This is a genomic window from Mesorhizobium onobrychidis (assembly GCF_024707545.1).
GTDB classification, from domain to species: Bacteria; Pseudomonadota; Alphaproteobacteria; order Rhizobiales; family Rhizobiaceae; genus Mesorhizobium; species Mesorhizobium onobrychidis.
On record NZ_CP062229.1, the window covers coordinates 3,939,523 to 3,993,927 of the forward strand.

Annotated in this window: 57 protein-coding genes, 2 tRNA genes and 1 pseudogene (2 of these 60 cut by a window edge); 34 read left to right on the forward strand and 26 right to left on the reverse strand. The window is 61.1% G+C overall.

Features of this window, described 5'->3' with window-relative positions; translation table 11 throughout:
- On the reverse strand, nt 1–1,455 hold the 5' portion of the coding sequence (gene ctaD / locus IHQ72_RS19565) for a cytochrome c oxidase subunit I (RefSeq protein WP_258116625.1). It extends 315 nt beyond the left edge of the window; 1,455 of the gene's 1,770 nt are visible here — the first part of the coding sequence; it begins with the start codon at nt 1,453–1,455; its stop codon lies off the left edge, out of view.
- 85 nt (nt 1,456–1,540) lie between these two features.
- On the reverse strand, nt 1,541–2,356 hold the full coding sequence (coxB, locus tag IHQ72_RS19570) for a cytochrome c oxidase subunit II (protein ID WP_077381602.1): 816 nt from the start codon (nt 2,354–2,356) through the stop codon (nt 1,541–1,543).
- Between the two features lie 519 nt (nt 2,357–2,875).
- On the opposite strand from coxB, the gene IHQ72_RS19575 reads away from it, so the two are divergent.
- Nucleotides 2,876–3,130: a hypothetical protein gene (locus IHQ72_RS19575; protein WP_258116629.1), complete on the forward strand. Its 255-nt coding sequence runs from the start codon at nt 2,876–2,878 to the stop codon at nt 3,128–3,130.
- Here the strand turns inward: IHQ72_RS19575 and IHQ72_RS19580 are convergent.
- Nucleotides 3,127–4,035, reverse strand: a complete 909-nt coding sequence (locus IHQ72_RS19580; RefSeq protein WP_258116630.1) for a LysR family transcriptional regulator — start codon at nt 4,033–4,035, stop codon at nt 3,127–3,129. The genes IHQ72_RS19575 and IHQ72_RS19580 overlap by 4 nt on opposite strands.
- Nucleotides 4,036–4,177: 142 nt before the next feature.
- Between IHQ72_RS19580 and IHQ72_RS19585 the strand changes: the two genes are divergently transcribed.
- Nucleotides 4,178–5,629, forward strand: coding sequence for an MFS transporter (locus tag IHQ72_RS19585; protein WP_258116631.1), 1,452 nt, complete (start codon nt 4,178–4,180; stop codon nt 5,627–5,629).
- A gap of 51 nt (nt 5,630–5,680) precedes the next feature.
- On the opposite strand, the gene radC is transcribed toward IHQ72_RS19585, so the two are convergent.
- Both radC and map read right to left on the reverse strand, forming a co-directional pair.
- Nucleotides 5,681–6,436 carry a RadC family protein gene (gene radC, locus IHQ72_RS19590; RefSeq protein WP_258116632.1) on the reverse strand — a complete coding sequence of 252 codons (756 nt, stop codon included), beginning with the start codon at nt 6,434–6,436 and terminating at the stop codon, nt 5,681–5,683.
- A 48-nt stretch (nt 6,437–6,484) separates the two neighbouring features.
- Entirely contained in the window at nt 6,485–7,312 is an 828-nt protein-coding gene (gene map, locus IHQ72_RS19595; RefSeq protein WP_258116633.1) for a type I methionyl aminopeptidase, read from the reverse strand.
- 290 nt (nt 7,313–7,602) lie between these two features.
- Between map and IHQ72_RS19600 the strand changes: the two genes are divergently transcribed.
- Entirely contained in the window at nt 7,603–7,899 is a 297-nt protein-coding gene (locus tag IHQ72_RS19600) for a DUF982 domain-containing protein (RefSeq protein ID WP_258116635.1), read from the forward strand.
- A 116-nt stretch (nt 7,900–8,015) separates the two neighbouring features.
- Nucleotides 8,016–8,675, forward strand: a complete 660-nt coding sequence (locus IHQ72_RS19605) for a DUF2161 domain-containing phosphodiesterase (RefSeq protein ID WP_258116636.1) — start codon at nt 8,016–8,018, stop codon at nt 8,673–8,675.
- Nucleotides 8,676–8,799: 124 nt separating this feature from the next.
- Here the strand turns inward: IHQ72_RS19605 and IHQ72_RS19610 are convergent, their stop codons facing one another.
- On the reverse strand, nt 8,800–9,402 hold the full coding sequence (locus IHQ72_RS19610) for a tetratricopeptide repeat protein (protein WP_258116637.1): 603 nt from the start codon (nt 9,400–9,402) through the stop codon (nt 8,800–8,802).
- Nucleotides 9,403–9,706: 304 nt separating this feature from the next.
- Here IHQ72_RS19610 and IHQ72_RS19615 point away from each other — a divergent pair, with 304 nt between their 5' ends.
- A complete protein-coding gene (locus IHQ72_RS19615; protein ID WP_258116638.1) occupies nt 9,707–10,297 on the forward strand; it encodes an alpha/beta hydrolase family protein in 591 nt (196 codons plus the stop codon).
- A 110-nt stretch (nt 10,298–10,407) separates the two neighbouring features.
- Here the strand turns inward: IHQ72_RS19615 and IHQ72_RS19620 are convergent, their stop codons facing one another.
- On the reverse strand, nt 10,408–10,602 hold the full coding sequence (locus IHQ72_RS19620; RefSeq protein WP_258116639.1) for a PAC2 family protein: 195 nt from the start codon (nt 10,600–10,602) through the stop codon (nt 10,408–10,410).
- Between the two features lie 355 nt (nt 10,603–10,957).
- On the opposite strand from IHQ72_RS19620, the gene IHQ72_RS19630 reads away from it, so the two are divergent.
- Nucleotides 10,958–11,878 carry a class I SAM-dependent methyltransferase gene (locus IHQ72_RS19630; RefSeq protein WP_258116641.1) on the forward strand — a complete coding sequence of 307 codons (921 nt, stop codon included), beginning with the start codon at nt 10,958–10,960 and terminating at the stop codon, nt 11,876–11,878.
- A 186-nt stretch (nt 11,879–12,064) separates the two neighbouring features.
- Here the strand turns inward: IHQ72_RS19630 and IHQ72_RS19635 are convergent.
- Nucleotides 12,065–12,175, reverse strand: a pseudogene (locus IHQ72_RS19635) (IS1595 family transposase); the annotation flags it as partial.
- A gap of 352 nt (nt 12,176–12,527) precedes the next feature.
- Between IHQ72_RS19635 and IHQ72_RS19640 the strand changes: the two are divergent.
- The 6 genes from IHQ72_RS19640 to IHQ72_RS19660 all read left to right on the forward strand — a co-directional run bounded on the left by IHQ72_RS19640 (nt 12,528) and on the right by IHQ72_RS19660 (nt 16,017).
- Nucleotides 12,528–13,478: an IS481 family transposase gene (locus IHQ72_RS19640; RefSeq protein WP_258116642.1), complete on the forward strand. Its 951-nt coding sequence runs from the start codon at nt 12,528–12,530 to the stop codon at nt 13,476–13,478.
- Nucleotides 13,479–13,963: 485 nt separating this feature from the next.
- Complete coding sequence (locus IHQ72_RS19645; protein WP_258116643.1) at nt 13,964–14,461, forward strand: hypothetical protein; 498 nt, start codon at nt 13,964–13,966, stop codon at nt 14,459–14,461.
- 82 nt (nt 14,462–14,543) lie between these two features.
- The gene (locus IHQ72_RS19650) at nt 14,544–15,113 is read left to right on the forward strand and encodes a hypothetical protein (protein WP_258116644.1); all 570 of its coding nucleotides are present in this window, start codon (nt 14,544–14,546) and stop codon (nt 15,111–15,113) included.
- Between the two features lie 144 nt (nt 15,114–15,257).
- Nucleotides 15,258–15,548 (forward strand): DUF982 domain-containing protein, encoded by a 291-nt coding sequence (locus tag IHQ72_RS19655; protein WP_258116645.1) that lies wholly within the window; start codon nt 15,258–15,260, stop codon nt 15,546–15,548.
- Nucleotides 15,512–15,760, forward strand: a complete 249-nt coding sequence (locus IHQ72_RS37110; RefSeq protein WP_374120258.1) for a DUF982 domain-containing protein — start codon at nt 15,512–15,514, stop codon at nt 15,758–15,760. Before IHQ72_RS19655 ends, IHQ72_RS37110 begins: the two co-directional genes overlap by 37 nt.
- A gap of 8 nt (nt 15,761–15,768) precedes the next feature.
- A complete protein-coding gene (locus IHQ72_RS19660; RefSeq protein ID WP_258116646.1) occupies nt 15,769–16,017 on the forward strand; it encodes a DUF982 domain-containing protein in 249 nt (82 codons plus the stop codon).
- 119 nt (nt 16,018–16,136) lie between these two features.
- Here the strand turns inward: IHQ72_RS19660 and IHQ72_RS19665 are convergent, their stop codons facing one another.
- Complete coding sequence (locus tag IHQ72_RS19665) at nt 16,137–16,658, reverse strand: class I SAM-dependent methyltransferase (protein WP_258116647.1); 522 nt, start codon at nt 16,656–16,658, stop codon at nt 16,137–16,139.
- Nucleotides 16,659–16,758: 100 nt separating this feature from the next.
- On the opposite strand from IHQ72_RS19665, the gene IHQ72_RS19670 reads away from it, so the two are divergent.
- Nucleotides 16,759–17,187, forward strand: coding sequence for an ATP-dependent DNA ligase (locus tag IHQ72_RS19670; RefSeq protein WP_441338636.1), 429 nt, complete (start codon nt 16,759–16,761; stop codon nt 17,185–17,187).
- Here IHQ72_RS19670 and IHQ72_RS19675 read toward each other — a convergent pair.
- Nucleotides 17,174–17,353 (reverse strand): hypothetical protein, encoded by a 180-nt coding sequence (locus tag IHQ72_RS19675; protein ID WP_192356397.1) that lies wholly within the window; start codon nt 17,351–17,353, stop codon nt 17,174–17,176. The two genes, IHQ72_RS19670 and IHQ72_RS19675, sit on opposite strands and share 14 nt — an antisense overlap.
- Before the next feature lie 323 nt (nt 17,354–17,676).
- Between IHQ72_RS19675 and IHQ72_RS19680 the strand changes: the two genes are divergently transcribed.
- Nucleotides 17,677–17,994, forward strand: coding sequence for a hypothetical protein (locus IHQ72_RS19680; protein WP_258116655.1), 318 nt, complete (start codon nt 17,677–17,679; stop codon nt 17,992–17,994).
- Here IHQ72_RS19680 and IHQ72_RS19685 read toward each other — a convergent pair.
- A complete protein-coding gene (locus IHQ72_RS19685; protein ID WP_258116657.1) occupies nt 17,929–18,423 on the reverse strand; it encodes a hypothetical protein in 495 nt (164 codons plus the stop codon). The two genes, IHQ72_RS19680 and IHQ72_RS19685, sit on opposite strands and share 66 nt — an antisense overlap.
- 364 nt (nt 18,424–18,787) lie before the next feature.
- Between IHQ72_RS19685 and IHQ72_RS19690 the strand changes: the two genes are divergently transcribed.
- Complete coding sequence (locus tag IHQ72_RS19690; protein WP_258116659.1) at nt 18,788–19,039, forward strand: hypothetical protein; 252 nt, start codon at nt 18,788–18,790, stop codon at nt 19,037–19,039.
- 172 nt (nt 19,040–19,211) lie between these two features.
- On the opposite strand, the gene IHQ72_RS19695 is transcribed toward IHQ72_RS19690, so the two are convergent.
- Nucleotides 19,212–19,439, reverse strand: a complete 228-nt coding sequence (locus IHQ72_RS19695; RefSeq protein WP_192356400.1) for a helix-turn-helix transcriptional regulator — start codon at nt 19,437–19,439, stop codon at nt 19,212–19,214.
- Nucleotides 19,440–19,506: 67 nt separating this feature from the next.
- Here IHQ72_RS19695 and IHQ72_RS19700 point away from each other — a divergent pair, with 67 nt between their 5' ends.
- The 3 genes from IHQ72_RS19700 to IHQ72_RS37115 all read left to right on the forward strand — a co-directional run bounded on the left by IHQ72_RS19700 (nt 19,507) and on the right by IHQ72_RS37115 (nt 20,898).
- Nucleotides 19,507–19,665, forward strand: a complete 159-nt coding sequence (locus tag IHQ72_RS19700; RefSeq protein ID WP_192356401.1) for a hypothetical protein — start codon at nt 19,507–19,509, stop codon at nt 19,663–19,665.
- Nucleotides 19,662–19,865, forward strand: a complete 204-nt coding sequence (locus IHQ72_RS19705) for a hypothetical protein (RefSeq protein ID WP_258116662.1) — start codon at nt 19,662–19,664, stop codon at nt 19,863–19,865. Before IHQ72_RS19700 ends, IHQ72_RS19705 begins: the two co-directional genes overlap by 4 nt.
- Nucleotides 19,866–20,415: 550 nt before the next feature.
- Nucleotides 20,416–20,898 (forward strand): hypothetical protein, encoded by a 483-nt coding sequence (locus IHQ72_RS37115; protein WP_374120259.1) that lies wholly within the window; start codon nt 20,416–20,418, stop codon nt 20,896–20,898.
- Between the two features lie 480 nt (nt 20,899–21,378).
- On the opposite strand, the gene IHQ72_RS19710 is transcribed toward IHQ72_RS37115, so the two are convergent.
- The gene (locus IHQ72_RS19710; RefSeq protein WP_258116663.1) at nt 21,379–22,311 is read right to left on the reverse strand and encodes an L-lactate dehydrogenase; all 933 of its coding nucleotides are present in this window, start codon (nt 22,309–22,311) and stop codon (nt 21,379–21,381) included.
- 503 nt (nt 22,312–22,814) lie between these two features.
- Nucleotides 22,815–22,903, reverse strand: a tRNA-Ser gene (locus tag IHQ72_RS19715).
- 310 nt (nt 22,904–23,213) lie between these two features.
- Between IHQ72_RS19715 and IHQ72_RS19720 the strand changes: the two genes are divergently transcribed.
- Entirely contained in the window at nt 23,214–23,603 is a 390-nt protein-coding gene (locus IHQ72_RS19720; RefSeq protein WP_258116665.1) for a hypothetical protein, read from the forward strand.
- 669 nt (nt 23,604–24,272) lie between these two features.
- Here IHQ72_RS19720 and IHQ72_RS19725 read toward each other — a convergent pair.
- The 3 genes from IHQ72_RS19725 to phaC form a co-directional block, all read right to left on the reverse strand.
- Nucleotides 24,273–24,347: transfer RNA gene (locus tag IHQ72_RS19725), tRNA-Glu, on the reverse strand.
- 190 nt (nt 24,348–24,537) lie between these two features.
- Nucleotides 24,538–25,788 carry a YcbK family protein gene (locus tag IHQ72_RS19730; RefSeq protein WP_258116667.1) on the reverse strand — a complete coding sequence of 417 codons (1,251 nt, stop codon included), beginning with the start codon at nt 25,786–25,788 and terminating at the stop codon, nt 24,538–24,540.
- Nucleotides 25,789–26,003: 215 nt separating this feature from the next.
- Nucleotides 26,004–27,839: a class I poly(R)-hydroxyalkanoic acid synthase gene (phaC, locus tag IHQ72_RS19735; RefSeq protein ID WP_258116668.1), complete on the reverse strand. Its 1,836-nt coding sequence runs from the start codon at nt 27,837–27,839 to the stop codon at nt 26,004–26,006.
- A gap of 66 nt (nt 27,840–27,905) precedes the next feature.
- On the opposite strand from phaC, the gene IHQ72_RS19740 reads away from it, so the two are divergent.
- The 5 genes from IHQ72_RS19740 (at nt 27,906) to recJ (ending at nt 33,937) form a co-directional block, all read left to right on the forward strand.
- Nucleotides 27,906–28,343: a hypothetical protein gene (locus tag IHQ72_RS19740; protein WP_258116669.1), complete on the forward strand. Its 438-nt coding sequence runs from the start codon at nt 27,906–27,908 to the stop codon at nt 28,341–28,343.
- Between the two features lie 62 nt (nt 28,344–28,405).
- Nucleotides 28,406–29,623: an LL-diaminopimelate aminotransferase gene (locus tag IHQ72_RS19745; RefSeq protein WP_258116670.1), complete on the forward strand. Its 1,218-nt coding sequence runs from the start codon at nt 28,406–28,408 to the stop codon at nt 29,621–29,623.
- 47 nt (nt 29,624–29,670) lie between these two features.
- Nucleotides 29,671–30,984 (forward strand): homoserine dehydrogenase, encoded by a 1,314-nt coding sequence (locus IHQ72_RS19750; RefSeq protein WP_258116671.1) that lies wholly within the window; start codon nt 29,671–29,673, stop codon nt 30,982–30,984.
- A 123-nt stretch (nt 30,985–31,107) separates the two neighbouring features.
- A complete protein-coding gene (glpX, locus tag IHQ72_RS19755; protein WP_258116672.1) occupies nt 31,108–32,091 on the forward strand; it encodes a class II fructose-bisphosphatase in 984 nt (327 codons plus the stop codon).
- 61 nt (nt 32,092–32,152) lie between these two features.
- A complete protein-coding gene (recJ, locus tag IHQ72_RS19760) occupies nt 32,153–33,937 on the forward strand; it encodes a single-stranded-DNA-specific exonuclease RecJ (protein ID WP_258116673.1) in 1,785 nt (594 codons plus the stop codon).
- Nucleotides 33,938–34,207: 270 nt separating this feature from the next.
- Here recJ and IHQ72_RS19765 read toward each other — a convergent pair whose 3' ends face one another.
- From IHQ72_RS19765 to folE, 3 genes are all read right to left on the reverse strand, one after another.
- A complete protein-coding gene (locus IHQ72_RS19765) occupies nt 34,208–35,176 on the reverse strand; it encodes a patatin family protein (protein ID WP_258116674.1) in 969 nt (322 codons plus the stop codon).
- A gap of 84 nt (nt 35,177–35,260) precedes the next feature.
- Nucleotides 35,261–35,731, reverse strand: a complete 471-nt coding sequence (gene hisI, locus IHQ72_RS19770; RefSeq protein ID WP_258116676.1) for a phosphoribosyl-AMP cyclohydrolase — start codon at nt 35,729–35,731, stop codon at nt 35,261–35,263.
- A gap of 138 nt (nt 35,732–35,869) precedes the next feature.
- A complete protein-coding gene (folE, locus tag IHQ72_RS19775) occupies nt 35,870–36,505 on the reverse strand; it encodes a GTP cyclohydrolase I FolE (protein WP_258116677.1) in 636 nt (211 codons plus the stop codon).
- A gap of 240 nt (nt 36,506–36,745) precedes the next feature.
- Here folE and IHQ72_RS19780 point away from each other — a divergent pair, with 240 nt between their 5' ends.
- From IHQ72_RS19780 to IHQ72_RS19800, 5 genes are all read left to right on the forward strand, one after another.
- On the forward strand, nt 36,746–37,192 hold the full coding sequence (locus tag IHQ72_RS19780; RefSeq protein WP_258116678.1) for an iron-sulfur cluster assembly scaffold protein: 447 nt from the start codon (nt 36,746–36,748) through the stop codon (nt 37,190–37,192).
- A 6-nt stretch (nt 37,193–37,198) separates the two neighbouring features.
- On the forward strand, nt 37,199–37,567 hold the full coding sequence (gene yidD / locus IHQ72_RS19785) for a membrane protein insertion efficiency factor YidD (protein WP_258116679.1): 369 nt from the start codon (nt 37,199–37,201) through the stop codon (nt 37,565–37,567).
- Nucleotides 37,568–37,703: 136 nt separating this feature from the next.
- Nucleotides 37,704–38,525 (forward strand): class D beta-lactamase, encoded by an 822-nt coding sequence (gene blaOXA, locus IHQ72_RS19790; RefSeq protein WP_258116680.1) that lies wholly within the window; start codon nt 37,704–37,706, stop codon nt 38,523–38,525.
- A gap of 170 nt (nt 38,526–38,695) precedes the next feature.
- A complete protein-coding gene (thrS, locus tag IHQ72_RS19795) occupies nt 38,696–40,672 on the forward strand; it encodes a threonine--tRNA ligase (RefSeq protein ID WP_258116681.1) in 1,977 nt (658 codons plus the stop codon).
- Nucleotides 40,673–40,776: 104 nt separating this feature from the next.
- The gene (locus IHQ72_RS19800) at nt 40,777–41,715 is read left to right on the forward strand and encodes a lysophospholipid acyltransferase family protein (RefSeq protein WP_258116682.1); all 939 of its coding nucleotides are present in this window, start codon (nt 40,777–40,779) and stop codon (nt 41,713–41,715) included.
- Between the two features lie 51 nt (nt 41,716–41,766).
- On the opposite strand, the gene IHQ72_RS19805 is transcribed toward IHQ72_RS19800, so the two are convergent.
- The gene (locus tag IHQ72_RS19805) at nt 41,767–42,732 is read right to left on the reverse strand and encodes an RgsD C-terminal domain-containing protein (protein WP_258116683.1); all 966 of its coding nucleotides are present in this window, start codon (nt 42,730–42,732) and stop codon (nt 41,767–41,769) included.
- Nucleotides 42,733–42,887: 155 nt separating this feature from the next.
- Here IHQ72_RS19805 and IHQ72_RS19810 point away from each other — a divergent pair, with 155 nt between their 5' ends.
- On the forward strand, nt 42,888–43,472 hold the full coding sequence (locus IHQ72_RS19810; RefSeq protein ID WP_258116685.1) for a nitroreductase family protein: 585 nt from the start codon (nt 42,888–42,890) through the stop codon (nt 43,470–43,472).
- Nucleotides 43,473–44,087, forward strand: coding sequence for a flavin reductase family protein (locus IHQ72_RS19815; protein WP_258116687.1), 615 nt, complete (start codon nt 43,473–43,475; stop codon nt 44,085–44,087). It abuts the gene before it with no gap.
- A gap of 32 nt (nt 44,088–44,119) precedes the next feature.
- Here IHQ72_RS19815 and IHQ72_RS19820 read toward each other — a convergent pair whose 3' ends face one another.
- Nucleotides 44,120–44,752, reverse strand: coding sequence for a TetR/AcrR family transcriptional regulator (locus IHQ72_RS19820; RefSeq protein ID WP_258123885.1), 633 nt, complete (start codon nt 44,750–44,752; stop codon nt 44,120–44,122).
- A gap of 132 nt (nt 44,753–44,884) precedes the next feature.
- Between IHQ72_RS19820 and IHQ72_RS19825 the strand changes: the two genes are divergently transcribed.
- The gene (locus IHQ72_RS19825) at nt 44,885–46,345 is read left to right on the forward strand and encodes an MFS transporter (protein WP_258116689.1); all 1,461 of its coding nucleotides are present in this window, start codon (nt 44,885–44,887) and stop codon (nt 46,343–46,345) included.
- A 61-nt stretch (nt 46,346–46,406) separates the two neighbouring features.
- Here IHQ72_RS19825 and IHQ72_RS19830 read toward each other — a convergent pair whose 3' ends face one another.
- Nucleotides 46,407–47,288, reverse strand: a complete 882-nt coding sequence (locus IHQ72_RS19830; RefSeq protein ID WP_258116690.1) for an HpcH/HpaI aldolase/citrate lyase family protein — start codon at nt 47,286–47,288, stop codon at nt 46,407–46,409.
- Between the two features lie 3 nt (nt 47,289–47,291).
- Nucleotides 47,292–47,744 carry a MaoC family dehydratase gene (locus IHQ72_RS19835; RefSeq protein ID WP_258116691.1) on the reverse strand — a complete coding sequence of 151 codons (453 nt, stop codon included), beginning with the start codon at nt 47,742–47,744 and terminating at the stop codon, nt 47,292–47,294.
- A gap of 252 nt (nt 47,745–47,996) precedes the next feature.
- Between IHQ72_RS19835 and IHQ72_RS19840 the strand changes: the two genes are divergently transcribed.
- A complete protein-coding gene (locus IHQ72_RS19840; RefSeq protein WP_258116692.1) occupies nt 47,997–49,118 on the forward strand; it encodes a DUF2336 domain-containing protein in 1,122 nt (373 codons plus the stop codon).
- A gap of 162 nt (nt 49,119–49,280) precedes the next feature.
- Here the strand turns inward: IHQ72_RS19840 and parE are convergent, their stop codons facing one another.
- On the reverse strand, nt 49,281–51,332 hold the full coding sequence (gene parE / locus IHQ72_RS19845) for a DNA topoisomerase IV subunit B (protein ID WP_258116693.1): 2,052 nt from the start codon (nt 51,330–51,332) through the stop codon (nt 49,281–49,283).
- Nucleotides 51,333–51,599: 267 nt separating this feature from the next.
- Between parE and IHQ72_RS19850 the strand changes: the two genes are divergently transcribed.
- Nucleotides 51,600–52,766: a GGDEF domain-containing protein gene (locus tag IHQ72_RS19850; RefSeq protein WP_258116694.1), complete on the forward strand. Its 1,167-nt coding sequence runs from the start codon at nt 51,600–51,602 to the stop codon at nt 52,764–52,766.
- A gap of 3 nt (nt 52,767–52,769) precedes the next feature.
- Here the strand turns inward: IHQ72_RS19850 and gcvP are convergent, their stop codons facing one another.
- A protein-coding gene (gcvP, locus tag IHQ72_RS19855; protein ID WP_258116695.1) for an aminomethyl-transferring glycine dehydrogenase crosses the window boundary here: on the reverse strand, nt 52,770–54,405 show its 3' portion. The gene runs 1,175 nt beyond the window's last position; the window shows 1,636 of its 2,811 coding nt (coding positions 1,176–2,811); its start codon lies beyond the right edge, outside the window — the gene reads right to left on this strand; its stop codon occupies nt 52,770–52,772.

Below are 54,405 nucleotides of genomic sequence, written 5' to 3' on the forward strand. Positions count from 1 at the left end.
CGTCATATCGGTCAGTTCGTTGTAGCGGCGCGGCACGCCCATCAGGCCGAGGTAGTGCATGGGAAAGAAAATCAGATAGGCACCGAGGAAGGTGACCCAGAAATGGAACTGGCCCATTGCCTCGTTCAGCATCCGGCCGGTGACCTTCGGGTACCAGTGATAAATCGCCCCGAAGATCACGAGGATCGGCGCGACGCCCATGACCATGTGGAAATGGGCAACGACGAACATCGTGTCCGACAGCGGAACGTCGACGACGACGTTGCCGAGAAACAATCCGGTTAGCCCGCCATTGACGAAGGTGACGATGAAGGCCAGGGCAAAAAGCATCGGTATGGTGAGGTGGATGTCGCCGCGCCACAGCGTCAGCACCCAGTTGTAGACCTTGATCGCGGTCGGGACGGCAATGATCAACGTCGTGGTGGCGAAGAAGAAGCCGAAATAGGGATGCATGCCGCTGACATACATGTGGTGCGCCCAGACCACGAAGCTCAGCGCGCCGATGCCGACGATGGCCCAGACCATCATCCGGTAGCCGAAGATGTTCTTGCGCGCATGGGTGCTGATCAGGTCGGATACGATGCCGAAGGCCGGCAGCGCCACGATGTAGACCTCGGGGTGGCCGAAGAACCAGAACAGATGCTGGAACAGAATCGGGCTGCCGCCGCCGTGCTGCAATTGCTCGCCCATCTCGACGATCGCCGGCATGAAGAAGCTGGTGCCGAGCGCCCGGTCGAACAGCATCATCACGCAGGCGACAAACAGCGCCGGGAAGGCGAGCAGCGCCATGACGGTCGCGGTGAAGATACCCCAGACGGTCAGCGGCAGGCGCATCAGCGTCATGCCGCGTGTGCGGGCCTGCAGCACCGTCACGACATAGTTCAAGCCGCCCATGGTGAAGCCGATGATGAACAGGATCAGCGAGACGAGCATCAGGATGATGCCCCAGTCCTGGCCGCCTGGTGTGCCGGTCATGATCGCCTGCGGCGGGTAGAGCGTCCAGCCGGCGCCGGTCGGTCCGCCGGGCGCAAAGAAGCTCGACACCAAAACCAGTACGGCAAGCAGGTAAATCCAGTAGCTCAGCATGTTGACATAGGGAAAGACCATGTCGCGTGCGCCGACCATCAGTGGGATCAGGTAGTTGCCGAAGCCACCCAGGAAGAGTGCTGTGAGCAGGTAGATCACCATGATCATGCCGTGCATGGTGATGAACTGGTAGTAGGCTTCCGGAGTGATGAAGTCGAACGTGCCGGGGAAGCCGAGCTGCAGCCGCATCATCCAGGACAGCACCAGCGCCACCATGCCGATTGCCGTGGCCGTCGCCGAATACTGGATGGCGATGACCTTGGCGTCCTGCGAAAAGACGTATTTCGTCCACCAGCTGTGCGGATGGTAAAGTTCCATCTCCGCGACTTCGGCCGGCGGTACCGCATCTGCAGGTGTGATATCGACCATAAGAACACTCCGTGCCCTTTTCGACTAGGCTCGACAGTTTCGAGCCCTGCCGCAATTTCAAACCACGTCGCCGTCTTCCCGGCGTCTACTCTGCCGAGCCCACCTGCTGGGGGGCCGACAATTGCGCGAAAGTCTGCTGTTCGCCGAGCCACGCCAGATAGTCTTCCGGCGTATCGACCATGACCACGCCATTCATCAACGGGTGCCCCTGGCCACAAAGTTCGGCACACAGGACCTGAAAAGTTCCGGTCTTGGTCGGGGTGAACCAGAAATAGGTGACCGAGCCCGGGATCATGTCCATCTTGGCGCGGAATTCAGGGACGTAGAAATCATGCAGCACGTCGATCGAGCGGAGCAGCATCTTGACCGGCTTGCCGACCGGCAGATGCAGGTCGGCGGCTTCGACGACGACATCGTCCTGGCCGTTGGCATCACTGGCGTTCACGCCCAGGGGATTTTCAGGGCTGACGTTGCGGGTGTCGGATGTGCCGAGCTTGCCGTCCTTGCCGGGCAACCGGAAACTCCACTGCCATTGCTGGCCGACGACTTCGACCACTGTTGCGTCGCTTGGGACGCTGACGAACTGGTTCCAGACGAACAGGCCGGGAACCAGCATGGCCGTGACCCCGATTGCGGTGACGATCGTCAGCCACCATTCGAGCCGCTTGTTCTCGGGTTCGTATGCCGCCTGATTGCCTTCCCGATGACGGAAGCGGAAGACGCAATAGGCCATGAATAGGACGACGGCGGCGAAGACGACGCCGGTAATCCAGAAGGTGATGATGATGGTGTTGTCGATATAGTCCCAGTTAGAGGCAATCGGCGTCCACCACCATGGGCTCAGGAAGTGGAACAACACTGAGCCCACAACTACCAAAACGAGTACAAGCGCTATGGCCATATCCCGTTTCCTCCCGGCATTCCAAGGGCGCGAAGCCGTCCCAGGAAATGCCAAATGCATCATAGCTCGATTTCTGATCGAAATTCTAGTGCGGTCTTCCGGCCAGCCGAAACCGCAGTGGCGGTGATGTGGAAAAACCTAAGAAGAAGAAGGCTGCGGCGAAGAAAAAAGCCCGCCAAAAGCGCCGAACAACACGGGTTCCGCCGAATTGTGAAAGGCCGCCCCATGTGCGGCTTTGACCTTAGAGCGACGTGCGGCCACTTAGACGGACAAAGTACACTCTGCACTCTTATTATCTGCGCATCGTGCTGTCCGCGAATCGATTCCGATTCGAGCCGATGCGGCAGGCGACAGATTTGTGCCCAAGCAGCGGCTGGCGGCTGGCGATACGAGGTTTTGATCACTATCTGCGCCGAGTTGCAAAGTGCAGGTCGTTGGAGGGATCGTTGAAGCTATTCGTCGGCATTGGAGGCGCGGTCGCCACGGCGTTCCTCCTCGCGCTGGAGCGAATGGCTGCAGTTGAACGATGCAGTCTCCGCCAGCCGGACCATCACCGTGACGGTGACCGTCGACAAGGCCAGCAAGGTCAACGAAAGCTGGTCGGTCGGCAAGCGCGGGAGGAAGCTGGTTCGGGATGGTGTCGACGGGATCACGCGATTGGTTTCCGCAGACCGGCTCAAGCTGTCCTGGCGGTTCGGGCTGCTGGCCAGATCGCCGGCACCTGCAACACCGAGTCGCCGTGATCGGATCAGCAACGCTCGCCTCAACCACTAAGAAATCCAGTGAGTTATTCCGGCGCAAACGTCTCGAACGCAACCGCGCAGCCAGCGATGCGCCGGATCGGCATCGAGCCGCGGGTGCCACAAAAGTGAAACCGTGATTTCCGGCAAGGGAACCGGCAGAGGGAAACAGAACATGCCGTCGCGCAGGTTCCCCGTATAGCGTTCGGGAACGCTGGCGATCAGGTCCGAGGCACGCGCCAAGGCCAGAGCTTCCGAAAAGCCGCCGACGACCGTCACGATTTCTCGTTTCAACCCCAACGGCTCAAAGGCATCGTCGATCGGCCCCCTGTCGAGCCCGCGACGGGAGATGAGGATGTGCCGGCAGGCTGCGTAACGGGCAGGGGTGATCGTCAGCTCGCATAATGGATGCCCCATCCGCACGACGCCGACGAAACGATCACGAAACAGCGCTTGCGCGCGCACCTCCGGTCCGGTGGCCTTTCCGACGACGCCGGTTTCAAGATCTACGCTGCCGTCGCGCAGGGGCGTGCTGTCCTTGTCTGGCTTCAACACAAAACGCAGCCGCACGCCCGGTGCTTGTTGGCCGACGCGCGCAATGAGATCCGGTCCGAAATTCTCGACAAAGCCATCCCTGTTTCGAAGCGTGAAGGTTCGCACGAGCCGTTTCAGGTCGAGCGTCTCAACAGGACGCAGTACGGACTCGGCGTCCTCCACAAGCTGACCAACGCGCTCGCGGAGCTCGATGGCTCGGGGTGTGGGCACGAGGCCGCGTCCAGCCCTGACCAGCAGCGGATCGCCGGTCGTCTCACGCAATCGCGCCAGCGCCCGGCTCATTGCCGACGGGCTCAGCCGCAGCCTCTTGGCGGCGCGCGCAACGCTGCCTTCCGTCAGCAGCACATCAAGTGTGACAAGCAGATTGAGATCGGGATGCGACATGTGCTGAGCGTAGCACGGTCAGCCCGATCTGACATAGCGCCAAACGCAATGATTAAGTGCAAATGATGCATCTTCCGCCATATTGGGCAAAGGACTACGTCTCTGACAGCTCCGTTTCAGGAGTCGCCAGAAAACGGAGTTCATGTTGAAGCCAATCGATGCAGGACGGGCAGTCGCTGGAAATCCAGAACGAGCACCTTCGGTTCGGTGGGCACTCGCCAGCCTTTCGTTGTCGATGTTGCTGTCCTCACTCGGGATCAGCATCGCCAATGTCGCCTTGCCGACGTTGGCGCAGGCGTTCAACGCCTCGTTCCAGGACGTCCAGTGGATCGTGCTGGCTTATCTCCTCGCCATCACCACCCTGATCGTCAGCGTCGGACGGCTCGGTGACATCACCGGCCGCCGGCAGCTGCTGATGGCCGGGCTCTTCCTGTTCACGACGGCCTCAGTCCTGTGTGGCGTCGCGCCGACGCTCTGGCTGCTGATTGCAGCTCGGACCGCCCAGGGTTTGGGGGCGGCCATCATGATGGCCCTGACCATGGCTTTTGTCGGTGACACGGTTCCGAAGGCAAGGACCGGCAGCGCCATGGGGCTGCTCGGAACGATGTCGGCGATCGGCACCGCTCTCGGTCCCTCGCTCGGCGGCCTTCTGATTGCCGGAGCCGGTTGGCGGGCGATCTTCCTTGTCAACGTGCCACTGGGTTTGCTGGCATTTGGTCTCGCCTATCGCTATCTGCCGGCTGATCGCCGGGGGCCGAAGACGGATCGGGCCGGCTTCGACATTGTCGGCACGCTGCTGCTTGCCTTGACGCTTGGCGCCTATGCGCTCGCGATGACGATCGGGCGTGGCAGTTTTGGTCCGCTCAACATGGCTCTGTTGGTGGCAGCCGTTTTCGGAGCCGGCCTTTTTGTGCTTGTGGAGGCGAGAGTGGCGTCGCCTTTGATCCGATTGGCGGCGTTCCGCAATGCGATGCTGAGTGTGAGCCTCGCCATGAGCGCGCTCGTTGCGACGGTGATGATGGCGACGCTGGTGGTCGGGCCGTTCTATCTGTCTCGTGCGCTCGGGCTCGACGCGGCTCTTGTTGGCATCGTCATGTCGGTCGGTCCGCTTGTCGCCGCGCTGACCGGTGTGCCAGCTGGTCGCATAGCCGACCGTTTTGGCGCTGGGCGCATGACCATCATTGGGCTCATCGCGATAGCCGCCGGTTGCTTCATTCTATCCGTGATGCCGGCAATATCAGGCATCCCCGGCTACATCGCCCCGATCGCAGTCATCACATCGGGCTATGCGCTGTTCCAAACCGCCAACAACACCGCCGTCATGTCGGATCTCCGCCCGGACCAGCGGGGCGTCGTTTCCGGCTTGCTCAATTTGTCGCGCAATCTCGGGCTCATCACCGGCGCATCCGTCATGGGCGCTGTGTTCACATTCGCCTCAGAGGCGATGGACATCGCAACGGCGCGCCCCGAGGCCGTTGCCGCCGGCATGCGGATCACGTTTGCGGTCGCGGCTATACTGATCGTCGTCGCGCTCGCCATCGCGGTTGGAAGCCGTACTCTCACGGCACGTCCTTCGCTGCATGGCGTGTCATGACACGAGACGGGACGCTTTCGGCGAGAAGCCGACGCATGTTCAAGCAGGGCGTCAGATCAGCAGCAGGCCCTTCATGCTGGCATGACCCTTCTTGCCGATGATGATGTGATCGTGGACGGCGATGCCGAGCGGTTTGGCCGTCTCGATGACCAGCTTGGTCATCTCGATGTCGGCGCGCGACGGCGTCGGATCGCCTGACGGATGATTATGCGCCAGTATGATCGCCGTGGCGGAGAGTTCGAGCGCGCGCTTGACCACTTCGCGCGGATAGACCGGCGTGTGGTCGACGGTGCCGACCTGCTGCACCTCGTCGGCGATCAGTGCGTTCTTCTTGTCGAGAAACAGGATACGGAACTGCTCGCGCTCTTCGAAGGCCATGACCGACCGGCAGTATCCGAGAACCTGCGTCCAGGACGACAAGACCTCGCGGCCTTTGATCTCGCTACGTGCCGCGCGTTGGGCGGCCGCGGCAACGATCTTCAGATCGAGCGCCACCGCCGGGCCGATACCCCTGACCTCCTCAAGCCGCGCGACCGGCGCGCCAAGCACCTCGGCCAGCGTGCCGAAGCGCGCCAGCAATGCCTTGGCGACGGGCTTGGTGTCGGCGCGGGGGATCAGGCGAAAGAGCAAGAGCTCCAGCAATTCGTAATCGGGGAGGGCGTCGGAACCCGCGGCCGCGAACCGTTGGCGCAAGCGGTCGCGATGGCCGAGATAATGCGGCTTTTCGACCGACGTGGCTTTCGCGAGCGATTTTGTCTGGCTCTCGGGAAAGAAACCCCGCTCGTCGTCGTCGCTGGTTGTCCCCATGGCCGCCCGCATTTTCTCGACCGGAAAGATCCGGCCCTCGCACAAACACTAGGCCGGCAGGCCGGGACGGTCGAGGCTTTTTGGCGACAGCGTGAAAATCTCGCATCCGGTCTCGGTGACGCCGATCGTGTGCTCGTACTGCGCCGACAGCGAGCGGTCGCGTGTCACCGCCGTCCAGCCGTCCGACAGCACTTTTACGTGCGGCCGGCCGAGATTGATCATCGGCTCGACGGTGAAGATCATGCCCGGCCGCATCTCGACGCCCTCGCTGGCGCTACCATAGTGCAGGATGTTCGGCGCATCGTGAAAGAGCTGGCCGACGCCGTGGCCGCAGAAATCGCGCACCACCGAGCAGCGCTCGCTTTCGGCATAGGTCTGGATGGCGGCGCCGATGGCGCCGGTGCGGGCGCCGGGCTTGATCGCCGCGATGCCGCGCATCAGGCATTCATGCGTGACCTCGAGCAGGCGCTCTGCGGCGCGCTTGATCGTGCCAACCGGATACATGCGCGAGGAATCGCCATGCCAGCCATCGAGGATGTAGGTGACGTCGATGTTGACGATGTCGCCGTCCTTCAACGGCTTGTTGTCGGGAATGCCATGGCAGACGACGTGGTTGATCGAAGTACAGGACGACTTCGTGTAGCCGCGATAGTTGAGCGTCGCCGGCAATGCGCCGTGATCCATGCCGAACTCGAAGACGAAGCGGTCGATGGTTTCGGTGGTGACGCCCGGCGCGACGATCGACACCAGTTCGTCGAGGCAGCGCGCGGTGAGGTCGCAGGCCTTGCGCATGCCGGCAAAGCCTTCTTCGCCATAGAGGCGGATCTGGCCGGTGTTTCTGAGTGGTGCCGTGGCGGCGTCGAGATAGGTGACCATTGTGTCCGTCTTGCCGGAAGAAAGGGCTTCTGATGAGCCCGCGCGAAAAGTCTCCCAGATTTGGCACCGGACGGCGCCAGGTTCAAGGACGAACTGCCGGCGATGGGCTCAAGCCGGCGATATTCATGTCTTGCGGCTTCAACTTGTGCCTATCCGGCCCGTGCCGGGGTGTTCGTCCGCACTGACGACATATTTCTGAACAAGAAGAGAGGCCTGAGCGAAAAGCCGGTCAAAGCAACTTTTTTGCGACGAGCGGCGCTGCTGCGGGAACGCGTTCTGGAGAGACAGGAATGGACAGATTGCAATTCGAGGTGCCGGTGCGCATCACGACCGCGCCTGGCCTGCCGGTCGAGGAAATCTACAGCGTCGAACAGGCGCTGGATTTCCTGCAAGGCTGGCCGGTTCGTCGGCAAGGCCCGGTCTATCAGGCCGCATTCAATGCCTGCTTCGGCGCCACGGTCGACCTGGTCGAGACCGAGGAGGCTTGCCGGGCGTTCATGGCGTTCTGCCGGGTGAGCCGCCTGCTGGCCAGGGATATGATGGTTCCGGGCAAGCGTTCTGGCGCGGCGAGGGGGCTGAGGGCTTAGCGGCCGAGCTGGCATCCCACCCTTCCATGCGTTCGACGAGCGGCAAATCTGCCCCAGAGCGGCATGCCCTTCGGTGATGCTGTGCCAGCCAGTCACGAATCGGCTATGGCTCCGGCATGCAGGAAACGTCTCTTTACATGCCGGTGAAGCGGTTTCTTGAGGGCCTGGAATTCACCGTAAAAGGCGAAGTTGGTGGTTGCGACGTCGTGGGGTTGCGCGACGGCGAGCCGCCCGTGGTCGTCATCTGCGAATTGAAATTGCAGTTCAACCTCGAGCTCATACTTCAAGGTGTCGATCGTGCTGCGTCATGCGATGAGGTCTGGCTTGCGGCGCGCATGTCAAGTCGAGGCAAAGGCCGCGAGCGCGATCGCCGGTTCCGCGCACTCTGCAGGCGGCTCGGCTTCGGCCTTCTGGGAGTTGGTTCCGCCGGCAACGTCGAATTGCTGCTCAGCCCGGCCGCCTTGCCGCCCCGGCGAGACCCGAGGCGAAGATCGCGTCTGGTGGACGAGCATCGGCGACGGCGCGGCGACCCTGTAGTCGGCGGCGGCTCGCGTACGCCGATAATGACCGCTTACCGCCAGGATGCGCTGGCCTGCGCCGCTGCGATGATCGACGGCCCGAAGCGCCCGCGCGACTTGAAAACCATTTCACCACGCGCTGCCAAGATCCTGCTTCACAACGTCTATGGCTGGTTCGCCAGGGCCGAGCGCGGCGTCTATGCGCTTACCGACGTTGGCCGTGCTGCGTTACAGCGCTGGCCCCAACCGGCTCCATGACGAGGCGGCGCCGAGTTGTTTGAGCGGCTTGCAGCGGCAGGGGACCTCTCCCGACTTGATTGCCGTTGCGATTGGCCCGCTCTGGGCGGGCCAATCGCGTGCTGATCCTAAGGCAAGCCCCTCGTCAAGCAACAGAAGAGATGGAGCGGCTCGCGGTTGCCGGCCGCGCAACCTTGAGCAGATTTGTCAGCCCCAGCGGCACCGACGACTGGATGACGGGCGTCTCGCGCTCAGGTTTCTTTAGAATGTAGAGCGGCTTGGCTGTCCTCAACTGCTGCAATTGTCGCCGGGCTTTGGCGCGCAGGGCGGTTTCCGCCGGCGCGGGCGATCCATTCTCAAGCACCAGCGTGAAAGCCTGGGCCGCCTCATCCGTCCGCTGAAGGGCGAGAAGGCTGCGGCCCCGGGCATAACGCGCTAGGGTGAGGCCCGGATCGAGGTCCGTGGCTCGCCCAAACGACTCGATGGCTGCGGAGTGGTCGTTTAGCGACTGCTGCGCAATGCCCAGGCAAAGCCAGGCGTTTACAGATTGCGGCGACATAGCTGCAAGCGCGCCGAAGCATTCCGCAGCCTGACGGTGATCGCCCTTCGTACCCAAAACGTGACCGAGTCCGTACAGCGCCTGATCATGCGTCGGCTCGGTGTTCAGGATCTGGCGATAGACGTTCTCAGCCTGGATGACCCAACCCTTCTTGTGGAAGCGGGCCGCCTCCTGCAACGCGCCGCCCAAGGATCGCCTGTCCAGCCGGTCGCCAAGGTTCCGGCCGGTTTTGGTTCGCACCAGCGTGCAGTTGAGGACGGTGTCGTGGGTACCGAAGGAATATTTGTAAGGTTCGTTGCCGCGCAGGAAATCGTATGTCCGGAAACCCTTCTCGATCGCGCGGCCGTACCGTGCCGTACCGGCTTTATGCCCCCGCCCCCCTCTCTGGCGCTTACCCGGTGATCCTTGTGTCCCATGGCATTGGCGGGCGTCTACCGCATTCTTCGTGAAGCCATGTGGGACGCCAAATGCTGCGCGCGCGCGATTTCAGGACGTGCCCTTTGCCCTGCGCGAGCTTGCGCGCATGAACGGCGAGGGGCGGCTCGCCGGCCGCCTGGATTTGACACGCATCGGAATGGCCGGACACTCTTATGGAGGCGTCTCGACGATGGTTGCCGCAGGGCAGAGAATGGGTCCGGGCGGGCAGTGGTTTTTCAAGGAGCCGAGAATTCGCGCTGGCTTGGTCATGAGCCCGAACATACCCATCCAAGGCGGCGAGTTGGTCGCCCTTTACCGCGATATCAGAATCCCGCTGTTTCACATCACGGGCACGAGAGATGGCAATGCGGTGCCCGGCAACAAGGAATTCGATCCGATACAACGGACCCTTCCTTACGAAGCGCTGACCATCCCTCATCAATATCTGCTCGTTCTCGACTGTGCTGACCACAATTCGTTTTCCGGCTTGAAGTACGGACCACACGCCCACGGCCCCGAGGACGAGACCCGTTACACTCGCGTTGTACAAGACGGAGCAGTGCTGTTCTTCGATGCCTACCTGAATGAGAAAATGGCGTCTCTGGCGGCCCTTCGCCATAAGTTTCAATCCAGCCTTGAGCCGACCGATAGGTTTGAATGGAAATAGCCGGGCTCTTGGCCTCGACCCTGACGCGATTCTCGCGCCTATCGAGGCCAGATAAAGATTTCTAGCGGGTGTGTTTCTCAAGCGGTACGCCCAGGCGAAACCGTTTGACGTTATCGGTTCAGCCTTTCCACCGTTTCGATAATGGCTTTGGCAAGCGCTTCGCCCTCATGGACCGGCTCGGGACCGTAGAGCAGCAAGACAGCTTCTTCGCTCGGCAGCACACCAGCCGGGCAGGTCTGTTCAATAGCCGTGCGAACCAGCTTAAGGCCGGCCCAGGCGTTTTGGATCGTCTCTGGCGCTTCCACTGCATCCTCGCTGAGATGGTCGGCCCGACAGCCGCTGCGGAGTAGGCAACCGACCGCCGGGCCTAACCGGCGGGGGTGTGGGCGTGTCCGCCGGCTGGGACGAAAAATAAGCCGTTTCATGCATCATTACTAATTTAGTAAAATGGTCACGTTCCGTTCCCCTAGCCGCCAGATCGGACGGACCTAGACTCGAATTTGTGCGTAAACCAGTGATTGCCGGCGGCCGGCTAGAATTTATTCCTCCGATGATGCCCACCTTGGTCGCCAAGCCGCCCAAAGGCGACGACTGGATGCATGAAGCCAAGTTCGATGGCTACCGCTCCCAGATCATCGATCAGAATTGGAGGCTGCGCAAATGAACCTCATTGAACGACTAGCTCGTAAACTAAGTCAGGATCGTCGCGCAATGGCGCTGATGGAAAAGCTAGCTGGGCAGTTAAGTAAAACCAAGCGTTTCAAGCTCGCGACCGAGCAACTCATCAGCCAAGAACGTCCCGGCAGCTCGGCCCGATTCATCCCCTTAGCCAGACACCATAACGTCTTGTTTGTTTGTCCCTCCCAGTCAAAGAATGCCGCGCCGGTTCCACCTCAACATCTGTGGGAAGGATACGCCCAGACTGAATTAGACTATTTGAAATGCGGACAAGATGACGTGGCACAAATGCTTTGCATCCTCAATGAAGTCGGGCAACCGCCTATTCCGTTGACACGCGTGCTCGATCTCGGATGCGCCAGTGGCCGCATGCTGCGATTTCTTCCGCGAGACGAGACATCAGAGCATTGGGGCCTCGACATTAATGCCGAGCATATCGCCTGGTGCCAGGAACACCTTAATCCGCCGATGCTCTTCGCAACCAACACCACAGCACCGCATCTTCCATTTGAAGACAGCACCTTCGACTTGGTTTACTGCGGATCGGTTTTCACGCATATATCCGAATTGGCTGAGGCGTGGCTCCTCGAAGTTCGGCGCGTTCTCCGTCAGGACGGTTACGCATATATCACCATTCATACTCGGCAGACGATTGATCTTCTGCGAACGAAGTATCGCGATGATCCACTTTTCTCTGACCTACTTGCAGAACTGAACTCCAACTTCGCCGAAAATAATCCTGATGGAGTCGAGTGGTCGGTGTTTACCTTCGGCGCTGACCCGAACTCTCAGGTGTTTTATGACGTCCCTTCCTTGGAGCGGCGGTGGGGCCGGATCATACCAGTTGTCGCTGTGAAGGAGCAGGCGCACGATCATCAGGCCGCAGTGGTTATGCGAAAATGAGATATACGGCCGCCGTGATGTCGAAGCAGCTTTATGACCCCACGGTCACGCTGAAGTTGCGCGGCAGAACCAACTCGCGGACCAGTATCTGGAAACCCATACTGAACCGCTATTGGATGACTGGATCAACGGTCAACTCCAAAAAGCTTGGAGTGTCATGGCGCGCTGTCAATAAGCCCTTGTTGACCGGAACGTCACGCGGCGGCCAATGTAGGTTTCGTCCGCCTCGACGGTCTTGCCGTCGCCGCCCATCCGCATGAAGTCATCCGAGCGCATTGCCTCGCGAATGCGATGGGATGTTTCGATTCATCGTCTACGGGCCATCGTGCTGCTTGCCCCTGTGGCCGGTCCCGAGGTTGTCAGTTCTGACCCGCTTCATCTCTTCGGAGCCGTCTCTAGTAAGTCGCTCTTTTAGGACTAACACGCCGAGATCGAGTTGCTTCGCGTAGCGTTGGCGCGATGTTGTCTGCTAACTGCTTTAATTTGGGTGCAATAGGCCGGATGGCCTCTATCAGTGAACCGACAAATCCCCGGAACTCGATAGCTTCTCCCGCCGTCAACCGCGACGATGAGTGCACAGCCAAGTTCCTAGCTGTTTGATCCCGGACTTTAATGGCGCATCATTGCTGTCCGAATCAAAGGATGCGCTATGGGACAGGTTCTACACCGCCGCGCCACGACGACAGAGGCAGTCCGTCGAGCGATACAGCATAGTCAAGAGAGCCTGAGAGCGCTGGCCAAGCGCTACGGCATCGATCAGAAGACAGTTAGAAAGTGGAGGAACCGGATCTCGACCGCCGATCTTCCCACCGGCCCGAAGAAACCAAGATCGACAGTGCTGTCGCTCGAAGAGGAAGCGGTGATCGTCGCCTTTCGCAAGCACACGTTGCTGGCGCTGGATGATTGTCTCTATGCCCTACAGCCCTCGATCCCGCATCTGACGCGCTCGTCGTTGCATCGCTGCCTTCAGCGCCATGGCATTTCGCGGCTGCCGCAGGTGGACGCCGACAAGCCGGCCAGGAAGAAGTTCAACGCCTATCCGCTCGGCTATTTCCATATCGACCTCGCCGAGGTGCAGACCGCCGAGGGCAAGCTGCGCCTTTTCTTGGCCATCGATCGGACGTCGAAATTCGCCTATGCGGAATTGCACCCGACGGCGGGCAAGATGGCGGTGGCCCAATTCCTTCGCAACCTGATCGCGACCGTGCCCTATGCCATCCATACCATTCTGACCGACAACGGCATTCAGTTCGCCAACCGGACCTGCGACCGGCATGCCCTTCAGCACATCTTCGACGGCATCTGCGACGAACATGGCATCGAGCACCGGCTCACAAAGATCAACCATCCCTGGACGAACGGCCAGGTCGAGCGGATGAATCGGACCATCAAGGACGCCACCGTCAAGCGCTTCCACTATGACGATCACGAGCAACTGCGTCGGCATCTCGCCGACTTCATCTTAGCTTACAATTTCGCGCGCCGGCTTAAGACCCTCAAGGGCCTCACGCCCCACGAATTCATCTGCAAAATCTGGGCAAAAGAGCCCGAACGGTTCCGACTCGATCCCACCCATCAAATGCCGGGACTAAACACATAGCGGCTCGCACACGTTGAAATAATTCAAATACTTCACTCGGGATCTCCCTCGTGTTGTGAAGAACCGTCATAAGCATTGTCGGTGAGATAATGCGTGAATTTTTGCCCATAGCATCGGTCAGGAAAGCCTCCAAATCCTTATAGGAGTTCATGATCGCTGCCTCAGGATAGGTTTTGGCCAACTCTAAATATGGATCGCTGACTTCGAGAGCTGGACGTTCAAGTCGTTTTTGGCCCGGGGGAGTTTGCTCCACCGCCTCTCTAACCTTCTCCATCTCATCCGCGAAACTAGCGCTGATACCAGCAGGGCCGCTAACCGCTCGGACCCGCGCTACGAGCTTCACGAGTTGCTTGCGAAAGACCAGCACCAGGAGGACAAGCGCGACAGGCCATGCGATTGCCCCACCTACAAAGCGCGGTTTGGAGTAAACTTGGAGGGGAGGCGATTAGGCTTCGATCCATAGGAACATTGGATGGACTTTGGTGATGCGTAGCGTTTCGGCAACCAACTATCATGGCATCTACTATCTTACGACGCTAGACGACAGTGATCTTGCGGAGTCCTCGGCTGGGTTGGGGCAGAATGAGCCAAGTGAAGAGAGCGTGACGACGACCTCCGTCTGGCATTGGCCGTCTTATCGCGATTGGCTCATCCACAGAAGATTAAATAGCGTGGTTTCGGAGGTGAGCGCCGAGCGTCCAAAGTCGGATTCGATGAAGTTTTCAGCACTTTTCACTGCGATTGATCAGATGCTTGCGCTTCCTGAGGGTTTCTCAGATGGCGTCGATAAAGCGACCGCTATTGATGCCGAGCGTGTGTTGGCTTTCATTGAATCATCAGGGGTTGAAGCGCCAAAGATCTTCGCTCACGGCGGTGACGCAGTGGTCTTCACTTGGGACAAAGATCAAATCAGCAGATATGTCACTATTAGTGATGGAGACGCGGCGTTTTTGACAGTTAACAAATTGACCAAAATGCAGTGACCATACCAAATTGTATAATTAGACACCCCCGAGATTTCGGCTTTACTGAAAACACTTAGTTCACCCCTCAAAGCAGCATCGAATGCTGAGTGATGTTGAAATAATTTATAGGTCGGCTTTGTATCCTAGGATGGTCACATCCGGGGTTGTGGCGCCAGAAAGAGCTATTGCAGATTTCACCAGTGAAGATGATGAAGACGGAAGGCGTGTCTACACAATATCGGTGGGCCGTGGATCGCTTTTGCCGGGCTGGCCTGAAGTGCACGACTACGGCTGCAGAACAGCAATAGAATCAAACGTTGAACGAGCCCTGATTAAACAAGCTCCCTTAAAGCGGCCGGGAGATACCGTCCATTATTTAGGATCGTTCAAGCTGGATGTTTCGGCAGTTCTTGGCGCGCCGCAGAAATTTCTAGAACTTGCGGTTCTCCATCACCCAAGGCCGAATTTGGAGGAGCATTGCAATATCGTCATGCGCCGCAATGCGATTGAAGCTCGTCGGATCGAAGTAAGCGCGGAGCGCACCAGCATTTTGGTGCACCTGAGACTTTCTCTCTATGAGCCCGAAGCTCATATCTGCGCCTGCGACGACGATCTGATCGACACCTTTGGAAATGTGACGCTGACGCTAGAGCAAGTGGAACCGAGCTAGGGCGGACTTCAACGAAAGATAGTCGCCCAACAGTGTAGGCAAGGGGAGAATGGCAGCAGGATAAGCCCGCGCTCCTTCTCTGAGCGCGGGCCGACCGTGTTGCCCGCCTCTACCAAACATGTGAGCATCCCCTAATTTACCCTCATGAGTCTCCTCTGGTTTTCTCCCCCGGTTTACGTGAAGGCGAAACGTCCGGGCATTCGCCATGGGGTAAGCCACGTCGAGGGAGCCGCCGAGGAACTCATGGCGTGGGACACAAAGGGCCCGAAGTGGACGAAAGCGGTCCCATCCTGCGTTGACGCGTTCGAGGGCAGAGTGTCCCCCCAAGTGGTCCGACAAGCCTTTGAGGCGGCTGCCAGGGAGGCGAGGTGTATCTCTCGCCTGAGTAGGGAGGTGTCATGGCAACTCTTTGGTTCGTCCCTCCGGTGTTCGTGAAGACTGAAACGGACGGTGTCAGGCATGGCTGCAACAATACGAGGGCAGCTCTTGAGCAGCTCAAGAGGTGGACCCGGAGAGGGCCTCGCTGGCACAAGGCGTGGACCCTCTGCCTGTCAGCACTGGAGGGCGATCCGATCGACCCTCATGTAATTCGAAAGGCTTTCGTGGCTGCCGCTAAGGAGGCGGAGATGTATCTCTCGCCCGAGTAGGAGGTATTATGGCTCTCCATTGGTTTCACCCTCCGGTCATCATCGAGACCGTTCGACCTGGGCTCACCTACGGCTGCAATAATGTCGAGGGTGCCGCTGCGGAACTCATGAGGTGGACCAAGCGGGGACCTAAGTGGAAGGAGGCGGTCGAGGCCTGCATGGCTCTCATTGAAGGCGAGCGCACGCCCGACGACGTAAGGAAGGCCTTCGAGGCTGCTGCCGAGGAGGAGGGGTTGCTACGCTCCTCCTCTAACTAGGGCTCACCTTGCGTGCGCGCTGTTGAACACCGGATGCCGCTGCGTTCCGACCGATCCTTTGATGCGATCGCCGCCACGACTAAACCAACGACAAGCGAAATGGCAGGGCGACAGCTGCGCTATTTGCGTGCGAGCACGACGTGAGCCTCTTGGGGGAACATCAGCTCCCCTCCAGTTGAATAGTTTGCCAGCGAGGAACTTAGATCACCCATAATCGCTGCGGTGACTGCGTCGCGATGTCCGGCATCCATTCCGCTGACCAGCCCAGCCTGCGGAGTCGCTGCCAGCTGTAGTCGCACATATTCCTTTGACGAGGGGAATCGGATGTTCTGTGTCGTTGTGTCGATGGTCACCTGACGAAATCCCGCCCCAGTCACCAATCGGTAAAGCTCGTCCGCATCGGCAAGTGAATGCTCGGACCGTTTCGTTGCCGAAGCGCCTGGACCGAGGTGTCGATCCAGGGCATCCGCCAGCGCCTTTGCCGCAGGGGTGTGCTCAATAGCGCTGAAAACGCTTAAGGCCAATCGGCCGTCAGGCACCAGAACCCGGAACATCTCACGTAGCGCACTCGATCGGTCCGGAAAAAACTGCAGTCCGAGTTGGCAAAGAACCAGATCGAAGCTGGAGTCAGGGAACGGCATTTCGAGCGCGCTCCCCTCGTGCCAGTCGATACGCGGTCCAGCGCCTCTCGACGGCGAAGTCGTCGTCTTAAATGACGCTGGCCTTTCGGATTTTGCCGCGTTGCGCAAGGCAATCACCAGGCGCCAGCACAACCTCTATTTCGTCGCGTTCGATCTGCTGCATCTCAATGGCCACGACTTGCGCGACATGGCGCTTGAGGATCGGCGGGAAATCCTGACCGGCCTTATAGGGTCTGACAGCCGCATCCAGTTCAGTGAGACAATGCCAGGCGAGGCTAATGCGATCTATCATCTGATCGACGCGGCCGGCCTGGAAGGAATGGTATCGAAGCGTCGAGACAGCAAATATCGCAGCGGTCCGACTACCAATTGGCTGAAGACAAAATCCTTCACCGAAAGCGAGTTTGAACTTCTCGGCGTCGAACGCGAGAGGGGCAAGCCCGCGTTTGCTCTCATGGCTGACCCAGGCAGCCGGAAATATGTCGGCAGTGCTTTCGTCAGCGTCAATCGCATCGTCAGCTCCAGATGAACGTGAGGAAGAAGAAACCGGCAATAGCAATTACCGAAATGACATTGGGCCACCATACGGCATCGTGGGCCGGTTTGGCCGGCTTGTACCTGTGCCCCGTGCGGGGCAGCAGGTCCGGATCGTAGCGCATGTGGCGCTTAGGGTCGTATTTGATTAGCCGTTTCATCTTCCTGCACCCCATATTGCGACACATAGGATGGCGGCGGGTGCTCGGGATCGGCATGATATAGCACCTCGCCAAAGAGGATGCCGCTGGTGTGGTTGTTGGGCCTAATCCGGGTCATGAAGTCCGCGCCATCCGTTGAGCAAGTTCTAGCGGCCCGGCAGCCCTATTGGGGTGACGATCAGCCGGCCGCCGGGCATTGACCACCAGCGAGCTTAAGAGGAGGCGCTGTGCTGGCTGACCAAAAACTTGCGCTCAAAGGCAACGGAAAAGCATCATTCGAACGAACACTGCCCCGGAAGCTTCTTCCAGCCGATGGAGGCACCATGAAACGCAAGCCCAGCAAAACCGGATTCACCAAACTGCTCTCCGCCGACACCACATGGATGTCGGCCGATCCGCTGATCGGACTGCTCGAACTGGAGACCGACAGCGGCACGATTGAGCTGGCCATGAATAGGATCGTGGCCGAGCGACTTCTTTCTGCTGTCGTTGAATTTCTCCAGGCCGGCGAGGGAGATGACGCGCCAACGTTGCTGTCGAGCGTTCGCAGTGACGGCAAAGCACTCGGCAACCGGTCATTCTTGAACCAGCTTCAAACGACTATATTGGCGGAGGCTTTCTTCGATGACCATAGCGGTTAAGATAGCGACGCCCCTGGGTCCGAACTTCCTTGTGGCTTCCAAAATGCCGAGCGTAGCTCCAGCAAACAATCTGCCGTCGTTTGATGTTGATGGATCGTTTGCCGCCGACAGCAGATATTCATCAACGTCGTTGTAAAGCTCATTGGGAGCCGGCATTTTCAGTTGAACAAGCTGATCAACCGTTGCCCTAGTTCGGCTCTCCCTCTCAAAAAACCAGAAGTATGCCATGTAGCGAGCGAAGCCGTAGAGGGCCAGCACCATTTGAGCCAACCAAATTGCGATGGTGGCTGCCGCGGCTACCACCAATGCGGCCGGCCAATCGTTCCAGATCGACGCTATAGCCAGGACGATCGCAAAATCCAAAATTGACCAAAGGATAATGCCTGCCCAAAAGCTGCGGCTCTCAGATGACTGAGACCTTGTGGCCATGATTGCTGTGCCCCTCGCATGATGGTCATCGTGGAGCAACGTCTGGTGACTCGCAAGCTTCGCCCCGCAAGGGCGAGAAAGCCCTAAGCGGTGCCGCCGCGTCCAGACGCGCCGGCAATGGCGGATGACCTCATTCCAAAGCTGAAATGCGCCAAGTGCGGCGGCAAGAAAGTCGGGCTGATCTACACGCCCGACACCATCCCGAATGCGTACGGCAAGGCAAAGGACGGGCGATGACCGGCAGCAAGACACGATGTCAATTTGGTGCACCGCGCGAGCGCTTGGCGTGTGGGTCCTTGGAACGGAGTCGCATCATCGGCGTTACCGGCCAACCAAACGCTGCCAACGATATGGAGGAACGGGCGTGATCGAGTTGACCGAGAGGGAAAAGCGCTTTCTCAAGCGCGTTGACACCATCACTCACGTTCCCTGGTCGAACAAAGTCACAGCCGCAGATGCCAAAGGCAAGCCCATGCGTATCGCAAGGGCAACGTTTGCCCGATTAAGAGACGATGGCATCATCATCCGATCTACTAGCGACCTGACCTCGAACACCTACGTCGTTAATTCTGCACCCGTGACGCCACAAGTCGAGGAAGTGCAGGAAGCGTCCTGATCGGGCGGGATTAACAAACCCGCAAAGTCGGAGGCCTTGCAGGATCGCCCTGATCTCAGCGCCCGATGATCGCGATGTCGTTGTCGCGCACCGTGTCCAGGATCCGCTTGTGCCGGCGCTCTCGCGCCTTCTCGCACCCTCGCTAAGGCATCGCGCGGGCACGGGCGGCGCGTCAATCCTTCTTCAGCCTCACGCCGGCGCCACCGCCATTCTCCGGGATGAACTCGACGCCGGCCGCTTCGAGGGATGCTTGAACGGCCGCGATGGAGTGCCCTGGCGTTGTCGCTTCAGTCTCGATTCTGGTCACGGTGTTCCTGTGCACGCCCGACTTGTCGGCAAGATCGCGGACAGTCCAGTTCAACAGTCCGCGCGCCGCCCGAATTTGTGCACTTGTCACCATAGTTAATTCCTGTATAGTGCATTTGCCACCATAGAAGTGCAATTAGCACAATGGAGAGGAGTGCACAATGCCGAACACCTCTGTTCGGGCAGCCGCCGAAGGCATGCCCGCTGTCATCAACCGCCGCACTATCCTAACCGGCATCGGCGCGGCGACCGCCGCGGCAGTAACCCTAGGTAAAGCCGAATCAACTGGACTGGCTAACGCGGAGGGCGATGCGTCATGAAAGACAATATCGCGCACTACATGGAGACCGCCGAGCGGCTGGAACTACTGATCCCGACGTTCGATCCGGCGAATGGTGATATGATCCTGGTGTTCAAGACCGAAGCCGCAAACGGCGGGCGTTCATTGCGCCTCTCGCCCGAGTTGGGGGCGGAGTTCCGTTCCTATATTTTCCGGGCGATGCGTGAGAAAGCAAACTGACTATCGTTCCGTAGCCGAAACGATAATGGCCCGCTGCCTCCGGTGGTGGCGGGCTTTTTTTGCTGGGGCGGTCAGTTCGGCGCGATTAACGTTCTCTGCGATTTCCAAACTGAGTGTCGATCGCGTCTTTAGTAGCCGCCACCGCCAGTACCGCCGGCACTGCCACTACTGCTCCCGCTCGATGTAGACGCGGTTGGCCGTGCGGGTGGAGTCTCGCCGCGTGGTGCTGTCATGCAGGCAGTCAAAAGTAATACCGAAAACAGGATGAAAAGGCGCATATCGATAACCTCCTTTGGTAGGGTGTTCTCTATCGACAACGTCTCAGGTCCATCATTATTCCGCGAAGTCTGATCGGAATGCCCGCTGCCTCACGGTGGCGGGCTTTTTGTTCGCCTGCTACTTACCGTGGTATGGCCAAGAACAAACCGCCAGCCGACCATCATTTCGTGCCGCAGTTTCTTCTCCGAAACTTCGTTGACGATGCTGGCGCTTTGCACGTCTTGATCGGCGAACGCTTGCCCGGGGGGTGTTCCAGAATCCACCTGGTAAGGTGTTCTTTGAACGACAGCTTTACACCTCATTTGAAAAAGACCTGTCTAAAAACGTCGACCTTGAGCTCGCCTTTGCCCATCTGGAGGGAATTGTAGCGCCGCTGATAGCGCGCATCGTGGAGACGGCGAAACATAACCGAGGCGTCGCACTGCATTCAAACGAACGTCAGTTGCTTGCGACCTATACCTACTACCAGTGGAAGGGGGTGCCGGACAATTTTAGGATCCAGCCTTGCAACGTTCCGGATCGATGGCGAGAAGGCACTTCGCGAGTTCGAAACCCGATACCGCCCGCTCGACCCGCCTCAAAGGCCGCTCAGGCAGGCCGTGGAGGCCCAAAGCGGCCGTCCGGTGTGTGCCCCTTCGCGCCGCCCTACGACCTCGGTAGGGGCCGAAGTGGCCCTGCGATACATGCGGTGGCGTTTCGCGCCCAAGCTCGAGGACACAAGCTGGAAGCGTTCATTTTCGGCCTTGATTTCTGATCGTTTCCGCGTCATGCATTTATCAAATGCTGACGTGAAGGTCAGTTCCTCCTGTTCCAGCCATGTGTTCCCGCAAGCTGGTCGGACTATGAAATCACCTATCGGCACGGTCGTGCGACTTATGAGATTCGCTTTGACAATTCGTCCGGGGCTGGCCGAGGAGTACGCTCGGTGATGATGGATGGGGTCCTTTTTTGCCAAACGGAAATGTTCCCCTCACAGACGAAGACCTGACACACGAGGTTCGCGTGTTAATCGGTTAGTGGCCACGATTGATCGTTGAGTTGGCGGTCCAGGTCCACCGACGTTACCTTCCGCAGGGGTTTAGCGAGCCCCGAGGGCAGAGAAACTCCAGCCGATATCGTTGAGGACCGACCAGCCGGGAAAGATCGGTCCTGCCTACAACTCAGCGCCGAGCGCTTCCGGCATTAGCGTCAAATTCGATCGGCACCGATGGCAAATCAGGCCGGCCTCCAATTTCTAGAGGGGCACCGACTCGAACAGTCCCCGCAAAACCGAAGCGCTTCGGTGGAGCGCCGCGCGCTCCTGTGCATCGAGTTCAGGATAGAGATCGGCGGTCACCCCTTCGCGCCCCACGATCCGAGGAATTGACAGCGCAACATCCTGAACCCCCTCCGTGTTCTCGGTAACGATCGAAACAGAGAAGACCGCCTGCTCATCTTGCCTTATCGCGCCGATGAGCCGAGCGAGGCCGGCTGCGATGCCGTAGTAGGTGGATCCCTTTCCCCGGATAATTGTATAGGCAGCATTTCTGGTCCTGTCGTCGATCTCTGCTCGGACTGATTCTGTGATCGGGGCTCCGACCTGTGTAGCGAAGGTCGCAATCGGAACCGCTCCTGCGCGGGCGCTGGACCAAGCCAGTACTTGGCTGTCGCCATGTTCTCCGAGCACATATGCGTGGATGGAGCGAGGCGAGACGTGGAGATGCGCTCCCAGCAAACTGCGAAACCGCGCTGTATCAAGGATAGTGCCTGATCCAATCACGCGGCCTGCCGGCAGGCCTGAAATCACCTGTGTGATCTGGGTCATTATGTCGACCGGGTTCGATGCGACCAAAAGGATCACATCGGGACAAACGCGCATGATTTCGCCGATGATATCTCGAAAGATTGCGGCGTTCCGTCCGAGAAGGTCAGTCCTTGTCTCACCGGGGCGCTGCGCGGACCCCGCTGCAATGATGACTATTCCTGCATTTCGAAGCCGGTCGTAGTCCCCGCTCGCAATCGACGTGCCGGAGGCAAACGGGAGAGCATGGGCGATATCCAGAGCGTGTGCCTCGGCCAAAGCCGAATCCAAATCAACCAGCACAACCTCGCTAGCCACCCCGCGCAGGCCAAGTGCATATGCAGCCGCACTGCCCACCATCCCAGCTCCGACAATGCCGACTTTCATCTTCGTCCCTCCTGCGCGGAACACTTCGTATTCTAGACCATCGCTCGAAGAGACCCAAATGGTCGTAGCGATAGTGACGTTGCACGGAAGGTTTCCTTGGCTTGGGAGACCAAGATAGGGCCGGTGGCACGCGGGCTCTTCGGGGCGGTCCATGCTGCGACACGATCTTCCGGGCGTATTGATGCCATTGTAGCGAATGCGCCGCCTTCGATTTCAACGGCGACGCCGTCTATGAGCGTGGCCTGTATCGGACCTAGCAGCGGCTCCACCCAGTTCGATGCTCTGAAGGCCTTCGGTGCGTTCTATTACGAAATTGGTGGTTGTGCCGAAGAGTATGGCCACGCTGTCGAAGACCAACCCCAAAGCCACGCGCGGAGTCCGGCGCGATGTTAATTCACCGGCCCTGTATTGTGTCATTGGACCTAGGCTGCAGGTTTGCCGGTAACCTTCTCTACCGTCTCCAGGAGCGTTCGACTTAGCGTCCACACGCCCCAAAGAGCGACTGGCGGATGGGTGGGATTCGAACCCACGGTAGAGTTGCCCCTACGCTGGTTTTCAAGACCAGAGCCTAAAACCACTCGGCCACCCATCCAAGTCACTTTTCGGCGTCGCTTTTTCAGTTTGTGCCATTTCTGTGCCACTTGCGACGCCATATCTCCGTAAAACTCAATATTCCACAATGCCTTGCGGGATAGCGCACACCGGTTTTCAAGACCGATGCCTTAAACCGCGGCTATCCCTCCATCGTGAATTTGCAACCACGTCGCGTCCAAGGCGTGGCTGGAAGCCAATCAAGGCAGTCTGACTGCTGAATTCCTTGACAACTGAAGACGGCTCAACAGATGAGGAGCCAAAGGCGTTTGCTTTAGCCTCGCAGGAGCGGTCTCAAAGGAACCGTCCATATGCACCGTACTTTCCGGGGAATCTTGGCGACAATGTTGATTGCCTGTGGTGTCGCAGACGCTGCCGGTTACGCGCAGGCGCAAAATCTGCTCACCATCACGGCACCAGTCTCCGGTCAGACTGTTGACGGGACGCTCTCCTTTTCCGGGACGGCTTTCGTCAACAGTATTACACGGCGCGGTACTATTCGCGGACAGACCAACACCGGGGTCGAATGCCGAGGCACGACCACTGCCAACCTTACCTTCTCGCATGGAGAAGGAACGATGGTTTGCGGGCAACTCTCAACCCGATTCGTGTTCTCGCTGACCAGCAGACAACCCCCGGTTGGCACAGGAACGGGAACCCTTTCCGACGGGCGCAAAGTGGTGTTGAGAATAGGACAATGACCGCAAAACGACTGGCACGAATTGATGTCCTACTCGCGGCGCACGTGGCTTTCACCCGTTTGGCCCAGTTGCCAGAACCGGTCTTGGTCGCGCCATTTCCGGTTATTGGCGGGACGGACCATTAGCAGACATTTAGCACCAGGATTGGTGCTGTTGTCGAGGACGGGACCTGCAGAGCCCCGAGCCTTGAGCGGATCGTGAAAATCTGGACGAGAACTGGTCGCCGCGTGGTCGTGTTGCGACTTTGCCGGCAGCTTGTCGGGCGAATGCTGGTGCTGCTTGCTGTGAGTTTCGTCCACCATAGGTCAGACAATACGCAGCGGGTACGAAAGCTGTTGACGCTCATGTAGACGCACTGAGTTTCGACGCTGCATTGATGGACCTCCTTATGGTTGGAGCCGACCCATTTCTGCACGAACTGATGCTAAAGAGCTGCAAGGAGGCCTTAGCGGTTCGCACGCCTCCGCCTCCCCATCCACAGTCGGATTGATGTGGGAGGATTTTGCACCCCCGCGACGGCAATGGGGCGAAGATCTGCCTTCGAGTCCTGCACCAAACATTGGGCTCGTCTGGGCCGGATTAGGCACAGAAATGGCCCGCGCAGCAGTGCATTTCCGGTCCCTTATCGGGGCCGAAGATCTCGGATTGTCGTCAAGTTGTTGAAATCATTGGTACGCCCAAGGGGAATCGAACCCCTGTTACCGCCGTGAAAGGGCGGTGTCCTGACCGCTAGACGATGGGCGCGCTCAGATGTGAGCGCTTATAGTTGCGTTGCACCAAACCGGCAACCCGTCTGCCGCCGCCTGCGACAACTTTTTTCAGTGGCCGCAAAACCGCGCATTTTCGGCGATTTAGCCCGGTTCGACGCGGCACCGTATGCCGTCGTGAGACGGCGCATTGCGGACGTTGCATTAAACGAGGGAAGAACCAGCCGCTACCGCCGCCGGCGGCAGCGCCAGTTCCAGTCGCGCTCGGGACCGACGTCGATGTGAACGGATTCGGTATGGCAGTAGGTGCCGACGCCGCCGCGCCCGGGCATGCTGCGGATGTAGCTTGCCAGTTGCGCTTTCGAGACGCCTGGAACCTGGATGTCGGCAGCGGCGCAATACATGTGCAGCGAATTCTTGGCGCCGTTGGCGCGGCGGTTGCGGGCCGGGTCACGATAGCCGGAGGTGACGATCATCTTCTTGCCGTAGTGGCCCTCGATCGTCTTGAGCACGCGGACCAGCGAAGGCTTCAGGCAGGCAACGTCGACATTCTCGGTCTGCTTCAAAAGACCGTTGGGCGCCAGCCGGGCAAGCCCGGCAGCGGATGCCACCTGATAGGCGCCGCCTTCATCCTCGTTCAGATCGACGTCGCTGTCGTCGTCGAGACCGGATTTGCGCTTGATCTCGAAGAGTGCGGTCTTGCGTACGCCAGGCAGCGCGTCATCGGTGAAATGGCTGGTATCGCCGATCGAAGCCAGTTGCATCGGCTTTTCAGCTGATTTGGCCGAGGCCAAGGTGATGGTCGGCTTTGCCGCCGTCTTGGGCTGCGCCGCCGTCGGTTGCTCGCCCGACCTGTTGTTGGCCTGCGGGGCAGGGGCCGCCGAAGCGGGCGTGGCGCTGAACAAAGAGGCGAGGAACCCCTTCTTCTTCGGCGCATAGGCTTGCGGCTGCGGCTCTCCGGCGGTCACATAAACCGGATTGTTCATCGCCGGCGCGGCGGCCTCGGCTTTGGACTTCGGCGCGGCCGTGCCTGCATCGGCGGTTTCAGTCTTCTGCGCAGCAGCGTCGGCCTGTTCAACCGTCTGCGCGGACTGTTCCTGTGGCTGCGGCGTCTGGCCCGCAGTCGCGTCTGCGCGCGCAGGAGCCGTGACGGGGAAGCCGGCATCGGACTTGGCGCCTCCCTGGGTTCCCGGCTTGGCCATTGGCACATAAGCGACCTGCTCGGGAAGGCTTGCGTCGCCCTCGGCGGTCATCGTCATCTGTGAAGTCGTGATCTGCGACGACGAATCAACGGCGACCTGTTGGGTACCAGAGGCCGTGCTGATATCCGTAGCAGAGGCGTTATAGCCGGGCATGCCGACCGACAGGGACGGGTCGCCGGCCGAGGTGCAGGACGCCAGGAGCACGGAGAAAAGCGCGGCCACAATGGCGCGGCTTTCTCCCTTCGCGAGGCGCGATCCTGCTGATTTCAAAACCAAATTCCCCCTCGAGGTCCGGCCGGTAAATCATTGGCGCGGCGTCGGAACGTCTCGCCGAAATAAATCCTTGTCCCCGAACGGAAACGAGACCTGTGTCAAATCCGCAAGCCCCAGAGTAATTCGACGGCTAGAGAGGAATCGAGGCTGCTTAAGGGTTGACGACACCATTTCGTCCTCTTTTGGCGGCGCGTCAACTCACCACACATTACAGAAGGTTACACACGCACCTTGACATAGGTGCCTGGCGCGTCGCCCAGGGTCTTCATGTGGTTGCCGGGTTTGCGGGCCGGCACGCGGGTGTTGTCCTTGGCCTCGATCCAGCGTTGCCAGTGCGGCCACCAGGAGCCGGGATGGTTTGTGGCCTTGGCGATCCACTGGTCGAAGTCGCCCGCCGGCATGCCGCCGGTCCAGTAGTGATACTTCTGCGCCGCCGGCGGATTGACGACACCGGCGATGTGGCCGGAGCCGGCCATGACGTAGTCGACCTCACCGCCGAAATACTTCGAGCCGAGGAAAACCGAAAGCGCCGGCGCGATATGGTCTTCCTTCGAGGCGAGATTGTAGACCGGGATGGTAATATCCTTCAGCGATACTACGCGGCCCGCCAGTTCCATCATGCCTTGCGAAAGTCTGTTCTCGAGATAGCAATTGCGCAGGTAGAAGGAATGGTTGGCCGCGGCCATGCGGGTCGAATCGGCGTTCCAGTAGAGCAGGTCGAAGGGCAGGGGATCCTTGCCGCGCATGTAGTTGTTGACGACATAGGGCCAGATCAGGTCGCCCGAGCGCAGCATGTTGAAGGCGGTCGCCATCTTGGTGCCGTCGAGATAGCCTTTCTCATTCATTGCCTTTTCGACGGCCGCGACCTGCTCCTCGTCGACGAACACTTTCAGGTCGCCGGCATAGGTGAAATCGACCTGCGTGGTGAAGAAGGTGGCCGATTTGATGCGGTGGTCGCCTTCCTGCGCCATCAGCGCCAGGGCCGCCGCCAGAAGCGTGCCGCCGACGCAATAGCCGACGGCGTTGACGTCCTTTTCACCGGTGGCCTTTTCGATCGTGTCCAGGCCGTATTGCAGGCCCTCTCTGATATAAGCCTCCCAGCTCTTGGTGCCGTGGCGCTCGTCCGGGTTGATCCAGGAGATGACGAAGACGGTATGGCCCTGCTCGACCGCCCAGCGGATGAAGGATTTTTGCGGGTTGAGATCGAGAATGTAAAATTTGTTGATCCAGGGCGGGCAGATCAGCAGCGGCCGCTTGAGTACGGTCTCGGTCGCCGGATCGTATTGCAGGATCTCGGCGACATCGCTGCGGCCCACCACCTTGCCGGGTGTCGTGGCCAGGTTCTTGCCGATCTCGAAGGACGAGTAATCTGCCTGCCTCAGTTTCAGGTCGCCCTTGCCGGCGGCGATGTCCTCGGCCAGCATCTTCATGCCGCGCACCAGGTTTTCGCCGTTCGAGGCGATGGTCTCGCGAAACAGTTCCGGGTTGGTCAGGATGAAATTCGACGGCGAGATGGCGTTGGATACCTGTTTGACGTAGAAGCTGGCCTTGTGGCGGGTGTGCTCGTCCAGGCCATCGGCGTGCTCGACCAGCTCGGTCGCCCAGCGCGAGGTGACAAGATAGGCCTGCTTGAGGAAATCGAAGAAAGCGTTGCGGCCCCATTCCGGGTCCTGGAAGCGCTTGTCGCCGAGCTCTGGCTTGACCGCGTCGTCGGCGTCTTCGCCGCCGGCGCTGAGGCGCTGGATCGAGTTGGCCCAGACGGTCATGTAGCCGGAGAACAGCCGCGTCTGCGCCTCCAGCGCGCGCTGCGGATCGGAAAGCCAGTATTCGCTGAGCTTGGAGAAGGTTTTCACCATATCGACGACCGGCTCGGCGACATGATCGCGCACCTCGCCTTTTTCCCGCGGCTCGGCCCATGCGGAGGCCGCCTTGCCGGCCTGCTCGATCATGCGCGCCATGTTCAAGGCGAAGCGTTCCGGGTCCTTCACCAGATATTGCTCGACGGTGGAAGGCCGCTCATCTTCCGTTTTTCCCGAATCGGGTGTTTTGGACATGGTTGGCGGGTTCCTCCCGAAGCGTTTTCTTGACATATTACCATGGGATGTCCGACAGGGTCCAACGTGCTCTACCTCGGCTGCCAAGGAAACAATATGACGATTAATATTGGCGACGCTGTTTTTTCTACCACTGGTTTTTCCGGCACTGGTCGTTTTTGCCGCATGGGCGCGACGGTCGTCCTGCTGGCGATCGCCGGCTGTTCGAGCACCAACGTCGAGGGTACCACGCCGGTCGCGGCTAGCGACGGGCCAAAGAACACCGGCACCTATCCGAACCTGAATATCCCGCCACAGGCGGCGGCGGAACAGTTCACCGAGGCGGAAAGGAACGCCAAGCTCGCCCAGTTGAAAGCCGACGAGCAGGCGCAGGGCTCAAAAGGCGGCGCGGTCAAGGCCACGAACCAGGCGGCGCTGAACACACTGGCAAGGAAGCACGGCACCGACGCGCTGAAGCAGATCGAAACCAAATGCGATCCCGCCCTCGACCCTACCTGCAAATAGGGTTATATCGCGCGACCGACAAGCACCTTTGCCGAAAACCACTTTGACCGTCTGGAATTGACATGGAAGAATTTCACAAGGTCCGCCGGCTTCCGCCCTACGTCTTCGAGCAGGTCAACCGGCTGAAGGCCAGTGCCCGTTCGCGCGGCGCCGACATCATCGACCTTGGCATGGGCAATCCGGACCTGCCGACGCCAAAGGCGATCGTCGACAAATTGTGCGAGGTCGTGCGCGATCCGCGCACGCACCGCTATTCGTCGTCGCGCGGCATTCCGGGCCTGCGCCGCGCCCAGGCCAATTATTATGCCCGCCGTTTCGGGGTGAAACTCGACCCGGACACGCAAGTGGTGGCGACGCTGGGCTCGAAGGAAGGCTTTGCCAATATGGCGCAGGCGATCACCGCGCCCGGCGACGTGATCCTGTGCCCCAACCCGACCTATCCGATCCACGCTTTCGGCTTCATCATGTCGGGCGGCGTCATCCGCTCGTTGCAGGTGGAGCCGGACGACGGCTTCATTCCGGCGCTGGAGCGCGGCATCCGCCATTCGATCCCGAAGCCGCTGGCGCTGATCCTCAATTACCCGTCGAACCCGACGGCGCAGGTCGCCTCGCTCGATTTCTACAAGGAGGTGGTGGCCTTCGCCAAGAAGAACGACATCATCATCCTGTCGGACCTTGCCTATTCGGAAATCTATTTCGACGGCAATCCGCCGCCTTCGGTGCTGCAGGTGCCGGGCGCGATCGAGGTGGCGGTCGAGTTCACCTCGATGTCGAAGACCTTTTCCATGCCCGGCTGGCGCATGGGTTTTGCCGTCGGCAACGAGCGGCTGATCTCGGCGCTGACGCGGGTGAAATCCTATCTAGACTACGGCGCCTTCACGCCGATCCAGGTGGCGGCCGCGCACGCGCTCAACGGCGACGGCGCCGATATCGCTGAAGTGCGCGACATCTACCACAAGCGCCGCGACGTCATGGTCGATGCCTTCAGCCGCGCCGGCTGGACTGTTCCGGCGCCGGCGGCGTCGATGTTCGCCTGGGCGCCGATCCCGGAGCCGTTCAAGCATCTCGGTTCGCTCGAATTCTCCAAGCTTCTGATCGAGCATGCCGACGTGGCGGTGGCGCCGGGCGTCGGCTTCGGTGAGCATGGCGACGACCATGTGCGCATCGCGCTGGTCGAGAACGAGCACCGGATCCGGCAGGCGGCGCGCAACATCAAGCGCTTCCTGGCGTCCAGCGCCAAACAGCCCAACAATGTGGTGCCGCTCGCCGCGCATCGTTGAGTGGCCACAGATCACATCGACCAAATCCTTGAGGGGCGTCGCCGGACATGGCTGAAGCGTTGCGTGTTGGAATCGCCGGTCTCGGCACCGTCGGCGCGTCGGTGGCCCGCGTGCTGCGCGACAAGGCGGCGGAACTGACGCGGCAATGCGGCCGCGAGATCGTCGTGTCAGCCGTTTCGGCCCGCGATCGCAAACGCGACCGCGGCGTCGATCTCGGCGCGGCCAAGTGGTTCGACGATCCGGTAGGAATGGCCCAGACCGCCGAGATCGACGTTTTCGTCGAGCTGATCGGCGGCGACGAGGGGCCGTCGCGATCATCCGTGAAAGCAGCGCTTGAAACCGGCCGCCACGTCGTCACCGCCAACAAGGCGCTGCTCGCCAAGCACGGCGTGGCGCTGGCCGAGATCGCTGAGAGGAAGGGCGTGCTGCTCAATTACGAGGCGGCGGTGGCGGGCGGTATTCCGGTCATCAAGACGATGCGCGAGGCGATGGCCGGCAATTCGGTGACCCGTGTCTTCGGCATCCTCAACGGAACCTGCAACTATATCCTGACCCGCATGGAAGCCGAGGGCCTGTCGTTCGACGCCTGCCTGAAGGACGCGCAGCGGCTGGGCTATGCCGAGGCCGACCCGACGTTCGACATCGAAGGGCACGACACCGCACACAAGCTGTCGATCCTGACCAGCCTTGCCTTCGGCACGAGGATTGCCGCCAACGACATTTACATGGAAGGGATTTCCAACATCAGCCAGGCCGACATCCGCGCAGCCGGCGATCTTGGCTACCGGATAAAGCTGCTCGGCGTCGCCCAACGCACGGAAAGCGGGATCGAACAGCGCGTGCACCCGACCATGGTGCCGACGGCTTCGGTTATCGCGCAGGTGCACGGCGTCACCAATGCGGTGGCCATCGAAACCGATATCCTTGGCGAGCTTTTGCTCTCCGGTCCGGGTGCCGGCGGCAACGCCACCGCATCGGCGGTGGTCGGCGACATTGCCGACATCGCCAAGAGCCGGCCCGGTTTCCAGCACGGTCCGGTCTTCGGCCTGCCGGCGAAGGAATTGCGGCCGTACAAGAAGGCGCAGATGCGCAGCCATGCCGGCGGCTATTTCATCCGGCTGACCGTGCATGACCGCATCGGCGTCTTTGCCGCCATCGCCAAGCGCATGGCCGACAACGAAATTTCGCTGGAATCGATCGTGCAGCACGCCGCCGGGCCGGATACCGCCTTGCAGAAGACGGTGATCCTCGTCACCCACGAGACGACAGAAGCGGCGGTCCGCAAGGCGGTCGACGGCATCACTAAGGACGATCATCTGACCGACAAGCCGCAGGTCATCCGCATCGAGCGGGCAGAGTAGGGATTTCTCTTCTTTCTCCTTCAATCGATTGAAGACCCACTGAGGTCTTGCTGTTGTCATGGAGCTTTGACACAACCAGCGCGCCTCTGGCGGGAGGCATGTGCCAACGGGGATTGTCCACCTATGAACGTTGCCCAGAACATCGTCGCCGGCCTCGACCGGATACTCACCATGGAACTGGTGCGTGTCACCGAACGCGCTGCGGTTGCGGCGGCAAGGTTGCGCGGACGCGGCGACGAAAAGGCCGCCGACCAGGTTGCGGTCGACGCCATGCGCGAGGAGCTCAACCGCCTCGCCATCAACGGCACGGTGGTGATCGGCGAGGGCGAGCGCGACGAGGCGCCGATGCTCTATATCGGCGAAGAGGTCGGTTCCGGCAAAGGCCCGGCGGTCGACATCGCGCTCGACCCGCTCGAAGGCACGACGATCTGCGCCAAGAACCTGCCTAATGCGCTGGCCGTCATCGCCATTGCGGAAAAGGGCAGTCTCCTGTTTGCGCCCGACGTCTATATGGACAAGATCGCCATCGGCCCGGGCTATGCGGACGGCGTCATCGACATCGATGCCTCGCCGGCCGAAAACATCGCCAACCTGGCCAGGGCCAAGGGCGTGCCGGTGTCGGAGATCACCGCCTGCATCCTCGACCGGCCGCGCCATGGCGCGCTGATCGAGGCGGTGCGCGCCACGGGCGCTGCGATCCGGCTGATCGGCGATGGTGACGTCGCCGGCGTTATCCACACCACCGATCCGGACGAAACCGGCATCGACATCTATCTCGGCACCGGCGGCGCCCCGGAGGGTGTGCTGGCGGCGGCAGCGTTGCGCTGCACCGGCGGCCAGATGCAGGGAAGGCTGATCCTCGACACGCCGCAAAAGCTGGCGCGCGCGGCGAAGATGGGCATTTTGGATCCGAGGCGGGTCTACCGCGCGCAAGACATGGCGCGCGGCGACGTGCTGTTCGCGGCAACCGGCGTGACCGACGGCAACATGCTGGCCGGCGTCAAGTTCGGCCGCAATTCCATCACCACGCATACGATCGTGCTGCGCTCGTCGTCGCGCACCGTGCGCGAGATCAAGGCAAGGCACCAGGATCTGGAAAAGTTTTGATTCCCGACTCGGCTAGCCGTCGCATATTGTGAGAAATGACAATCCGCAGACGGCGCGTCGCATGACGGGCGAAAACCGTATCTTCCTCGACGTCAGGCAGTCGGCATCAGGTGTTTCCTGGGAACACCGGCTGACCGAGCGGCAGGACATGACCGCGCTTGCCATAGCGCAAGGCTATGGCGTGCCGGACATCGTTGCGCGCGTGCTTGCCGGGCGCGGCGTGACCGCCGAGCAGACCGAGCGGTTCCTTTATCCGACCATCCGCGATCTTTTGCCGGACCCGGCGTCGCTGACCGACATGGACAAGGCCGCCGCCCGCATCGCTGAAGCGATCGTGACCGGGGAAAGAGTGGCGATCTTCGGGGACTACGACGTCGACGGCGCCGCCTCGTCGGCGCTGCTCAAGCGGTTTCTCACGCATTTCTCCGTGCCAGCGGAGATCTACATACCGGACCGTATCTTCGAAGGGTACGGCCCCAATCCGGAAGCCATGCGCGAACTCGTCTCACGCGGCGCAACGCTGATCGTCACCGTCGATTGCGGCACCAACAGCGCCGTTTCCATCGACGCGGCGAACGCTGTCGGCGCCGATGTCGTGGTGCTCGATCATCACCAACTCGGCGGTCCGTTGCCGGCAGCGGAAGCGGTGGTCAATCCCAATCGCGAGGACGACCTTTCGGGGCAGGGCCATCTTTGTGCCGCCGGCGTCGTCTTCCTGGCTCTGGTGCAGACGGCGAAGGTCCTGCGCGGCCGGTTGCCGGATGCCGAACCGCCCGACCTGCTCGGCCTGCTCGATCTTGTGGCCCTGGCGACCGTCTGCGACGTGGTGCCGCTGACCGGCGTCAACCGCGCCTTCGTGGTCAAGGGACTGCAGATGGCGCGCCAGCAGAGGAACGAAGGGCTGGCGGCGTTGGCGCGGGTCTCGCGCATCGGCGAGCCGGTCAGCACCTTCCACCTGGCCTATCTGATCGGCCCGCGCATCAATGCCGGCGGGCGCATCGGCGACGCAGCGCTCGGCAGCCGCCTGCTCGCCACCGACGATCCCGTCGAGGCCCGCACCATCGCCGAGACGCTGGACCGGCTCAATCAGGAGCGGCAGCAGATGGAACTGGAAATGCTGGCCGCGGCACGCGTGGAGGCCGATGCCGAGCTTGCCGGCGGCAATGGGCCGGCCATCGTCGTCACCGCCAGCTCCAATTGGCATCCGGGCATCGTCGGCCTGCTGGCCTCGCGGCTCAAGGACCATGCCCGCCGGCCCGCTTTCGCCATCGCCTTCAACGCCAACGGTGTCGGCACGGGGTCGGGCCGTTCGGTGTCGGGCTTCGACCTCGGCCGGCTGGTGCGCGCGGCGGCCATTGCCGGGCTGATCGTCAAAGGCGGCGGCCATGGCATGGCGGCCGGCATCACAGTGGAGCGGGCGAAACTTGGCGCGCTCAGGGCCTTCTTCGAGGAACGAGCGGCGGCCGACGTGTTCCGGCTGCAAGGCGAGGAAAGCCTGGCGATCGACGGTGCGCTGGCCGCCGAGGGCGCGACGCTCGGCCTGCTCGATGCATTGGAGAAAGCCGGCCCGTTCGGCGCCGGGCATGTCGCACCGATCTTCGCGCTGCCGCGCCATCGCCTCGCCGATGCAAGGCCGGTCGGCACCAATCACGTCCGCGCCGAGTTGCAGTCGGAAAGCGGCGGCCGCATCCAGGCGATCGCGTTTCGCGCCGTCGATACGGCACTCGGCGCATTCCTGTTCAAGAACAGGGGCAAGCCGGTGCACGTCGCGGGTTCGCTGTCGGGCAATCACTGGAACGGCAACCGCACGGTGCAGTTCCGCATCGTCGATGCCGCGTTGGCTTGAGCGTTGTGAGGCGGCTTAGGTCATTAGCACAGAAGTTTTGATAGGTCGGACGTGCTTGCGTTGGGAATCGCAAACCTTAGAGGCTAGCCGAAACGCCCATCGCTTCGTCATCCCAGGGTCTCCGCGACGGAGCTTTGCCCCTGCTTCGCCCAGGGATGACGAAGGTGGGAGGCTTCGGCCAATCTCCAATGTCGGCGATGGTCCACTCAAACGAACGGTGAAATCCTGGCTGCCAACAGCCTGCAACCTGCCAACACCTATATCGAGGAACTAAGCCAGAACCGTCTGCAGCCGGGCCAGTTCGCCGATCTGGGCCATTGTCACCTGATAGCCGATGCGGATCGCCTCGTCGGCGCGGTGGAACTCGGTTAGGCCGATATGGCTGAGCTTAGGCTGCAGCGACATGTCAGGCGGGTCGCCGGCAAGTCGCGCACGCGAAATGCGGTCCTGGATGATGTTGAAGGCTTCGACCATGACGCCGGTGATGCCGAGCCGTGTTTGGTACTGGTGCCCTGCGTCGATCTGGCCGGGCCTTGGCGCATCCTTTTCGACGACCAGTTCGCCGGCGCTGTGCTTGATGACGGCGGCGCGGCCGAACAGATCGTAGTGAAGGTTCACCGCGACCACGAGCGGCTGCTCGTAGGCGCGGCAGACCGAGACCGGAACCGGATTGACCAGCGCACCGTCGACCAGCACGCGCCCGTTGCAACTGACCGGTTCGAAAACGCCGGGCAGAGCATAGGAGGCGCGCATGGCGGTAATCAGCGACCCGCCCGACAGCCAGATTTCATGGCCGGTGCGGATCTCCGAGGTGACGCAGACGAAAGGCTTGGGCAGATCCTCGAAACGGATGCCGGCCATGTGCTCGCGCAGCCGTGCATCGAGCTTCATGCCGCCGAACAGTCCGCTGCCGCGCAGATTGAGATCGAGAAGACCAAAAATGCGCCGCTTGGTCAGGCTTCTGGCGAATTCTTCCAACTCGTCCAGCTTGCCGGCAAGATAGCAGCCGCCGACGAGCGCGCCGATCGAGGTGCCGGCGATCATCGACACTTCGATGCCGGCTTCGTCGAGCGCGCGCAGCACGCCGATATGGGCCCAGCCGCGCGCGCAGCCGCCGCCCAATGCCAGCGAAATGCCTGTTTTCTTGGCGGGGTTCGTTTCGGATGCACCGGCGGACGATGACAGGCCATTGGCCTCTCGAACGTCCGGTCTGTTGCGCGATGACGCCCATTCGAGCATCACAATCTCCCTTGTCCCACGGCCAACATAAAGGCTGGCTGTATCGAAATCATGAATATACGAGGCTGCAGTTCGGCGAATGGTTCATTTGGATGGTTCATGGGGCTTTCGATACGTTTCTTCCGCATCGAACAGCGGCTTACTGCCGTCGCCGGCAAGCGTCCCCCTGCCATCGATCAGCCCCACCGTCCGATAAAAGCAGGAACGCCGGCCGGTGTGGCAGGTTGCGTCGTGGCCCATCACTTTGACGCGCAACCATATTGCGTCCTGGTCACAATCCGTGAGCATCTCGACGACGTTCTGGACATTCCCGGACGTTTCGCCCTTCTTCCACAGTGCGTTGCGCGACCGTGACCAGTAGTGGGCGATGCCGGTTTCCAGCGTCAGCGCCAGCGCTTCGGCGTTCATATGCGCGACCATCAGCAGCACGCCGTCTTCGGCATCCGTGACGACGACGGTGACAAGGCCGCCGGCATCGAAGCGCGGCGAAAAGACCGTGCTTTCTTCCAGTGCCTTCTTGTCTGATGGAGCTTTCGGAAATTCCACTGCCGACATCGCCGGTCCTTGTTCAGAGCCTCGCCCATTCCGATAGGATCGGAATGGGCGAGGCCCTGTCTTGTTGTTTGGCCATGATCTTATACGAGAACCGGTTCCCACTTCTCGGGATCATGGCTGGCGATCGGCGACGGTCGTTCAGCCCCTGCCGCCGCGCACCATGGTGACGAAACGGACCTGTTCCTCGGGCGTGTCCTTGAAAACGCCGGTGAAGGTCGAGGTCAGGGTAGTGGAGCCTTCCTTGCGGATACCGCGCATGGCCATGCACATATGCTCGGCTTCGAGCATGACGGCGACGCCGCGCGGATTGAGCACGTCCTGGATGACGCCGGCGATCTGTGCGGTCATGGCTTCCTGGGTCTGCAGGCGCTGGGCGAAGATATCGACGACTCGCGCGATCTTGGACAGGCCGACAACCTTGCCATCCGGCAGATAGCCGACATGCGCCTTGCCGATGATCGGCACCATGTGGTGCTCGCAATGCGAATGGAACGTTATATCCTTGACGAGGACAAGGTCGTCATAGCCGGCGACTTCCTCGAAGGTGCGGCCTAGTTCCTCGGCCGGGCACTTGTCGTAGCCGCCGAACATTTCGCGATAGGCCTTCACCACACGCTTTGGCGTATCGACCAGGCCCTCCCGGTCCGGATTGTCGCCGATCCAGCGCAACAGCGTGCGAACCGCGGCCTCGGCTTCGGCTTCGGTCGGCCGATCGGTGACCGGCTTTTCCATATAGGCGGACGGGGGCATGAATTTCTTGATGACGGCATCCATAAAGGCGTCTCCCGTAGTTCCCCTCTCAGGAGGAACGAGTTGAACGGACCACGACCTTTCGGGTGTTAGAAACGTGCCCGGTTTCCAGCCCGTAAGCGGCGTGAACTGATTCGAGCAAGGACGAGGTTGTTGGTTACCTTGTCCATACCCGCGTACCAGCATTATATATGATCGTGCCGAGCGAAAGGAAGACCGTCAGCGGCAATCGCTGTTCGCTCGGCGGCGACGGATTGGAAAAATATGATCGACGATGTCTACAATGCGAAAATTCTGGGATTTGCCGGGAATATCGCGCGGATCGGCCGGCTCGACCATCCCGACGCAACCGCGCGCGCGCATTCCAAGCTGTGCGGCTCGACCGTGACCGTCGATCTGAAGATGGATAATGGCGTCGTCACCGATTTCGCCCATGACGTTAAAGCCTGTGCGCTTGGCCAGGCGTCGTCCTCGATCATGGCGCAGCATGTCGTTGGCGCCAGCGCGGATGAATTGCGCAGCGTTCGCGAGACGATGCTGAAGATGCTGAAGGAAAACGGCGCGCCGCCCGACGGCCGCTTCGCCGACCTCAGATATCTCGAACCGGTGCGCGACTATAAGGCGCGCCATGCCTCGACCATGCTGACCTTCGATGCGGTGGTCGACGCGATCGGCCAGATCGAGAAGAAGCGCGCCGAACAGGCGGCGTAGCGTCAAATGGCTACGGATCACGCGCACCAGCATCAGAGGCCGCGATACACGCGCAACTGGCCCGGCCCGTGGCGCAAGACGCCCGGCCGAATCCTCGGCACCTCGCTCGTGCGCTTCTACCAGCTGACGCTGTCCGGCTTTGTCGGCAATTCTTGCCGGCATCTGCCGACCTGCTCCGAATACGCGCACGAGGCGATCGCCCGCCATGGGCTGTGGGCCGGCGGGTGGATGGGATTATTCCGCGTGCTGCGCTGCGGGCCGGGCGGAACGCATGGCATCGATCGTGTGCCGGAGGTGCTGGAAGACCGCTATGTCTGGTTCACGCCCTGGCGGTATTGGCGGATCGGGAAAAAGCGCGGTGAGTCGGAAAGCTGATACCGGTAGAGGATCTCTGCAATCGGGCAGATCTTTACGATTTGCTAACCTTAACCGCATCTTGCGCATTTGAGACAAAATCGAGACAAAACGCCTCGCTAAGCCGCTCCTGACAGCCCCCAGGAGAGATTGCCCAATGCGCCAAATAGACCGTCTTCCCTTCGTCTTCGCCTTGGTTCTCTACCTTCTGGCCTGGCTGTTGGGTTTTCCGATCCGCGCTCAATCCGCGCCGCTGGAGGACGTCGAATGCACGCTGATCCTGGATGCTGCAAGCGGCGAAACGCTGTATCGGCAAGGGGTTTGTGACCAGCGCTTCAGTCCCGCCTCGACATTCAAGGTTCCCTTGGCCCTGATCGGCTATGACGCGGGAATCCTGAGCGACGAGCACACGCCGGCCTGGGACTACAAGCCCGAGTTCAATGCGGTGAAGCGGGACCAGAAAACCGTCGACCCGACGATCTGGGAAAAGGACTCGGTGCTGTGGTTTTCGCGGGAAATCACACGCCGGCTCGGCAGCGAGCGCTTTGCTGGCTACGTCTCGAAATTCGACTACGGCAACACCGATGTTTCCGGCACCCCCGGCAAGAATGATGGCCTCACCCGGTCCTGGGTGAATTCTTCCCTCAAGATATCGCCGGTCGAACAGGTCGATTTCCTGCGCTGGCTGCTTGCCCGCAAACTGCCCGTTTCGGGCAAGGCCTACGCGATGACTGAGGCGATCCTGCCGACCTTCCAGGCAGGTGGTTGGACGGTGCAGGGCAAGACCGGGACGACCAGCCTGCGCAACGACGCCGACAACCGCTCGCTTGGCTGGTTTGTCGGCTGGGCGCAAAAGGATGCTCGCAAGATCGTTTTTGCTCGCCTTGTGGTCGACACGAAACGATCCGACACGCCCAAGGGCCCTAAGACGCGGGCGATGTTCCTGAAAGAGCTGCCGAATCTCATCAAACAAGAGTAAGCGATCGGCCATTCGCCTTTACGGCACGGGAATCTGCCCATAAAAGACTGCCGCCGGACGCATCCGGCTTTTTACTTTATGCATGTCGTAGCCGCAAAACCGCCTCGCACTTTTGGGCGACATGCATTTTACCACCCGCGCTCGTTTGCGGGACTGGATAGGAGAACTCTATGCTGAATTCCGTTTCCCTGACATTTCCCGATGGCTCCGTCCGCGACTATGAGGCGGCGATGACCGGCGCCGGCCTGGCGGAATCGATCTCGAAGTCGCTGGCCAAGAAGGCCGTCGCCTACAGCATCGACGGCGTGGTGCGCGATCTTTCCGACCCGCTCGGCAAGTCCGGCAAGATCGAGATCATCACTCGCGAAGACCCGCGCGCGCTGGAACTCATCCGCCATGACGCAGCACACGTGCTGGCCGAAGCCGTGCAGGAATTGTGGCCGGGTACGCAGGTGACCATCGGCCCGGTGATCGAGAACGGGTTCTATTATGATTTTGCCCGCAACGAGCCGTTCACGCCCGACGATTTTCCGGTGATCGAGAAGAAAATGCGCGAGATCATCGCGCGCAACAAGCCGTTCACCAAAGAGGTCTGGTCGCGCGAGAAGGCGAAAAAGATCTTTGCCGACAAGGGCGAGCGCTACAAGCTGGAACTGATCGACGCGATTCCCGAGGATCAGGGTCTCAAGATCTATGCGCAGGGCGACTGGTTCGACCTTTGCCGCGGCCCTCACATGGCCTCGACCGGCCAGATCGGCAACGCCTTCAAGCTGATGAAGGTGGCCGGCGCCTATTGGCGCGGCGATTCGAACAATCCGATGCTGACCCGCATCTACGGCACGGCCTGGGCCGACCAGGCGCAGCTCGATGCCTACCAGATGATGCTGGAGGAGGCCGAAAAGCGTGACCACAGGAAGCTCGGCCGCGAGATGGACCTGTTCCATTTCCAGGAAGAGGGGCCGGGCGTCGTCTTCTGGCATGCCAAGGGCTGGAGGATGTTCCAGAACCTGGTCAACTACATGCGCCGCCGGCTGGACGACCTCGGCTATCAGGAAGTCAACGCTCCGCAAGTGCTCGACAACTCGCTGTGGGAGACTTCAGGCCACTGGGGCTGGTACCGGGACAATATGTTCAAGGTGACGGTTGCCGGCGACGACACTGATGACGACCGCGTCTTCGCGCTGAAGCCGATGAACTGTCCCGGCCATGTCCAAATCTTCAAGCATGGATTGAAGTCTTATCGAGATCTGCCTGTAAGATTGGCTGAATTCGGCGCCGTTCATCGCTATGAGCCGTCCGGCGCGCTGCACGGGCTGATGCGCGTGCGCGGCTTTACCCAGGACGATGCCCATATCTTCTGCACCGAGGAACAGCTCGCCGACGAGTGCATCAAGATCAACGACCTGATCCTGTCGACCTACGCCGACTTCGGCTTCGACGAAATCACCGTCAAGCTGGCGACCCGCCCCGAAAAACGGGTCGGCACCGATGCAATGTGGGATCATGCCGAGGGCGTGCTGCAGGACGTGCTCGACAAGATCGCGGCGCGGTCGGGCAACCGGATCAAGACGGGCGTCAATCCGGGCGAGGGCACGTTCTACGGGCCGAAGTTCGAATATGTGCTGCGCGACGCCATCGGCCGCGACTGGCAATGCGGCACCACGCAGGTTGATTTCAACCTGCCGGAACGGTTCGGCGCCTTCTACATCGGTTCCGATTCGGAAAAGAAGCAACCGGTGATGGTGCATCGCGCCATCTGCGGTTCGATGGAGCGCTTCCTCGGCATCCTGATCGAAAACTATTCCGGCCATTTCCCGCTGTGGTTCGCACCGCTGCAGGTGGTGGTGGCGACGATCACCTCCGATGCCGACGATTACGCGCAAAAGGTCGTGGCGCAGCTGAAGGCGGCCGGACTGTTGGCGGAAGCCGATCTTCGCAACGAGAAGATCAACTACAAGGTCCGCGAGCACAGCCTGGCCAAGGTTCCGGTCATCCTCGTCTGCGGCAAGCGCGAGGCGGAGGAAGAGACGGTCAACATCCGCCGGCTCGGCTCGCGCGACCAAGAATCGCTCGGCCTTGGCCAGGCGGTAGCAAGGCTTACCGAAGAGGCTGTGACGCCCGACCGCAAGCGCAAACGAGCGGCCTGAGTTTCAGCCGGATTGTCGACGAAATGGCGGTGGAGCGATCCACCGCCATTTTCATATGCCCGCCATTTCACATGCTTGTCACGCCAGCCTTGTAACGAGCCCTCATGCTCAAGCTGAAGATGCGCGAAATACCGTTTCCCGAGCTTTCCTATGCCAGCCCGCATCAGCCGGCATTGACGCGCTGGTTCATCCACTCCATCGAAGGCCTGTCCGGTCGCGACCGCTTCGCGGTCCTCTATGACTTTTGGCGGCGCCATGTGGTACCGACCGGCGAGCGCGTGTTCAGCCGCATGCTGGAGCTGATCGATGTCGAGGTGCGGACCACCGGCCAATGGCCGCCGGAAAAATTGCCGGACACGCCGCTGGTGATCGTCGCCAACCATCCGTTTGGCATCGGCGACGGCATTGCGGTGCTCTCGCTGGCCGAGCAGCTTCAGCGCCCGTTCCGTGTCATGATCCACAAGGATCTGCTCAAGATCCGCGAGATGGAGCCCTATTCGCTGCCGATCGACTTTTCCGAGACCAAGGACGCGCTGAAGAACAACATGGCGGTGCGCCATGAGGCGGTGCGGCTGCTGAAAGAGGGCGTCATCATCGTCATCTTCCCCGCGGGCGGCGTCTCCACCGCGCCAAAAGGTTTTGGCCGGGCGCGTGATCTGCCGTGGAAGATGTTTCCGGCCCGTCTCGTCCAGGATGCCAAGGCATCGGTTGTCCCAATGCACTTTTCCGGCCAGAACGGCCGGCTGTTCCACCTGGTCAGCGGACCAATGAACATGGCCGAGCGCGACGGGCGTGTGGCGAAGTTAGTCGGGAGGGCTTCGCTGACGCTGCGCATTTCCCTACTCATCCACGAATTCGCGCGGCTGTCGGGCAAATCGATCGACGTGCGCATCGGTGACGTGTTGGGATGGGACGAACTGGAGCCGCTGCGCGACCGCAAGGCTTTGCTCGACCGCCTCCATCGTGGCGTTTTCGATCTGGCGCCGGCCGAACCGCGCGGCCGCGGCCAATTCCTGCCGCGACGCATACGCAAGGCAGCCTGATCGACAATCATAGGCTGCTGGACCCGAATCTACACGGCAGTGTCCGGACGGTTAGTCCGCGCCTTCCTCGGGATCCATCGCCGATGCCTCCGTGGCCAAAACCTCGACTTCTTTGTTCTGCCCGGCCACGACCGTAAAATCCTTCTGGTAGATCCGGTCGCGGTTCTTGGCGATGATGGTGTAGTCGCCCTCGGCAAGCACCATCGAGGCAAAGGCACCGACGGTTTCCTTGATGGGATCGCCGGATTCGTTGAGCAACGACCAGGAGGTGTCGGCGATCGCCTCTCCACCCGACTCGCGGACCAGCTTCATAGTCATTTCCGCCGCATGATGCTCGACGGCCGCTTCGGTCAGCTTGCCGGCCTCGACGCGGATGTCGGAGCGGATGACCGCATTCACCGAGCCATAGGTCGAGACGACGTGATAGACGCCCGCGTTCAGCCGCACGACGCTGTTCGGCTCGACGTCTGGTATGATCAGGGCGCGATCGTGATTGGCCTCGGCTTGGCCTTCATAGATCGAAAAGCGCAATTTCTTCGGCGGTATGCGCACCCCGCCCGACAGCACGGCGTCGAGCTTGAGTCCGCCGGCATCGAGCACGAGGCTTTCGCGCTTGGCGTCCTTGCCGACGGTGATGCGCTTGGTGGCGCCGGCCCGGCCGTAAGAGGCATGGACCAGATAGCTGCCGGGCTCGAGCTGGAACACCGCGCTGCCGCCATGGGCGGAAGCGACCATCGGCAGCTTGCCGTCGCCGGTGGGGTCAGGCTTGAAGACGCGCCAGACGATGCCGCGTGTGATGTCGGCGCCCTTGTCGGTCATTTGCGCCGACAGCGTGATCGCCCCGCTGCTCCCCACCGCCAGCGATGTCTCGCTTTTCGGAGGCGCATAGCTCGAAATTCCGGGAAGTTTCAGGTCTCCGAGGCCATCCGCATCCTGAGCGACGGCAAGCGAAACCGGCACCATCAACAGTGCGGCTGCGAGCCAGATCAGGAAAAGTCGCAATGTCCCCTCAAACATGCCTTGCGTTGAAGCCCAAGGCGGTGGCAATTTCAAGGCTTAAGAGTCCGATCAGCTTCTGCTAGAGGCTCTTTGTCGGCGCGCCGCGCCAATGCCCGAGCCGCCCGATGCCCCGATGGTGCGCTTCCGCTTAAATTCCAAGGAGACTTGCGCCCATGGCGTCGCCGATCATCGATTTTCTGCTGACCCGAAATTCCGCGCCGATCCCGGAGTTGAAGGAACCAGCACCCAGCGACGCTGACATCGCGACGATGATTGCCGCCGCCTCGCGGGTGCCGGACCACGGCCGGCTCGAGCCCTGGCGCTTCATCCTCTACCGGGGCGAGGCACGCGTCGAGATCGGCAAGAAGCTGGCAGCCCTTGCCGCACAGCGCGAAGGGCCGCTGCCAGAAGGCCGCCACAACCAGGAACTGGCGCGCTTTTCGCGCGCGCCGCTGGTGATCGGCGTGGTGTCGAGCCCGAAGGACAACTCAAAAATCCCACAATGGGAGATGTTCCTGTCCGGCGGCATGGCGGCGATGAACCTGATGATATCAGCCAATGCGCTGGGCTATGGCACCAACATGATCAGCAACTGGTATTCCGATGTGCCGGAGGGCAGGGCGATGCTGGGGCTGGCGCCGCATGAGCGGGTCGTCGGATTCGTCCATATCGGCTCCTATCAGGGGCCGGCGCCCGAGCGGCCGCGGCCTGATCCGGCGAAGCTCTATGCCGACTATGCGGGGCCGTGGGTGGGCTGAATGTTCTACGAGCCGTCTAAAGGTCACGGGCTGCCGCATGACCCGTCCAAGGCGATCGTGGCGCCGCGGCCGATCGGCTGGATCTCGACGGTGAACAAGGCCGGCGAGGTCAACCTCGCCCCCTATTCCTTCTTCAATGCGTTTTCGACGCGGCCCTTCATCGTCTGGTTTTCGTCCGAAGGCGAGAAGGACAGCGCCACCTTCGCCGAAGAAACAGGCGAGTTCGTCGCCAATCTCGTCAGCCGCGATCTTGCTGAAAAAATGGTCCGCACGGCGGTCGATGCGCCGCGCGGCGTGACCGAATTCGACTATGCCGATCTCACCATGGCGCCGTCGCGGCTGGTTGCGGCACCCCGCGTGGCGGCGGCGCCCGCGGCGCTTGAATGCCGGGTGACGGAAATCTTGCGGCCAAAGGCGCTGGACGGGAGGCTGACCGGCGCTGTCGTCGTTGCCGGCGAAGTCGTCGGCGTGCATATCGATGATGCATTTCTGAAAGACGGCATGTTCGATATCGTCAAGGCGGGCAATGTCGGCCGTCTCGGCTATATGGACTATGCCAGCGTCAGCGAGATATTTTCAATGAGCCGGCCTCGCTGGGGGAAGGTTAGAACCTGATCCCCGATGGAATCGGGTGGAACTCTAACTTCTTAGTTGTGAGGCATGCGTCGACGATTGCTTCTCTCGATCATTGCAACGATCGTCTCGTAAAGTTCGTCCTGCGCCTGTTGAGCGGTGATTTCTCCTGTCGCGGCAGCATTGGACAAGGTGTCGGCTGCGCCTAACATCGCCCAAAAACCGGCCTGCATGATCCCCCTTGGCCCTGTAAACGGGGCCAACGCCTTCCGGCACCTCTCGATGAAATCCAGTTGGTAGTCGCGCTTGACGGTCTCCAGTTCAGGCGAGCCTGCCAGCGCGGCCAGCACGCCGGGGATCTCACGGCCCTGGGCCAGCACGCATTCGACGTAGGACGATGCGATGACAGAAGCTTTCTCCTCCAAACCCGGAGCGCTTCCTTCAAGCGCGGCGTCGATCAGCGCCGTCTGGCGCGCGTCGAAATCCTGATAGAGGGCGGTCAGCAAACCGTTGCGCGTCCGGAAATGGTCATAGACCACCGGCTTGGCGACACCGGCCCGTTCGGCTAGGCGCGGCAGCGTCAACGCGTCGGTGCCTTCTTCGCGAACCAGCGACCTCGCCACCTCAAGGAGCTGGCTTAGTCGCTGCTCGCGACTGAGACGAACGCGTCTCTGCGTGGCTTCGCTATTTTTCGGTGTGCTTGACATGGCTATGTACCAAAAGTAACTTACCTGAAGTATATAGAGTTCGCTCTTCGATCGCAACCATCCGCCGGCCTTCCCCCCGGCGGCCGAAGCGGCACGCCTTAGCATGCCGTACGCAGAGGATTTGTGTGCCTTATGACCGATACTTCACTTGCACGCCCGACCGACCGCAGGGCATGGTTGGGCCTCATGGCCGTCTTGCCCCTGGTCCTGCTCGTAGCTATGGACGGCTCGATACTCTATCTCGCCATGCCGCGTGTGACCTCGGCCATCACGCCGACCGCCGACCAAGCACTTTGGATTCTCGACATCTACGGTTTCGTGGTTGGGTCGCTGCTGATCGCCTTCGGCAATATCGGCGACCGTTACGGGCGGCTGAAGCTGATCATGATCGGCGCGATGGTCTTCGGTGCTGGATCGCTCGGCGCAGCCTATTCGCAAACGCCTGAAAGCCTGATCGCCTCGCGCGCCGTTATGGGACTGGGCGGCGCGACACTATTGCCGTCCGGGCTGGCGATCGTGAGCTCCCTATTCCCCGATCCGCGAACGCGCGCTCAGGCGATCGGCATTTTCGCGGCGACTTTTGCGGCTGGTTTCGCCATCGGGCCCGTCATCGGCGGGCTGCTATTGCGGCAATTCGAATGGGGCGCCGTGTTTCTGATCAATGTCCCCGTCGTGATCGGCTTCCTGATCTCTGCACCGGTACTGCTGCAGGAGGTGCGTTCGACTACCTACGGGCGAATCGATCTCGTGAGCCTCATGTTGTCCTTCGCAGGTATCCTGTTGTTCACATATTCGCTCAAGAGCGCGGCGGCCCATGGCTTCACGCCGACACTGTTGACCATCGGGATCGTCGGCATCCTTGCCCTTGGGCTGTTCGTGCGCAGACAGAGCAGGGTTGACTACCCGCTGCTCGACCTGGACCTATTCCGGGACCCCATTTTCTCAATCGCCATCTTAACCGGCCTTCTTACGCTGGTTGTCTGGTCGGCTACCGGATATCTGTCGGGCATCTATCTGCAATCGGTGCTGGGCTTTGATGTTTTCAATGCTGCGCTGCTGACGTTGCCAGGCGCGATCGTGCTAACGGCGACTTGCGTGGGCACCGCTCGCATCGTGGAGCGGATAGGCCGCAAAACTGCCCTTGTTGCCACACATCTGCTCATCAGCGTCGGCGTCCTCCTGCTGCTGTTCACGACCACCGAGGTCGGAATCGCGGCCTTCATCGCCTCGGCCATGATCGCTGGCGTCGGATTTGGGTTATCCTTTAGCCTGGTGGCCGAGATAGCAGTGTCGGCCGTTCCTGTCGAACGAGCCGGTGCGGCGAGTTCGATCGCCGAGACCAGCAACGAACTGGGCAACGCGCTGGGAATTTCCCTGCTCGGATCGTTGGCCGCGCTGAGCTTCCGGCTGTTGGGTCCCGGCGTGGCCGGCACGCTCAACGAAACACTCGATCAGTCGGACCCTGAAATTATCGTGCGGGCCAACGAAGCCTTCCTCACCGGGTTACATGTCGCGGTCGGCGCCGGCGGTCTGCTGACGCTTGCAACTGGCATCATCGCGTGGCTCTGGCTGCCGAGAAAGTTACCCGAATGACCTCTGCTGCCGGCGAGTTATAGGACACCCCAAAGTTAGCATATCCCGCAGAAAGCCCGCTCTAGGCCGGAATCCCTGCCGCTCTGGCTCGCGCCAGAAGTCGCTCTGCCAGCCGCAGATGCGGCCGGTCGTACATCTTGCCATCGATGCCGACGACACCGGGATTTCCAGCCGCCTCGAATGCCTCGACGATGACCAGGGAGTGTTTCACCGCCTCAGCCGACGGCGTGAAGGCGGCGTTGATGACCGGCACTTGCACCGGATGGATCGCCATCTTGCCGGTGAAGCCGTCGCGCTCTGCCTCGGCGCATTCCGCCTCGAAGCCGGCCATGTTGCGAAAGTGCGGAAAAACCGTGTCGATCGCCGCGACTTCCGCGGCAGCCGCCGCAAGGATGGTCATGGTGCGGGCGAAGCGGAACACATCGGCGTAGCGGCCATTCTCGTCGCGCGCCGTGCGCGCACCGATTGCTGCCGATAGATCTTCCGCACCCCAGGTCACGCCGACAAGCCGCGCACTTGCGTTGGCGTAGGTCGCGGCCGCCAGCACGCCGGCAGCGGTTTCGGTGATGATCGGCAGGATTTTTATCGCACCATCCGGCAGGCCGTTTTCGGCCTCGTGCACCCTAAGCTTTGCCGAGAGATGCTGGACATCCTGGCCGCTGTTCGACTTCGGCAGCATGATGCCGTCGGGTTTCACTGGCACGAGTGCCGCCAGATCGTCATCGGTCAGGCCGGTCGAGAGATCGTTGATGCGGACATAGATTGCGGATCTGGTTTGATGCCTGTGTTCGGTGATGAAGCGTGAGGCGATGTCGCGTGCCAAGGCCTTGTTTTGTGGCGCTACCGAATCCTCAAGATCGACGATGGCCACGTCGGCGCCCGCGCCAAACGCCTTTTCCAGCTTCTTTTCGGAATCGCCGGGAACGAACAGCAGCGAGCGCATCGGTCAGGCCGCCTTCTTCATCATCATCGCCTGCCTCGTGCATTTGGCAACGAGCACGTCATTCTGATTGTAGGCGCGGTGCTCGAATTCGACGATACCGCGGTCCGGCTTCGACCTGGAGTCGCGCACCGACACCACCGTCGTCTCGACGCGGATCGTGTCGCCGTGGAAGACCGGATGTGGAAACACCGTCTCCTTCATGCCGAGATTGGCGATGGTGGTGCCGACGGTGATGTCGTTCACCGAAATGCCGATCATCAGGCCCAGCGTGAACAGCGAATTGACCAGCGGCTTGCCCCATTCGCTTTTGGCGGCGAAGTCGAAGTCGATGTGCAGCGGCTGCGGGTTCAGCGTCATTACCGAAAACAGCATGTTGTCGCTTTCAGTGACGGTTTTCCGCAGCGTGTGCCGGAAGATATGGCCGACGACGAACTCTTCCAGATAAAGCCCGGCCATGGTCGATGTCCTCCGCGGCCGCATCGGCCCGAAAATCGGAATCGATTTTTCGGAAAGCACGATGCGAAGATTCAAAGTGTTAGAGCGTACTTTGTGCGTCCGAATGGACGCACGTCGCCCTAAGGGTTGATAGGCGCTGCATGCCGCGCTCGCAAGCCAGTTAACAAACATGGTGAACCGTTCGTAAACCATTTCTGCCTACGGTCTTCACCGGGGCGGGAACGGACTCGGGTTAGGGGCGCAGCGGACGGCATGGTTGTTTCGCATTTCCTAAAATGGATCTACACGGCGAGGGTTTCGGAGCGCGCCGCTGCGGCAGGCGCTCTGGCTCGCGCCTACATCAATGCCGATCTGCCTTTCGAGGACCGCTGCGCGGCGGAGGCCGCGCTGACGCTGCTGCTCGACGATGCCTCGTCGAAAGTGCGGCTGGCGATTGCAGAAGCGCTGTCGATGAGCCATCACGCGCCGCTGCAGATCATCAGCGCGCTGGCGTCCGATCAACCGGAAGTTGCAAGCCTGGTGCTGGCACGTTCGCCGATGCTCACCGATGCCGATCTGATCGACCGCGTTGCCGGTGGCCAAAAGGCGACGCAGAAACTGATCGCCGATCGTGCGCGTGTCTCCCTGACGGTCGCAGCGGCGATCGCCGAAATCGGCGAGCCGGAAGCCTGCGCCACGCTTCTCGCCAACAGCGGCGCCGACATCGCTTCGCTCAGCTTCCGCCGTATCGCCGAACGCCATGGCCATCTGCCTTCGGTGCGCGAAGCGTTGATTTCCGATGCGCGCCTGCCTGCCGACTGCCGGCATATGCTGCTGATAAAACTTGGTGAAACGCTTAAAGGCTCGCCGCTGGTGGTGGCGCTGATGGGCCGTGCCAGAACCGAGCGCGTCATGCGCGACGCCTGCGTCAAAGCTTCCATGACGCTGATCGAAGGCACGCGCCAGGAGGAACATGCGGCGCTCATCGAGCATCTGCGCCTGCGCGGCGACCTGACCGCAAGCTTCATCATTCGCACCATCGCGCATGGCAAGGTCGACTTCTTCGGCTCGGCGCTGGTCGCGCTCAGCCAGCAATCCGAACAACGGGTGAGGGCCTTGCTGGCCGGCGGGCATGACGTGGCGCTGCAGGCGCTGTTCCGCAGCGCCGGCCTTGCCGCGGCCACGCACGCGATCATCCTGCGCGCGCTAAAGATCTGGCGCGAGGTCGCCAATGGCAAGCGCCTCGCCGGCGTCCAGGAAGTCAGTTGGCTAATGCTGAAGGAATTGGGCGGGCAGTCCGCCGAAGGCGGTCTCGCCGGATTGGTCAAATCGATCCATCTCGATGCGCTGCGCGAAAACGCGCGTGGCCATGCGCTGGCGATCGCTGCGGCTTAGACCTTCGCGAAAAATCCAGGAAATCCTCGATCGCGGCGATAATCCACAGAGAGGCTGCGATCTGCGACATGTCGGCCGCCTCGCTTCGCTCGGTGATGCCAGCCACATACTGCCTAGCAACAGTGACGGCCGCCCGTTTGCGGTTCGCCGAGCAGAAGACGCTCAGATGTCCAGCACTTCCGTCTCGGCAAACTCCGCACGTTCCTGGATGAAGCGGAAGCGGGCTTCCGGCTTGGTGCCCATCAGCGCGTCGACCGCATCCTTGGTCGCCGCCTCGGCGTCGATCACATCGACCCTGAGCAGCGTGCGTTTTCTCGGGTCCATGGTGGTTTCCTTGAGCTGGGCGGCCATCATTTCGCCCAACCCCTTGAAGCGGCCGATTTCAACCTTGCCGCGCCCGGTGAACTCGGTGCGCAGAAGTTCGTCCTTGTGCGCATCGTCGCGGGCATAGGCGACCTTGCCGCCTTGCCGGATCGAGTAGAGCGGCGGCACCGCCAGGTAGAGATGGCCGCCGCGGACCAGGCTCGGCATCTCCTGATAGAAGAAAGTGATCAGCAACGAAGCGATATGGGCGCCGTCGACGTCGGCGTCGGTCATGATGATGACCCGGTCGTAGCGCAAATCCTGATCGCGGTACTTCGAGCGTGTGCCACAGCCAAGCGCCTGGATCAGGTCGGAAATCTGCTGGTTGCCGGCAAGTTTATCGTTGCCGGCGCTGGCGACGTTGAGGATTTTGCCGCGCAGCGGCAGCACCGCCTGGCTGGCGCGGTCGCGCGCCTGTTTCGCCGAGCCGCCGGCCGAATCGCCCTCGACGATAAAGAGTTCTGCGCCGGCCGCGGCATTCTGCGTGCAGTCGGCGAGCTTGCCGGGCAGGCGCAGCTTGCGCACCGCGCTCTTGCGCGACACTTCCTTTTCCTGGCGGCGGCGCACCCGTTCGTCGGCACGTGCGATCACCCATTCGAGCAGCTTCGAGGCTTCCTGCGGATTGTCGGCCAGCCAGTGATCGAAGGGGTCGCGGATGGCGGTCTCGACGATCCTGATCGCCTCGATCGTCGCCAGCCTGTCCTTGGTCTGGCCGACGAATTCCGGCTCACGGATGAACACCGACAGCATGCCTGCCGCCGAGATCATGACGTCTTCCGACGTGACGATTGAAGCGCGCTTGTTGCCGACCAGATCGGCATAGGCACGCAAGCCGCGTGTCAAAACATTGCGGAAGCCGGCCTCGTGCGTGCCGCCTTCGCCGGTCGGGATGGTGTTGCAGTAGGAATTGAGGAACCCGTCGCCGCCGAACCAGGTCACCGCCCATTCGAGCGAACCGTGGCCGCCTTGCCTGTCGCTTTTGCCGGCAAAGATTTCGCGGGTGACCTGGAATTCGTCGCCGAGCGAGGCTTTCAGATAGTCCTTGAGGCCACCGGGAAAATGGAACTCGGCCTTGGCCGGCGTCGTGTCCTTCTCCTTGATCAGCGACGGATCGCAGGTCCAGCGGATCTCGACGCCGCCGAACAGATAGGCCTTCGAGCGCGTCATGCGGTAGAGCCGCGCCGGCTCGAATGCCGCACCCTTGCCGAAGATCTGCTCGTCGGGATGGAAGCGGATCTTAGTGCCGCGCCGGTTGTGCACTTCGCCGAGTTGCTCCAGACCGGTCACCGGAACGCCGCGCGAAAAACGCTGGCGATAGAGCTGGCGGCCACGCGCGACTTCGACCTCGAGATGGTCTGACAGCGCGTTGACGACGGAGACGCCGACCCCGTGCAGGCCGCCCGAGGTCTCGTAGACCTTGCTGTCGAACTTGCCGCCGGAATGCAGCGTCGTCATGATGACTTCGAGCGCCGGCTTCTTGAATTTCGGATGCGGATCGACCGGAATGCCGCGGCCATTATCGGTGACCGCCAGATATCCGTCGGCGGAAAGCTCGACATCGATGAAGGTTGCGTGGCCGGCGACCGCCTCGTCCATCGCGTTGTCGATGACCTCGGCGAACAAATGGTGCATCGCCTTGTCGTCGGTGCCGCCGATATACATGCCGGGTCGCCGCCGCACCGGCTCCAGCCCTTCCAGAACCTCGATGTCGGCGGCACTGTAGCTCTCGCTGCCGTCGCGGGATGCCGGGCGCTTCGCCGCCTGCACCAGCGGGTCGGCCGGGCGCGCGGTTGCGCGAACCGGTTGCGGCTGCTTGTCCAAAGTGCCGAAAAGATCGTTACTGTCGTCCATGCTGGTCCTGGATTCCGATGCTGCGAATCACCACCCGATACTGCCACGCTTTTTGCGGGCAGGCGACGGAGGTTCCTGTTACGTTCGAGGATAGAGCCTCTTACCGCAAAACCATCCGACAACCAAGCGGCGGAAATGGGTCGAGGGCATCGACGCTTTGTAAACCTTGTCCGAAGGTTACGTCCGAAGGTTGGCCGAAAAACGGTATCCGTCCACTGCCGCTGGCCTAGAATGCGGCAGAACCCGTGAAAAGGCTGCTGCTAGCGCATGTTGGATTACAGTTCGCTCCTGCTCGCGGCGGCGCTGTCGGGCACGTGCCTCAGCCTCACCATGTTTGCGATCTGGTTCACCGCGCCACAGGCACGCTTTGTGCTGACGGTGGCCTGCGGCATTCTCGTGCTCGTCGCGCATGTGGTCTTGTTCTGGCATTATGCCAGGCATCCCAGCCCGTGGCTTTGCCAGATTGTGCTTGCGCTTCTCAGCCTGGGCTTCCTGACCCTCTGCCTGTCGGCCATGCAGTATCTCGGCGTGCGCGACTACAGGCGCGCCATCTTGCCGACCGTGGCTGCGATGGCGGTTTGCGCAGGCGCGACGTCGCTGGGCCTTGATGGCGTCGGCTTCATCGTCACCTACGCGACGGTAACGGCGCTGCTCTCGCTTATCGGGGTGATGTTCTGGATCAAAGGTGGTCACGATCGCCGGATATTGCTGGTCGTATCGTTCCTGAGCGGCGTCTGTGCGCTGTCCTTCGTGCTTTGCGGCGCGGTCCTGCTGGTCGAGGGCCATTGGGTGCTCGGCGTTGCACCCGACAACTGGGCCGAACGGTTGAATTCCGTCGTGGCGGTCGCCTGCATGACTGGGCTCGGGGCACTGACGCTCTCCCTGCACCATTTGCAGGCGCAGATCGAATTGAAGGCCGAGACCATGACCGACCCATTGACCGGGCTGATGAACCGGCGGGCGTTGACGGCGTTCTACGGTGAGCGGGTTTTCGGCCCGTTCATGTCCGTCGCCATGTTTGACCTCGATCATTTCAAAAAAACGAATGACGTATTCGGTCATCCGGTCGGTGATCAGGTTCTGCGCCGCTTCGCCGCTGTCATCAGGAAATATGCCAGGACCGGAGTCGACGCCTTCCGGCTGGGCGGTGAGGAATTCGTCCTCGTCATGTCGCGGATGACTGAAGAGAAGGCTTACGACATTGCGAGCAAGATCAGCGTCGCCTTCGGCACGGAAGTCGTGGCCACCCAGCTTGGTCCGTTGCGCAGCACAGTCAGTGGCGGCATCGGCTTTGGCGGGACGGATGGGACCAGTCTCGACCGTGTGCTGGCCGAAGCCGACGCCGCACTCTATGCGGCAAAGCGCGCCGGGCGAAATCGCGTCGTCGCCCAGAAGACGAGCAAGGCCGACGCGCCGGCCTTGCGTTCTGCCTGATTGCTATTCCGCCGCCCCCAGATATTCCGACAGCGGCGGGCAGGAGCAGACGAGGTTGCGGTCGCCGGCGACATTGTCGATGCGCGACACCGGCGGCCAGTATTTGGCTGATGTGTCGGCATCACCGGCCGGGTAGGCCGCCTCCAGGCGCGAATAGGGATGGATCCACTGGCCGGCCAGCGCCTCGGCCGCGGTATGCGGCGCATTGACCAGCGGGTTGTCGGCCAGGGGCCATTCGCCTTTCGCCACCTTGGCTGCCTCGCCTGATATCGCGATCATCGCCTCGCAGAAGCGATCGAGTTCGCTCTTGGGCTCGGACTCGGTCGGCTCGACCATTAGCGTGCCGGCCACCGGAAACGACATGGTCGGCGCATGGAAACCATAATCGATCAGCCGCTTGGCGATATCGTCGACGCTGATGCCGGAGCTCTCCTTGAGCACGCGGGTGTCGAGGATGCACTCATGGGCGATGCGATCGTGCCTGCCCTTGTAGAGGAGCGGGAAGTGCGGCGCGAGCCGCGTCGCCACGTAGTTGGCGGAAACGATCGCCGTCTCGGTGGCCTGCTTGAGGCCGGAAGCGCCCATCATGCGGATATACATCCAGGTGATCGGCAGGATCGAAGCGCTGCCGAATGGTGCGGCCGACACGGCATGACCCGAGCCTTCGGTGACGTGGCCGGGCAGATACGGTCTCAGATGCGCCTTGACGCCGATCGGGCCGACGCCGGGACCGCCGCCGCCATGCGGGATGCAAAAGGTCTTGTGCAGGTTCATGTGGCAGACATCGGCGCCGATGTCGCCGGGGCGAGCGAGGCCGACCAAGGCGTTGAGGTTGGCGCCGTCGAAATAGACCTGGGCGCCATGCTCGTGAATGAGGGCGCAGAGATGGCGCGCGCCTTCCTCGTATACGCCATGCGTCGAGGGATAGGTGAACATAAGCGCGGCGAGATTCTTGGAATGCTCATTGGCTTTGGCACTCATATCGTCCATATCGATATTACCATCCTCGGTGCAGCGCACGACGACGACGCTCATGCCGGCCATCGCCGCACTCGCCGGATTGGTGCCATGCGCGGATGACGGGATCAGGCAGACGGTGCGGTGGCCTTCGCCGCGCGAGCGGTGATAGCCGCGAATGGCGAGCAGCCCGGCATACTCGCCCTGGCTGCCGGCATTGGGCTGCAGGCTTACCGCATCGAAGCCAGTGATCTCCGACAGCCAGCCTTCCAGTTCGCCGACCATCGCGCGATAGCCCGCCGAATGCTCGGCCGGCGCGAATGGATGCAGATTGGCGACGCTTGGCCAGCTCACCGGCATCATCTCGGCGGCGGCGTTGAGCTTCATCGTGCAGGAGCCGAGCGGGATCATGGCGCGGTCGAGCGCCAGGTCCTTGTCGGCCAGCCGGCGCAAGAAGCGCATCATCTCCGTTTCCGAGTGGTTTTCGTGGAAGACCGGCTGGCTGAGAAACGCCTTACCGCGTGGCTTGCCCGGAGTGGTGCTGGTGCCAGCAGCGCCTGCCTCGGCGCCGAACAGTGCTGAGATGGCGTCCAGATCGGCATCGGTCGAGGTCTCGTCGAAGCTGATGCCGATGTGGTCGGCGTCGATGACGCGCAGCAATCGGCCGGTCTTTTCAGCAGCG

What these genes read in the sequence shown, in the direction of transcription:
- IHQ72_RS19660 (WP_258116646.1), top strand. Translation starts at nt 15,769, where the DNA reads ATGGCTCTCCATTGGTTTCACCCTCCGGTCATCATCGAGACCGTTCGA.
- IHQ72_RS19825 (WP_258116689.1), top strand. Translation starts at nt 44,885, where the DNA reads ATGACCGATACTTCACTTGCACGCCCGACCGACCGCAGGGCATGGTTG.
- parE (WP_258116693.1), bottom strand. Translation starts at nt 51,332, where the DNA reads ATGGACGACAGTAACGATCTTTTCGGCACTTTGGACAAGCAGCCGCAA.
- glpX (WP_258116672.1), top strand. Translation starts at nt 31,108, where the DNA reads ATGAACGTTGCCCAGAACATCGTCGCCGGCCTCGACCGGATACTCACC.
- IHQ72_RS19655 (WP_258116645.1), top strand. Translation starts at nt 15,258, where the DNA reads ATGAGTCTCCTCTGGTTTTCTCCCCCGGTTTACGTGAAGGCGAAACGT.
- IHQ72_RS37110 (WP_374120258.1), top strand. Translation starts at nt 15,512, where the DNA reads ATGGCAACTCTTTGGTTCGTCCCTCCGGTGTTCGTGAAGACTGAAACG.
- IHQ72_RS19820 (WP_258123885.1), bottom strand. Translation starts at nt 44,752, where the DNA reads ATGTCAAGCACACCGAAAAATAGCGAAGCCACGCAGAGACGCGTTCGT.
- IHQ72_RS19600 (WP_258116635.1), top strand. Translation starts at nt 7,603, where the DNA reads ATGGACAGATTGCAATTCGAGGTGCCGGTGCGCATCACGACCGCGCCT.
- IHQ72_RS19800 (WP_258116682.1), top strand. Translation starts at nt 40,777, where the DNA reads ATGCTCAAGCTGAAGATGCGCGAAATACCGTTTCCCGAGCTTTCCTAT.
- IHQ72_RS19645 (WP_258116643.1), top strand. Translation starts at nt 13,964, where the DNA reads ATGCGTAGCGTTTCGGCAACCAACTATCATGGCATCTACTATCTTACG.
- IHQ72_RS19650 (WP_258116644.1), top strand. Translation starts at nt 14,544, where the DNA reads ATGCTGAGTGATGTTGAAATAATTTATAGGTCGGCTTTGTATCCTAGG.
- IHQ72_RS19640 (WP_258116642.1), top strand. Translation starts at nt 12,528, where the DNA reads ATGGGACAGGTTCTACACCGCCGCGCCACGACGACAGAGGCAGTCCGT.
- IHQ72_RS19720 (WP_258116665.1), top strand. Translation starts at nt 23,214, where the DNA reads ATGCACCGTACTTTCCGGGGAATCTTGGCGACAATGTTGATTGCCTGT.
- phaC (WP_258116668.1), bottom strand. Translation starts at nt 27,839, where the DNA reads ATGTCCAAAACACCCGATTCGGGAAAAACGGAAGATGAGCGGCCTTCC.
- map (WP_258116633.1), bottom strand. Translation starts at nt 7,312, where the DNA reads ATGGTCACCTATCTCGACGCCGCCACGGCACCACTCAGAAACACCGGC.
- coxB (WP_077381602.1), bottom strand. Translation starts at nt 2,356, where the DNA reads ATGGCCATAGCGCTTGTACTCGTTTTGGTAGTTGTGGGCTCAGTGTTG.
- IHQ72_RS19630 (WP_258116641.1), top strand. Translation starts at nt 10,958, where the DNA reads ATGAACCTCATTGAACGACTAGCTCGTAAACTAAGTCAGGATCGTCGC.
- IHQ72_RS19815 (WP_258116687.1), top strand. Translation starts at nt 43,473, where the DNA reads ATGTTCTACGAGCCGTCTAAAGGTCACGGGCTGCCGCATGACCCGTCC.
- IHQ72_RS19705 (WP_258116662.1), top strand. Translation starts at nt 19,662, where the DNA reads ATGAAAGACAATATCGCGCACTACATGGAGACCGCCGAGCGGCTGGAA.
- IHQ72_RS19585 (WP_258116631.1), top strand. Translation starts at nt 4,178, where the DNA reads ATGTTGAAGCCAATCGATGCAGGACGGGCAGTCGCTGGAAATCCAGAA.
- IHQ72_RS19580 (WP_258116630.1), bottom strand. Translation starts at nt 4,035, where the DNA reads ATGTCGCATCCCGATCTCAATCTGCTTGTCACACTTGATGTGCTGCTG.
- IHQ72_RS19830 (WP_258116690.1), bottom strand. Translation starts at nt 47,288, where the DNA reads ATGCGCTCGCTGCTGTTCGTTCCCGGCGATTCCGAAAAGAAGCTGGAA.
- IHQ72_RS19695 (WP_192356400.1), bottom strand. Translation starts at nt 19,439, where the DNA reads ATGGTGACAAGTGCACAAATTCGGGCGGCGCGCGGACTGTTGAACTGG.
- IHQ72_RS19780 (WP_258116678.1), top strand. Translation starts at nt 36,746, where the DNA reads ATGATCGACGATGTCTACAATGCGAAAATTCTGGGATTTGCCGGGAAT.
- IHQ72_RS19605 (WP_258116636.1), top strand. Translation starts at nt 8,016, where the DNA reads ATGCAGGAAACGTCTCTTTACATGCCGGTGAAGCGGTTTCTTGAGGGC.
- yidD (WP_258116679.1), top strand. Translation starts at nt 37,199, where the DNA reads ATGGCTACGGATCACGCGCACCAGCATCAGAGGCCGCGATACACGCGC.
- IHQ72_RS19665 (WP_258116647.1), bottom strand. Translation starts at nt 16,658, where the DNA reads ATGCCGTTCCCTGACTCCAGCTTCGATCTGGTTCTTTGCCAACTCGGA.
- recJ (WP_258116673.1), top strand. Translation starts at nt 32,153, where the DNA reads ATGACGGGCGAAAACCGTATCTTCCTCGACGTCAGGCAGTCGGCATCA.
- IHQ72_RS19835 (WP_258116691.1), bottom strand. Translation starts at nt 47,744, where the DNA reads ATGGCCGGGCTTTATCTGGAAGAGTTCGTCGTCGGCCATATCTTCCGG.
- IHQ72_RS19810 (WP_258116685.1), top strand. Translation starts at nt 42,888, where the DNA reads ATGGCGTCGCCGATCATCGATTTTCTGCTGACCCGAAATTCCGCGCCG.
- IHQ72_RS19680 (WP_258116655.1), top strand. Translation starts at nt 17,677, where the DNA reads ATGAAACGCAAGCCCAGCAAAACCGGATTCACCAAACTGCTCTCCGCC.
- IHQ72_RS19805 (WP_258116683.1), bottom strand. Translation starts at nt 42,732, where the DNA reads ATGTTTGAGGGGACATTGCGACTTTTCCTGATCTGGCTCGCAGCCGCA.
- IHQ72_RS19710 (WP_258116663.1), bottom strand. Translation starts at nt 22,311, where the DNA reads ATGAAAGTCGGCATTGTCGGAGCTGGGATGGTGGGCAGTGCGGCTGCA.
- hisI (WP_258116676.1), bottom strand. Translation starts at nt 35,731, where the DNA reads ATGTCGGCAGTGGAATTTCCGAAAGCTCCATCAGACAAGAAGGCACTG.
- IHQ72_RS19745 (WP_258116670.1), top strand. Translation starts at nt 28,406, where the DNA reads ATGGAAGAATTTCACAAGGTCCGCCGGCTTCCGCCCTACGTCTTCGAG.
- blaOXA (WP_258116680.1), top strand. Translation starts at nt 37,704, where the DNA reads ATGCGCCAAATAGACCGTCTTCCCTTCGTCTTCGCCTTGGTTCTCTAC.
- thrS (WP_258116681.1), top strand. Translation starts at nt 38,696, where the DNA reads ATGCTGAATTCCGTTTCCCTGACATTTCCCGATGGCTCCGTCCGCGAC.
- IHQ72_RS19675 (WP_192356397.1), bottom strand. Translation starts at nt 17,353, where the DNA reads ATGAAACGGCTAATCAAATACGACCCTAAGCGCCACATGCGCTACGAT.
- IHQ72_RS19850 (WP_258116694.1), top strand. Translation starts at nt 51,600, where the DNA reads ATGTTGGATTACAGTTCGCTCCTGCTCGCGGCGGCGCTGTCGGGCACG.
- folE (WP_258116677.1), bottom strand. Translation starts at nt 36,505, where the DNA reads ATGGATGCCGTCATCAAGAAATTCATGCCCCCGTCCGCCTATATGGAA.
- IHQ72_RS19700 (WP_192356401.1), top strand. Translation starts at nt 19,507, where the DNA reads ATGCCGAACACCTCTGTTCGGGCAGCCGCCGAAGGCATGCCCGCTGTC.
- IHQ72_RS19840 (WP_258116692.1), top strand. Translation starts at nt 47,997, where the DNA reads ATGGTTGTTTCGCATTTCCTAAAATGGATCTACACGGCGAGGGTTTCG.
- radC (WP_258116632.1), bottom strand. Translation starts at nt 6,436, where the DNA reads ATGGGGACAACCAGCGACGACGACGAGCGGGGTTTCTTTCCCGAGAGC.
- IHQ72_RS19765 (WP_258116674.1), bottom strand. Translation starts at nt 35,176, where the DNA reads ATGCTCGAATGGGCGTCATCGCGCAACAGACCGGACGTTCGAGAGGCC.
- IHQ72_RS19750 (WP_258116671.1), top strand. Translation starts at nt 29,671, where the DNA reads ATGGCTGAAGCGTTGCGTGTTGGAATCGCCGGTCTCGGCACCGTCGGC.
- IHQ72_RS19685 (WP_258116657.1), bottom strand. Translation starts at nt 18,423, where the DNA reads ATGGCCACAAGGTCTCAGTCATCTGAGAGCCGCAGCTTTTGGGCAGGC.